At 48.8% G+C, this 57,671-nt stretch carries 47 protein-coding genes, 1 tRNA gene, 1 pseudogene and 1 riboswitch; of the genes and pseudogenes, 7 read left to right on the top strand and 42 right to left on the bottom strand.

Annotated elements, in window-relative coordinates:
* Positions 1–75 precede the first annotated feature (75 nt).
* From typA to gdhA, 11 genes are all read right to left on the bottom strand, one after another.
* Positions 76–1,914 carry a translational GTPase TypA gene (gene typA, locus BMX58_RS08225; RefSeq protein WP_068623653.1) on the bottom strand — a complete coding sequence of 613 codons (1,839 nt, stop codon included), beginning with the start codon at positions 1,912–1,914 and terminating at the stop codon, positions 76–78.
* 372 nt (positions 1,915–2,286) lie between these two features.
* Complete coding sequence (gene icd, locus BMX58_RS08220; protein ID WP_068623655.1) at positions 2,287–3,561, bottom strand: NADP-dependent isocitrate dehydrogenase; 1,275 nt, start codon at positions 3,559–3,561, stop codon at positions 2,287–2,289.
* Complete coding sequence (locus tag BMX58_RS08215; protein ID WP_068623657.1) at positions 3,558–4,706, bottom strand: citrate/2-methylcitrate synthase; 1,149 nt, start codon at positions 4,704–4,706, stop codon at positions 3,558–3,560. The genes icd and BMX58_RS08215 overlap by 4 nt, the downstream gene beginning before the upstream one ends.
* Before the next feature lie 52 nt (positions 4,707–4,758).
* Positions 4,759–7,470 carry an aconitate hydratase AcnA gene (gene acnA, locus BMX58_RS08210; protein WP_068623659.1) on the bottom strand — a complete coding sequence of 904 codons (2,712 nt, stop codon included), beginning with the start codon at positions 7,468–7,470 and terminating at the stop codon, positions 4,759–4,761.
* A 452-nt stretch (positions 7,471–7,922) separates the two neighbouring features.
* Positions 7,923–8,705: an inositol monophosphatase family protein gene (locus tag BMX58_RS08205; RefSeq protein WP_068623661.1), complete on the bottom strand. Its 783-nt coding sequence runs from the start codon at positions 8,703–8,705 to the stop codon at positions 7,923–7,925.
* A 47-nt stretch (positions 8,706–8,752) separates the two neighbouring features.
* Positions 8,753–9,031: a UPF0223 family protein gene (locus BMX58_RS08200; RefSeq protein ID WP_068623663.1), complete on the bottom strand. Its 279-nt coding sequence runs from the start codon at positions 9,029–9,031 to the stop codon at positions 8,753–8,755.
* A gap of 102 nt (positions 9,032–9,133) precedes the next feature.
* Positions 9,134–10,540 carry a dihydrolipoyl dehydrogenase gene (gene lpdA / locus BMX58_RS08195; protein WP_068623665.1) on the bottom strand — a complete coding sequence of 469 codons (1,407 nt, stop codon included), beginning with the start codon at positions 10,538–10,540 and terminating at the stop codon, positions 9,134–9,136.
* Positions 10,541–10,549: 9 nt separating this feature from the next.
* Entirely contained in the window at positions 10,550–12,184 is a 1,635-nt protein-coding gene (locus tag BMX58_RS08190; protein ID WP_068623667.1) for a 2-oxo acid dehydrogenase subunit E2, read from the bottom strand.
* Positions 12,185–12,290: 106 nt separating this feature from the next.
* On the bottom strand, positions 12,291–13,268 hold the full coding sequence (locus tag BMX58_RS08185) for an alpha-ketoacid dehydrogenase subunit beta (protein WP_068623669.1): 978 nt from the start codon (positions 13,266–13,268) through the stop codon (positions 12,291–12,293).
* Between the two features lie 2 nt (positions 13,269–13,270).
* On the bottom strand, positions 13,271–14,380 hold the full coding sequence (gene pdhA, locus BMX58_RS08180) for a pyruvate dehydrogenase (acetyl-transferring) E1 component subunit alpha (RefSeq protein WP_068623671.1): 1,110 nt from the start codon (positions 14,378–14,380) through the stop codon (positions 13,271–13,273).
* 616 nt (positions 14,381–14,996) lie between these two features.
* Positions 14,997–16,343: an NADP-specific glutamate dehydrogenase gene (gdhA, locus tag BMX58_RS08175; protein ID WP_068623673.1), complete on the bottom strand. Its 1,347-nt coding sequence runs from the start codon at positions 16,341–16,343 to the stop codon at positions 14,997–14,999.
* Positions 16,344–16,562: 219 nt separating this feature from the next.
* Between gdhA and def the strand changes: the two genes are divergently transcribed.
* The gene (def, locus tag BMX58_RS08170) at positions 16,563–17,123 is read left to right on the top strand and encodes a peptide deformylase (RefSeq protein WP_068623676.1); all 561 of its coding nucleotides are present in this window, start codon (positions 16,563–16,565) and stop codon (positions 17,121–17,123) included.
* 50 nt (positions 17,124–17,173) lie between these two features.
* Here the strand turns inward: def and BMX58_RS08165 are convergent, their stop codons facing one another.
* Both BMX58_RS08165 and BMX58_RS15075 read right to left on the bottom strand, forming a co-directional pair.
* On the bottom strand, positions 17,174–17,911 hold the full coding sequence (locus tag BMX58_RS08165; protein WP_068623678.1) for an amino acid ABC transporter ATP-binding protein: 738 nt from the start codon (positions 17,909–17,911) through the stop codon (positions 17,174–17,176).
* A 22-nt stretch (positions 17,912–17,933) separates the two neighbouring features.
* Positions 17,934–19,612: pseudogene (locus tag BMX58_RS15075) on the bottom strand (ABC transporter permease subunit).
* A 193-nt stretch (positions 19,613–19,805) separates the two neighbouring features.
* Positions 19,806–19,960, bottom strand: a riboswitch (Lysine riboswitch).
* Between the two features lie 199 nt (positions 19,961–20,159).
* Between BMX58_RS15075 and BMX58_RS08150 the strand changes: the two are divergent.
* Positions 20,160–20,873 carry an HAD family hydrolase gene (locus BMX58_RS08150; RefSeq protein ID WP_068623685.1) on the top strand — a complete coding sequence of 238 codons (714 nt, stop codon included), beginning with the start codon at positions 20,160–20,162 and terminating at the stop codon, positions 20,871–20,873.
* A gap of 3 nt (positions 20,874–20,876) precedes the next feature.
* The gene (locus tag BMX58_RS08145) at positions 20,877–21,836 is read left to right on the top strand and encodes a lactate/malate family dehydrogenase (RefSeq protein ID WP_068623688.1); all 960 of its coding nucleotides are present in this window, start codon (positions 20,877–20,879) and stop codon (positions 21,834–21,836) included.
* A 71-nt stretch (positions 21,837–21,907) separates the two neighbouring features.
* Here BMX58_RS08145 and panD read toward each other — a convergent pair whose 3' ends face one another.
* The 3 genes from panD to panB are packed head-to-tail and all read right to left on the bottom strand — an operon-like array spanning position 21,908 to position 24,005.
* Positions 21,908–22,294, bottom strand: coding sequence for an aspartate 1-decarboxylase (gene panD, locus BMX58_RS08140; RefSeq protein WP_068623690.1), 387 nt, complete (start codon positions 22,292–22,294; stop codon positions 21,908–21,910).
* A gap of 14 nt (positions 22,295–22,308) precedes the next feature.
* Entirely contained in the window at positions 22,309–23,151 is an 843-nt protein-coding gene (gene panC, locus BMX58_RS08135; RefSeq protein ID WP_068623693.1) for a pantoate--beta-alanine ligase, read from the bottom strand.
* A gap of 14 nt (positions 23,152–23,165) precedes the next feature.
* Complete coding sequence (panB, locus tag BMX58_RS08130; protein WP_423229060.1) at positions 23,166–24,005, bottom strand: 3-methyl-2-oxobutanoate hydroxymethyltransferase; 840 nt, start codon at positions 24,003–24,005, stop codon at positions 23,166–23,168.
* 345 nt (positions 24,006–24,350) lie between these two features.
* On the opposite strand from panB, the gene BMX58_RS08125 reads away from it, so the two are divergent.
* Positions 24,351–24,539: a hypothetical protein gene (locus BMX58_RS08125; RefSeq protein ID WP_068623697.1), complete on the top strand. Its 189-nt coding sequence runs from the start codon at positions 24,351–24,353 to the stop codon at positions 24,537–24,539.
* Positions 24,540–24,635: 96 nt separating this feature from the next.
* Here the strand turns inward: BMX58_RS08125 and BMX58_RS08120 are convergent.
* The 4 genes from BMX58_RS08120 to BMX58_RS08105 form a co-directional block, all read right to left on the bottom strand.
* Positions 24,636–24,708 (bottom strand) — tRNA-Ala (locus tag BMX58_RS08120).
* Between the two features lie 69 nt (positions 24,709–24,777).
* Entirely contained in the window at positions 24,778–25,560 is a 783-nt protein-coding gene (locus BMX58_RS08115; RefSeq protein WP_239420579.1) for a Cof-type HAD-IIB family hydrolase, read from the bottom strand.
* Between the two features lie 13 nt (positions 25,561–25,573).
* Positions 25,574–27,355 carry an ABC transporter ATP-binding protein gene (locus BMX58_RS08110; protein WP_068623701.1) on the bottom strand — a complete coding sequence of 594 codons (1,782 nt, stop codon included), beginning with the start codon at positions 27,353–27,355 and terminating at the stop codon, positions 25,574–25,576.
* Complete coding sequence (locus BMX58_RS08105) at positions 27,352–29,082, bottom strand: ABC transporter ATP-binding protein (protein WP_068623703.1); 1,731 nt, start codon at positions 29,080–29,082, stop codon at positions 27,352–27,354. Before BMX58_RS08105 ends, BMX58_RS08110 begins: the two co-directional genes overlap by 4 nt.
* A 361-nt stretch (positions 29,083–29,443) precedes the next feature.
* On the opposite strand from BMX58_RS08105, the gene BMX58_RS08100 reads away from it, so the two are divergent.
* Positions 29,444–29,662: a DNA-directed RNA polymerase subunit epsilon gene (locus tag BMX58_RS08100; RefSeq protein WP_068623704.1), complete on the top strand. Its 219-nt coding sequence runs from the start codon at positions 29,444–29,446 to the stop codon at positions 29,660–29,662.
* Positions 29,659–31,335, top strand: coding sequence for a ribonuclease J1 (gene rnjA, locus BMX58_RS08095; protein WP_068623706.1), 1,677 nt, complete (start codon positions 29,659–29,661; stop codon positions 31,333–31,335). The genes BMX58_RS08100 and rnjA overlap by 4 nt, the downstream gene beginning before the upstream one ends.
* 108 nt (positions 31,336–31,443) lie before the next feature.
* Here the strand turns inward: rnjA and BMX58_RS08090 are convergent, their stop codons facing one another.
* The 22 genes from BMX58_RS08090 to gshAB all read right to left on the bottom strand — a co-directional run bounded on the left by BMX58_RS08090 (position 31,444) and on the right by gshAB (position 55,832).
* Complete coding sequence (locus tag BMX58_RS08090; protein WP_068623708.1) at positions 31,444–31,749, bottom strand: HesB/YadR/YfhF family protein; 306 nt, start codon at positions 31,747–31,749, stop codon at positions 31,444–31,446.
* A gap of 100 nt (positions 31,750–31,849) precedes the next feature.
* A complete protein-coding gene (locus BMX58_RS08085) occupies positions 31,850–32,482 on the bottom strand; it encodes a response regulator transcription factor (RefSeq protein ID WP_068623710.1) in 633 nt (210 codons plus the stop codon).
* 40 nt (positions 32,483–32,522) lie between these two features.
* Positions 32,523–33,593 (bottom strand): sensor histidine kinase, encoded by a 1,071-nt coding sequence (locus BMX58_RS08080; RefSeq protein WP_068623712.1) that lies wholly within the window; start codon positions 33,591–33,593, stop codon positions 32,523–32,525.
* Complete coding sequence (gene liaF / locus BMX58_RS08075) at positions 33,590–34,324, bottom strand: cell wall-active antibiotics response protein LiaF (protein ID WP_068623713.1); 735 nt, start codon at positions 34,322–34,324, stop codon at positions 33,590–33,592. Before liaF ends, BMX58_RS08080 begins: the two co-directional genes overlap by 4 nt.
* A 262-nt stretch (positions 34,325–34,586) precedes the next feature.
* On the bottom strand, positions 34,587–35,066 hold the full coding sequence (gene greA / locus BMX58_RS08070) for a transcription elongation factor GreA (protein ID WP_068623715.1): 480 nt from the start codon (positions 35,064–35,066) through the stop codon (positions 34,587–34,589).
* Positions 35,067–35,318: 252 nt separating this feature from the next.
* On the bottom strand, positions 35,319–35,954 hold the full coding sequence (gene udk / locus BMX58_RS08065; protein WP_068623717.1) for a uridine kinase: 636 nt from the start codon (positions 35,952–35,954) through the stop codon (positions 35,319–35,321).
* A gap of 41 nt (positions 35,955–35,995) precedes the next feature.
* Positions 35,996–37,057, bottom strand: coding sequence for an endolytic transglycosylase MltG (gene mltG / locus BMX58_RS08060; RefSeq protein ID WP_165605752.1), 1,062 nt, complete (start codon positions 37,055–37,057; stop codon positions 35,996–35,998).
* 382 nt (positions 37,058–37,439) lie between these two features.
* Positions 37,440–37,748: a DUF1292 domain-containing protein gene (locus tag BMX58_RS08055; protein WP_068623722.1), complete on the bottom strand. Its 309-nt coding sequence runs from the start codon at positions 37,746–37,748 to the stop codon at positions 37,440–37,442.
* 85 nt (positions 37,749–37,833) lie between these two features.
* A complete protein-coding gene (gene ruvX, locus BMX58_RS08050) occupies positions 37,834–38,250 on the bottom strand; it encodes a Holliday junction resolvase RuvX (RefSeq protein WP_068623724.1) in 417 nt (138 codons plus the stop codon).
* Positions 38,247–38,516 carry an IreB family regulatory phosphoprotein gene (locus BMX58_RS08045; RefSeq protein ID WP_068623726.1) on the bottom strand — a complete coding sequence of 90 codons (270 nt, stop codon included), beginning with the start codon at positions 38,514–38,516 and terminating at the stop codon, positions 38,247–38,249. The genes ruvX and BMX58_RS08045 overlap by 4 nt, the downstream gene beginning before the upstream one ends.
* 209 nt (positions 38,517–38,725) lie before the next feature.
* Entirely contained in the window at positions 38,726–41,377 is a 2,652-nt protein-coding gene (gene alaS, locus BMX58_RS08040) for an alanine--tRNA ligase (protein WP_068623727.1), read from the bottom strand.
* Positions 41,378–41,689: 312 nt separating this feature from the next.
* Positions 41,690–42,796, bottom strand: a complete 1,107-nt coding sequence (locus BMX58_RS08035) for a DUF7278 family profilin-like fold-containing protein (protein ID WP_068623730.1) — start codon at positions 42,794–42,796, stop codon at positions 41,690–41,692.
* 157 nt (positions 42,797–42,953) lie between these two features.
* Positions 42,954–45,443 (bottom strand): SF1B family DNA helicase RecD2, encoded by a 2,490-nt coding sequence (gene recD2 / locus BMX58_RS08030; protein WP_068623732.1) that lies wholly within the window; start codon positions 45,441–45,443, stop codon positions 42,954–42,956.
* Positions 45,444–45,559: 116 nt separating this feature from the next.
* The gene (mnmA, locus tag BMX58_RS08025) at positions 45,560–46,684 is read right to left on the bottom strand and encodes a tRNA 2-thiouridine(34) synthase MnmA (RefSeq protein WP_068623735.1); all 1,125 of its coding nucleotides are present in this window, start codon (positions 46,682–46,684) and stop codon (positions 45,560–45,562) included.
* Positions 46,685–46,821: 137 nt separating this feature from the next.
* Positions 46,822–47,415, bottom strand: coding sequence for a TraX family protein (locus BMX58_RS08020; RefSeq protein WP_068623737.1), 594 nt, complete (start codon positions 47,413–47,415; stop codon positions 46,822–46,824).
* A gap of 112 nt (positions 47,416–47,527) precedes the next feature.
* Complete coding sequence (locus tag BMX58_RS08015) at positions 47,528–48,820, bottom strand: O-acetylhomoserine aminocarboxypropyltransferase/cysteine synthase family protein (protein WP_068623738.1); 1,293 nt, start codon at positions 48,818–48,820, stop codon at positions 47,528–47,530.
* Positions 48,821–48,972: 152 nt separating this feature from the next.
* Positions 48,973–49,548 carry a xanthine phosphoribosyltransferase gene (locus BMX58_RS08010; protein ID WP_068623740.1) on the bottom strand — a complete coding sequence of 192 codons (576 nt, stop codon included), beginning with the start codon at positions 49,546–49,548 and terminating at the stop codon, positions 48,973–48,975.
* Between the two features lie 277 nt (positions 49,549–49,825).
* Positions 49,826–50,602: a formate/nitrite transporter family protein gene (locus tag BMX58_RS08005; protein ID WP_068623752.1), complete on the bottom strand. Its 777-nt coding sequence runs from the start codon at positions 50,600–50,602 to the stop codon at positions 49,826–49,828.
* A gap of 274 nt (positions 50,603–50,876) precedes the next feature.
* Positions 50,877–51,224: a cysteine desulfurase gene (locus BMX58_RS08000; protein ID WP_068623742.1), complete on the bottom strand. Its 348-nt coding sequence runs from the start codon at positions 51,222–51,224 to the stop codon at positions 50,877–50,879.
* A 55-nt stretch (positions 51,225–51,279) separates the two neighbouring features.
* Positions 51,280–52,422 (bottom strand): cysteine desulfurase family protein, encoded by a 1,143-nt coding sequence (locus tag BMX58_RS07995; protein ID WP_239420580.1) that lies wholly within the window; start codon positions 52,420–52,422, stop codon positions 51,280–51,282.
* Between the two features lie 19 nt (positions 52,423–52,441).
* Complete coding sequence (locus tag BMX58_RS07990; RefSeq protein WP_068623746.1) at positions 52,442–53,530, bottom strand: hypothetical protein; 1,089 nt, start codon at positions 53,528–53,530, stop codon at positions 52,442–52,444.
* Between the two features lie 10 nt (positions 53,531–53,540).
* Entirely contained in the window at positions 53,541–55,832 is a 2,292-nt protein-coding gene (gshAB, locus tag BMX58_RS07985; RefSeq protein WP_068623748.1) for a bifunctional glutamate--cysteine ligase GshA/glutathione synthetase GshB, read from the bottom strand.
* 198 nt (positions 55,833–56,030) lie between these two features.
* Here gshAB and BMX58_RS07980 point away from each other — a divergent pair, with 198 nt between their 5' ends.
* Positions 56,031–57,302 carry a replication-associated recombination protein A gene (locus BMX58_RS07980; RefSeq protein ID WP_068623754.1) on the top strand — a complete coding sequence of 424 codons (1,272 nt, stop codon included), beginning with the start codon at positions 56,031–56,033 and terminating at the stop codon, positions 57,300–57,302.
* Positions 57,303–57,671: the final 369 nt, after the last annotated feature.

Below are 57,671 nucleotides of genomic sequence, written 5' to 3'. Positions count from 1 at the left end.
CATTTTGTCCGACCGGAAAGAAAAAAGGCCCAAGGCAATGGGTGCCGTGGACCTTTTCCAGAACTGTCAGTCGGATTATTCTGCTTTTTTCTTGCGTTTGGCAGCTTTTTCGCGCTCGTTTTTGTCCAGGATCTGCTTGCGCAGGCGTACGCTTTCTGGAGTTACTTCGCAGTATTCGTCTTCTCCCATGAATTCAAGCGATTCTTCCAGCGTCAATGTGCGCGGACGTTTGATTACGTTCGTGGAATCTTTCGTTGCGGAACGGATATTCGTCATTTGTTTCGCTTTCGTGATGTTGACTGCGATGTCATTGTCACGTGCGTTTTCACCGACGATCATCCCTTCATAGATTTCCACACCCGGCTCGATGAAGATCGTTCCGCGGTCTTCGACGCCCATGATGCCGTAAGTCGTCGATTTGCCTGTCTCAGTCGAGACGAGCGCGCCCTTGCTGCGTCCGCCGATTTTGCCCGGCAATTCCGGCAGGTATGCCTCGAAAGTGTGGGCCAGGATGCCGTAACCGCGTGTGATGGACAAGAACTCAGTTGAATAGCCGATCAAGCCGCGGGAAGGCACCAAGAAGATGATCCGGACTTGGCCATTGCCGCTGTTTTGCATATCCTGCATTTCGGCTTTGCGTTGGCTGATCGTTTCGATTACCGATCCCATATATTCTTCAGGAGTATCGATCTGTACGCGTTCGAACGGTTCACATCTCACGCCATCAATTTCTTTGATGATAACTTCAGGACGGGATACTTGCAGCTCATAGCCTTCACGACGCATGTTCTCGATCAGGACGGACAAGTGCAGTTCTCCACGGCCGGATACGATCCACGCGTCCGGAGAATCGGTAGGTTCCACGCGCAACGATACATCCGTCTGCAGCTGTCTCATCAGACGCTCTTCGATTTTGCGGGAAGTGACCCATTTGCCTTCACGGCCGGCAAACGGCGAGTTGTTCGTCAGGAATGTCATTTGCAGCGTCGGCTCATCAATGTGCAGCACCGGCAACGCTTCTTGGTGGTCGACAGGCGTCACAGTTTCGCCGACAAAGATATCCTCCATACCGGAAACCGCAATCAGATCGCCTGCGACGGCTTGGTCGATCTCAAGACGCTCCAAGCCGAAGAAACCGAACAGCTTCGTTACACGGAAGTTCTTCACGGAACCGTCCAGTTTCAGCAAGGATACTTGGTCGCCGACTTTGATTGTGCCGCGGAATACACGGCCGATACCGATACGGCCGACGAAATCGTTGTAATCCAACAGAGCAACCTGGAATTGCAATGGCTCAGCTGAGTTGTCCACAGGGCCCGGAATATGTTCGATGATCGTATCGAAGACGTGATCCATTGTTTTTTCTTGGTCGCTAGGATCATCAGATAAGCTCGATGTCCCGTTGATTGCCGAAGCATAGACAACCGGGAATTCCAATTGTTCATCATCAGCACCCAATTCGATGAACAGTTCCAGAACTTCATCCACAACTTCTTGCGGTCTTGCAGTCGGTTTGTCGATCTTGTTGACGACAACAATCGGTGTCAATTTTTGTTCAAGTGCTTTTTTCAATACGAAACGAGTCTGTGGCATTGTTCCTTCATAGGCATCAACAACAAGTACAACCCCGTCAACCATGCGCATGATCCGCTCTACTTCTCCACCGAAGTCCGCGTGTCCTGGCGTATCCATGATGTTGACACGAGTGCCTTTATAGTCAACAGCTGTATTTTTTGCCAAGATTGTGATTCCGCGTTCTTTTTCGATGTCGTTCGAGTCCATAGCGCGTTCCGCTAATTCGGTGCGCTCGTTCAATGTGCTTGATTGTTTTAAAAGTTCGTCTACTAATGTTGTTTTACCATGGTCAACGTGGGCGATGATTGCAACATTACGAATATCTTTCCTAAATTCCATTTGTTGTTTTCCTCCAAATTTTTTAATTGTGTTGCTTTGCTTTATGATATGCCAACTTTTGCTACTATTATATAGTCGATCACAATTCTGAATTTGAACTTCCCATCAATCCCCAGCATCCACCCAGGTGAAAACACGCTGAAAACTCATGAAGACAACTATCAACTTGTCCAGTCTATCACCTCCGAACCCATTTGGAAAGAAAAAAGTTAAATGTAACGGCTTTCTTGAAAAACTTTTTCCATCTGGTGCCGTTCCGAATCGCGCCGCTGACAAGACGCACAACCGGACGTGCGGATCCACACCCGTCAAGCACCCGCAAAAAGAGGCATAATCCGCAATGATTATGCCTCTGATCCCTTGCATTTTTGCTTACATGTTTTTGATGATCAATTCTGCGAATCCGGAGCAGCTGACTTTCTGGGCCGCTTCATCATCCATCAGATCATAGAAATCGCGTGTGACCGTTTTGTTCGCGATCGTCTTTTCGATACCGCTTATGATCAGTTGGCCGACTTCGTTCCAGCCGATGTAATCGAACATCATGGCACCGGACAACAACACCGAAGAAGGATTCAGTTCATCCAAGCCGGCGAATTCCGGCGCAGTGCCATGCGTAGCTTCGAAGATGGCATGTCCGGTATCCGGATTGATGTTTCCTCCCGGAGCAATCCCGATTCCGCCGACCTGGGCAGCCAAAGCATCGGAAATGTAGTCCCCATTCAGATTCAATGTCGCGATGACATCGTATTTCTCAGGGTTCATCAAAATTTCCTGAAGGAAGATGTCGGCAATCCGGTCCTTGATGATCAATTTACCGGCTGCAACAGCCTCTTCATAGGCTTTATCCGCAGCAGCTCTGCCATCCGCAGCCTTGACGGCATCGTATTGGCCCCAAGTGAAGACCCTATCCCCGAATTCCCGCTCAGCCAGGGCGTATCCCCATTTCTTGAAACCGCCCTCGGTGAACTTCATGATATTGCCTTTGTGGACCAAGGTAACGGAAGTGCGCCCGTTTTCGAACGCATATTCGATTGCGCTGCGGATCAAACGCTCCGAACCTTCTATCGAAACCGGCTTGACACCGATTGCGGAAGTTTCAGGGAATCGGATTTTGTTCACGCCGAATTGGGTCTGCAATATCTCAATGATCCGTTTTGCCTCTTCGCTTTGCGCTTCGAATTCGATTCCGGCATAGCAATCTTCGGTATTTTCGCGGAAGATTACCATATCGGTCTTTTCAGGCTCTTTCAGCGGAGACGGCACGCCGTCGAAATAACGGACAGGGCGTTGGCAGACGTAAAGGTCCAAAGTCTGGCGCAAAGCAACGTTCAGCGAGCGGATCCCTCCGCCGATCGGAGTCGTCAATGGCCCTTTGATGGCCACCAGGTGCTCACGGATCACATCCATCGTTTCATCGGGCAGCCAAGACCCTGTCAGGTCGAAAGCTTTCCCACCTGCCAGAACCTCTTTCCAAACGACTTTGCGGGAAGCACCGTACGCTTTCTCAACAGCGGCCTCGAATACTTTTTTCGATGCTTGCCAAATTTCCGGGCCGATGCCGTCCCCTTCAATGAAAGGGATGATCGGAAAATCCGGAACCTGCAAACCAACTTCATTCATAACAATTTTTTCGCCAAGTGTCATAACGTATTACCTCCAATAGTTTCCTTTTCAGATATAGGCATGTAGGTCAGATTCACGGGTCCCACGTATTTAGAACGTGGCCGGATCAAAGTAGCTTCATGCTTTTGCTCGAACACATGGCCTAACCACCCGGAGACGCGGCTCATCGCAAACAGCAGTGTGAAGAGATCGTGTTCGATTCCGAAGCAGTGATAGACGGTGGCCGAATAGAAGTCCACATTCGGAATCAAGCCTTTTTCTCGCAAGAGATAGTCTTCCACTTCACAGGAAAGGTTGTACAAGTCTTCCTTGCCGAATTCTTGGGTCAATTCCTTCGCCATGCGTTTCAAATGTTTTTTGCGGGGATCTTCGGTTTTGTAGACACGGTGGCCGAATCCCATGATTTTTTCTTTATTGTCCAGCTTTGATTTCAGGTAACTTGCGACATCTCTGGTGTCCGATTCAGCGATTTCCGAAAGCATATCGAATACGCGTTCATTGGCTCCGCCGTGCAAAGGCCCTTTTAAGGCTCCTATTGCACCCGTGATGCAGGAATAGACATCCGTCATGGTGGAAGCAGCGACTCTGGCTGTGAATGTCGAGGCATTCAGATCGTGATCGGCATGGAGTACCAAACAGTGATTATACGCTCTGACCAGATCCGGATTTGCCTCTTCACCTGTCAACATATACAGGAAATTGGCTCCGAAAGAAAGGTCTTCGCGGGGCGCGATCGGATCCAAACCTTTGCGCAATCGGGCGAATGCAGCTACAATCGTCGGAATTTTTGCTTGTATCGAAATTGCCTGGATATATACAGAGCGCTCATCCATCTCCTCCGCATACGGATCGAACACACCCAGCAATGAGACCGTCGTGCGCAGGACACTCATCGGATGAAGATTCTGACGGCACTGTATCTTCAGGCAGGCAATCACACTTTCGGATAAAGCCATGTGTTTGTGCAGATCGTGCTGCAATTCCGCGAATTCTTCTCTGTTCGGCATTCTCGAATTCCACAACAAAAAGATGATTTCCTCAAATAATGCATCTTTTTCGACCAATTCGTCGATATTGTATCCCGAGAAGGATAACTGTCCCTCAACAATTGCGCTTAGGGAGGTTTCTGATACGACAACATCTGCTAATCCTTTATGTACTTCCATGATTTTTCTCTCCTTTCAAAAACCCCTCTTCGGCAATCGGGCGGCTTGCCGCTTAATAAGCAAGCCCCATTTTTTTACGGATGACCATCGGCAGGATGCCTCCGTTGCGGTAATAAGTCATGTCCACTTCTGAATCGAAGCGGGCGATAGTAGTAAAGCGGATTTCTTGGCCGTCCGCTTTCGTCGCTGTCACCGGCACTTCAGCATGAATGCCGACGCTGTCGTTCAAGTCGATCGTTATTTTTTCTGATCCATCCAAGCCCAGGCTTTCGGCGTTTTCGCCCGCTTTGTACTGTAGCGGCAGAACGCCCATCATCACCAGGTTGGAACGGTGGATCCGCTCGTAGCTTGTCGCGATGACCGCTTCGACGCCAAGCAGTTTGACACCCTTGGCAGCCCAGTCGCGCGATGAGCCCATTCCGTAGTCATCACCAGCGAGAATGATCAGGCCAGTACCGTTTTCGCGGTACTTCTCGGATGCTGCATAGATGCTCATCTCCTCGCCTGTCGGCCAGTAGATGGTGACGCCGCCCTCTTTGGCAGGAACCAGTTGGTTGCGGATACGGATATTCGCTAGCGTACCGCGCATCATCACTTCATGATTTCCGCGTCTTGCGCCGTATGAGTTGAAATCACGGACGCCCAAACCTTTCGACGACAGGTATTGTCCGGCTGGTGTATTGACGCCGATGCTTCCCGCTGGGGAAATGTGGTCGGTCGTAACCGAGTCACCGAATTTGCCCAAAACCGCCAATTCCTTCAAGGATTCGATCGCTTTTGGTTCCGGCGATAAATTGTTGAAGAATGGTGGATTCGCGATATAAGTGGATCCTTCTTCCCATTGGTACAACGCATCATCATTCGTTTCGATCGCATTCCACTCGGCATTGTCATCGAACACATGCAGATACTCTTCTTTGAATATCTCCGGGGTCACGAAATCACGGATCATCGCTTCGACAGTGTGTCTATCCGGCCACAGATCCGCCAAGTAGACCGGTTGGCCGTCTTTGCCGTTGCCGATCGGTTCGGATTTCAGATCGATGTTCATTGTACCCGCTAGGGCATAAGCGACGACCAATGGTGGTGAAGCCAGGTAGTTCGCTTTAACCAAAGCGTGGATGCGGCCTTCAAAGTTTCGGTTTCCGCTCAAAGCGCTCGAAACCAGTAAGTCGTTGTTTTTGATCGCTTCTTCGACTTCAGGCAATAGTGGTCCTGAATTCCCGATGCAGGTCGTACAGCCGTACCCGACAGTGTTGAAGCCCAGTTTTTCCATGTAAGGCAGCAATCCTGCGTTGTCCAAATAAGCAGTGACGACCTTGGATCCAGGTGCGAGTGAGGTCTTTACGTATTTCGGAACGTTCAGCCCCAGCTCCACTGCCCGTTTTGCCAACAATCCGGCACTCAGCATTACGTAAGGGTTTGATGTATTCGTACAGCTTGTGATGGCTGCGATGGCAACATCTCCGGCTTTCATTTTCACTTCTTCTCCATCAATCAAGAGAGAAACTTCTTTGTTCGTATCTTCTTCCGATAATCCGAATCCGGCATTGCCTTTTGGCGCGACCAAGGATCTTTGGAAATCTTCTTTCAGTTTTGAAACCGGCACAAGATCTTGAGGACGTTTCGGACCAGCCACATTGGCTTCGATTGTGCTCAAATCAATTTCAACAACGGTAGTGTATTCCGGTTCAGGATCTTCAACACTATAGTAAAGGTCATTGGCTTTGACGTATTGTTCCACGATAGCCACATGTTTTTCATCCCGTCCGGTCAGCGTCAAGTAGTTCAATACCTCATCATCAACCGGGAAGAATCCGCAGGTTGCGCCGTATTCAGGCGCCATGTTGGCGATAGTCGCACGGTCCGCCAAAGTCATGGAAGTCAACCCAGGACCGAAGAACTCGACAAATTTGCCGACAACTTTCATTTCGCGCAGGGTTTGCGTCACTTTCAAAGCTAAGTCAGTCGCTGTTGCCGCATCCTGAAGCGTGTTGATGAAGCGTACCCCTACAACTTCAGGAACCGGGAAGAATGAAGGTTCGCCCAACATGCTGGCTTCCGCTTCGATTCCGCCGACTCCCCAGCCCAATACGCCAAGCGCGTTTGCCATCGTCGTGTGCGAATCCGTTCCGACCAACGTGTCAGGGAAGACCAAGCTTTTGGTTTCGTTGATTGCCTTCTCCGTTACGACCGAAGCTAAGTATTCTATATTGACTTGATGCACAATCCCGGTAGCTGGAGGCACTGCGCGGTAATTGTCGAACGCTTTTTGCGCCCAGCTCAAAAATTGGTAACGCTCCTGGTTGCGCAAGAATTCCATCTTCATGTTCGCGATCAAAGCTTGCGGTGACCCGAAGTTATCGACTTGCACGGAGTGATCGATGACCAGATCAACAGGCACTTCCGGATTAATGAGAGCGGGATCGCCGCCTAAGTCGTGGACGGTTTTTCTCAAGGAAGCCAAATCCACCACTGCCGGAACTCCTGTAAAATCCTGCAGGATTACCCGGGAAGGCTTGAAAGGAATTTCTCCCTCGTTTGTTTCGGAGGCACTCCAGTTAGATAAGGTGACAACATGCTCTTCCTTGATTCCGCTTTCTCCCACTTGACGTAACAAAGACTCAAGCAGCACGCGGATCGAGAAAGGCATTTTAGCAATCTTGATTTTTTCATTATTTTCTAATTTTTTTAATTTATAGTATTCATATTGATGACCATCCAAACTAAAAGAAGCTATGGCATTTTGATTAAAATCCGACATTTTATAACCCCCATTTATCATCTGTTTCACATCCAACTCTTTGAATACGAAAATTATAACCATAATTTAATCAAATGTAAATGTTTTAAAGGAAAAAAATACCGCAATCGCGTGGAATCAATCGGAAAAACTTTACGCGCCCATGTCAGGTTTTTGATTAGAACGGATGAGAAAGGGACTTGAAATTAACCAAAAATGAGAAAGTCTCTTATCCAAGAAGAATTAAAAAGTCCTAATCACACTCATTTATTTATCATTTTTTAATATTGTTTCACATTTAGCCGTTTTAATCTGATCCCTTTTCTGAGAAAAAAATTTCCCCTCAACAAAATAGGTGATTAAAATAACCTCCGATTTCGCCTGTTCGTGTCAGATTTTCTGACACCTTTCGTTAACCGAAAAAAAATGAACAAAATACAAACTCTTGTATCCTGTCCACTCTAATAAATTGGTTATTCACCCATTCGCATGGTCTCGCTGATTTCCCGAAACGCATGCTCATTCGCAACGATGATCGCATTGTTCCCCAACAGATTCACTTTTTCTCCCGTAACTTGTCTATAGACCAAACCTACTTCTTCGGCAATAACCAACCCGGCAGCAACATCCCATGGAGCCAAGCTCGGAGCGATGTAAGCTATCAACTTGCCTGAGGCGACCCACGCTGTCTCCAGCCCGGCTGATCCATTCACACGCAACCCGCTGCTTTTTCTGGCGATCCGGCGAGCTTCTCCTGCATCCGCCATGACCAAACGGTTGCTTATCGCCACCAAACCTTCCGACAGCGGTTTGTTTTCGACCATCGGCAATCGGCGCTCATTACAGAAGGCACCATTATCGCGTATCGCAAAATAAAGCTCATCTCTGACAACATCATAAATATAACCCAATCGGCCGATGCCGTCTTCATAAACACCGATCATGATCGCAAATTCGGCTTGCTGCTTGATGAAATTGAGCGTTCCATCGATCGGGTCGATGATCCAGACAACACCTGACAAATCCTTCAGATCGTGCCCGATGCTCTCTTCCCCCAAAATACGCTCACCGGGGAAATGATTAGTGATTTTTTCGTACAGGAACACTTCAATTTCCCGGTCCATATTCGTCACCAGATCCGTCCGCGATGTCTTTTCGTCAATCTCAAGTTCCTCATGGAAGGAATCCCGAAGGATTGCTGCAGCTTCGTATAACCAGGACTTTATCAAGCGATCTCTATTACCGATCTGTTCCATCAAACCCTCATCTCCTCCAGCTTCCGCCGACAAGCGCAGAAATTTTCTTATCGCTGCCCCAGAAAAATTTTGCTTTTATCGCTGTTTTTGGCTTCCTGCAGCACTCTGTACAAGGAATACCCTGATTCTTTCTCAAACTGCTTGCTGTATTTCTTTTCCTGGCCGACAGAAGGCAGCACCGTCTTGAATTCCCGATAGGCTCTCATAAACTCTTCTTTACCGATTCCATTTTCATAAGCTTTCTCCATGGCATTCCACAGAGCGATGACTTTGATGATTTCCTCTTTGGACCATTCTGCTTCGAACGGATAGTCATAATGTTGCATGTTTTTCCCTCCATCTGATTCCTGTTTCTACTATATTATATAAGGCAAAAAAAAGAAAGAGAATCCGGATTCGGATTCTCTTTGCTTCTGACTGTTTTGAAATTAGATGTGGATCGGCATACCCAAAGCCAATTCGGCAGCATCCATGATTGTTTCGGATAACGAAGGATGCCCGTGGATGGTCAACGCGATATCTTCTGCATTCATTCCTGCTTCGATAGCCAAGCCTAGCTCTGCGATGATTTCGCTCGCGTTCACACCGGCAACTTGCGCACCGACAAGAACGTTGTCTTCTTTTGTAGTGACTAAGCGAACGAAGCCTTCAGTCTGGTTCAATGACAAAGCACGACCGTTACCGGATAACGGGAATTTCGAAGCTTTTACATCCAGGCCTTTTTCTTTCGCTTCAGCAGCAGTGAAGCCGATGGTAGCTAATTCAGGATCCGTAAAGGCAACTCCTGGCATAGCGCGGTAATCAACTGCGGCAGGATGTCCGGAAATCGCTTCAGCAGCAATTTTAGCTTCGTAGCTAGCTTTGTGAGCCAACGCAGCACCCGGAACGATATCGCCGATTGCAAAAATGTGTTTTACGTTTGTGCGGCCTTGATTGTCGACCTTAACCAAACCACGGTCAGTCATTTCAACTCCGACCACTTCAAGTCCTAGATCATCCGTGTTCGGACGGCGGCCTACAGTAACCATTACGTAGTCAGCCTCGATAACTTCTTCTTTGCCGTTCGCTTCATATTTGACGGTCACGCTGTCTCCGTTGTCGATGGCTTCTTTAGCCATTGCTTTCGTAACGACTGTGACGCCTTTTTCCTGGAAGGATTTCTCGACGAATTTGACCATATCTTTTTCGAAAGTCGGTAAAATTTGTGGAGATCCTTCAAGGATAGTCACTTCAGCGCCTAGGTTAGCGTATGCTCCGCCCAGTTCAGTGCCGATGACACCGCCACCGACGATGACCAGTTTTTTGGGAACTTCAGCCAAGTTCAATCCGCCAGTCGAATCGATGACGCGCCCGCCGAATTTGAAGCCTTTGATTTCGATCGGACGGCTGCCGGTTGCAATGATCGCATTTTTGAAAGTATACGTTTGGGCTGCATCTTCGGTGAAGACACGCAATGTTTCACTGTCATTGAAGAATGCATTTCCGCGGATGATTTCGACTTTGTTTTTCTTCAGCAAGTACTCGACACCGGAAGTCAATGTTTTGACGACTTTATTGTCTTTCCATTCTTGTGTTTTTGTGAAGTCAAGCTTCACGTTTTCAGTTGTGACACCGAAAATGGATGAATCCAAAGCTTCTTGGTAATGATGTCCAGCAGAAATCAATGCTTTTGAAGGGATGCAACCGACGTTCAAACAAACGCCTCCGATCCATTCTCTTTCGATGATGGCTACTTTTTGTCCTAATTGTGCAGCGCGGATGGCAGCTACATAGCCACCAGGTCCTGCTCCAACCACAACTGTATCTAATTCAACTGCGAAATCGCCTACTACCATTGTCTATCCTCACCCTTCCATTAATAATAATTCTGGATCAGCCAGTAATCTCTTGATGTTGTTCATAGCTTTTTGAGCTGTTGCGCCGTCAACGATACGGTGGTCGAAGCTTAATGATAGTTTCATTACGCGACCCACTGCCAATTCGCCTTCAGCGTTCACGATAGCTTGTTGCGCGATCGTGCCGACACCCAGGATGGCTACTTCAGGGTAGTTGATGACCGGTGTGAAGAATCCGCCGCCTACAGAACCGATGTTGCTGATTGTAACAGAGCCGTTTCTCATATCTGCAGCTGCCAGTTTGCCGTCATGTGCTTGCGCTGCCATGTTGTTGATTTCATCGGCAATTTTGAACATACCTTTAGCATCGGCATTCTTCACGTTCGGCACGTACAGTCCGTGGTCAGTGTCGGTTGCGATACCGATGTTGATGTAGTTTTTCAAGACGATTTCTTGAGTTGCGTCATCGATTGAAGCATTCAGGATAGGGAAATCGCGTACTGTTGCCGCCAAAGCCTTAACAACGTATGGCAAGAACGTAAGTTTCGTCCCTTGCGCTGCAGCAACATCCTTGAATTTTTTGCGGTGATCCCATAGTTTGGACACTTCAACTTCATCAAACAACGTTACGTGAGGCGCTGTATGCTTGCTGTTGACCATTGCTTTCGCAATCGCTTTTCTTGTCGGAGACATTTTCTCGCGCGTTTCCATTTCGCCCATATTTGAAGTGAATGGTTGAGCAGGCGCCGGAGCTTGAGCTGCAGCTGCTGCAGCAACCGGAGCTGCTTGGACTGCCGCTTGTGCCGAAGCTTGCGCTTGGACTGCAGGAGCCACGGCCGCTGCAGCAACCGGAGCTGCGCCGCCGAAGTTATCGATATCTTCTTTCAGTACACGGCCGCCCTTGCCTGTCGGCGTTACAGCTGTGATGTCGATGCCTTTTTCCCGTGCATATTGCCGAACGGATGGCATAGCCAAGACTTGTTTGTTAGGATTTGCAGCTGTTGGAACACCTGTTGCAACTGGTGCACTTGAAGCTGCTTGAGCTGGAGCAGCAACTGCTTTTGGAGCTGCCGCAGCCGGTCCATTATGCCCTGGCGCATCAATTTCGACCAAAACGTCACCGATGACAGCTACCGTTCCGACAGGCGCAACGATGCGCACTACTTTACCCGTAACCGGGGATGGGATTTCTTCAACGGATTTGTCGTTCTGAACTTCAACCAATGTATCATCTTCGTTGATTGTATCGCCTTCTTTGATAGGCCAAGAAACGATTTCGCCTTCCATGATGCCTTCACCTAATGCAGGCAATTTGAATTGGAACAAGCCGCCGGTCGATGCCGTTGGAGCGGTAACTGCCGCTGCCGCAGCGGGTGCAGGAGTAGCCGAACCTTCCTCTTCATGGCCAGGTGCGTCGATTTCCACCAATACATCGCCAATGACCGCCACTGTACCTACAGGAGCGACAATCTTCAGGACTTTCCCGGTTACTGGAGATGGGATTTCTTCGACGGATTTATCGTTTTGCACTTCTAATAATGTGTCATCTTCATTGATGGTGTCGCCTTCTTTTACTGACCAAGAAACGATTTCACCTTCCATGATACCTTCGCCTAGAGCAGGCAACTTGAATTTAAAAGACATTTTCCTAACTTCCCTTCGTTTGTCTATTTTTGGATTTCCGGCGCACAAAAGTGGACAAATACAATTCGGTTGGGTATGGAATTGTATTTGTCCAAACTTTCAGCTCTTAGAAATGATACGTTTCTCTTACTTTGTTTTCGATGTCGGTAGCATTCGGCAACCAAATGTTTTCCGCTTGACCGAATGGGAAGACAGTATCCGGAGCGGCCACGCGTCCGATAGGAGCTTCTAAAGACAATACTGCGCGTTCCGAAATTTCGGACATGACCATCGCGCCCACACCAGCTTGACGCTGTGCTTCTTGGACAACAACGACACGGCCTGTTTTTTCTACAGATGCAATGATTGTTTCGATATCAAGTGGTGCAACCGTACGCAAATCGATTACTTCTACAGAGATGCCTTCTTTTTCAAGCGTTTCTGCAGCTTTAACAGCTTCGCGAACCATTGCGCCGTAAGTGATGACGGATACGTCCGTTCCTTCTTTTGTGATGGCAGCTTTGCCGATCGGAACAGTGTATGCTTCTTCAGGAACTTCCTCACGGAATGAACGGTACAATTTCATGTGTTCCAAGAACACAACAGGATCATTGTCGCGGATAGCGGAAATCAACAGACCTTTTGCATCGTATGGATTTGAAGGGATGACCACTTTCAGACCTGGCGACTGGGTCATCAGACCTTCCAGGTTATCCGAGTGCAATTCCGGAGTATGCACCCCGCCACCGAAAGGAGAGCGGAACACGATCGGAAGGTTGCGTGTGCCGGCCATGCGGTAACGTGTACGCGCTGCTTGGGCTACCACTGTATCCATTACTTCGAATACGAAACCGAAGAATTGGATTTCCGGAACGGGACGGAACCCTTCCAGAGCCAAACCGAATGCCAAACCACCGATACCGGATTCAGCCAAAGGAGTATCAAACACGCGATCTTCACCAAATCTTTCTTGAAGTCCTTGTGTCGCACGGAATACACCGCCGTTTTTACCTACGTCTTCTCCGAAGATCAATACGTTAGGATCGTTTTCAAGTTCAATTGCAAGCGCATCAGTGATGGCTTGGATCATAGTTAATTGTGCCATGATTATTTAGTCTCCTTTGCTTCGTAGTAAGCGATTTGTTCTGCAATCGTTTGATTCGGTTCTTCAAACATGCTCTTCAGGAAGTCGGAGACCTTCTGTTTTGGTGCCTGGTCGGCTTCTTTGATGGCATCTTTGATTTCTTCCTTGACTGCTTCGATGACTTCATTTTCTTTTTCTTCAGACCATAGTCCTTTTGCGGTCAAATACTTGCGCATACGGATCAACGGGTCTTTAGCTTGCCAACCTTCCAGTTCCGCAGTGTCGCGGTAACGGGTTGGATCGTCACCGGATAAAGTATGCGGGCCGAAACGGTAGCAGATTGTTTCGATCAATACCGGGCCATTACCGGCAACAGCGTACTCTCTCGCTTTTTTGGTCACTGCATACACAGCCAAGATGTCCATGCCATCGACTTGGATACCAGGGATTCCGGCAGCGACTGCTTTCTGTGCCAAAGTTTGAGCTGCTGTTTGGACATGGCGTGGTGTGGAGATTGCCCATCCGTTGTTTTGGATAAAGAAGATGCCAGGCGCTTTGTAGGAGCCTGCAAAGTTGATTCCTTCATAGAAGTCCCCTTGCGAACTTCCGCCGTCACCCGTATAAGTGATGACCACATTTTTCTTGTTGCGCTTCTTCAAACCTAATGCAACACCGGCTGCTTGCACGTATTGTGCGCCGATGATGATTTGAGGCGGCAAAGCCTGCAAGTCAGCAGCATATTTGTTACCATCCACGTGGCCTCTTGACCATAGGAAAGCTTGCGATAACGGCAGGCCGTGTTTGACCAGTTGCGGGACATCGCGGTAACCAGGCAACAACACATCTTCTTTGTCGATTGCTGCGATACTGCCCAACTGGCTCGCTTCCTGCCCTGCTGTAGGCGCATAGAAACCCAGTCTCCCTTGACGATTCAACGCTGTCGAACGTTCATGCAAAATTCTGGACCATACCATATCTGTCATGAATTGAACCAATTGTTCATCAGATAGATCTGGCATGAGCTCAGGATTCACAATGTTCCCTTCTTCGTCCATGATTTGGACCATGCGAAAATCTGTGTTCGTGCCGCTTAATAATGCGTCAAGATCGATTGTTGTTTTTTTTGTAGCCATGCTAACACATTCCTCTCTATTCCCTAAATATTTCATCTCTGCCGATGAGGTTTATACAGATGATTTCAACTGTATCAATCCACAGTTGTTACATGAATAATTTACCACGCATCCGAGATATATGCAAGGCTAAAGGGAAGTTTTCATTTTTTAGGCACAGAATATCCTATACTGCTTATTTGTAAGCGTTTAACCGATTCTTTATGTTCAATCATTAACGAATGGAAAGCGTTGCATTTTATTCATTTATTGATTCACCATAGTTATCTATGTTTGCAGATTGTCGCAATCAGATGCAAACGAACTGTATCATATGCACACTTCATCTGTTTCAAGAAAAGGTGACAATCGTTGATGGAATAGGCTTTCAAACCTGGAACAGCATTTTCCTTTTGACTACCGTTTTTTGGATAACCAGTTTCAGCAAATTCTGCTAACCGCTTTGCTATTTTTCCGAGGTGTTTATCCCGCCATTCGGTTCATTCACGAAATCACAATCTCGTCATTATGAAAACATGATTAAAATAGCTTGTTTTTCCTGTCGGAAACAAACAAAAAAGGCTATTTCAATAAAGAAATAACCTTTTTTCGTAAAAAATTTATGTTAAAACCGGGATCAAACTAATCCTTGATACATCATGGCATCCGCCACTTGCACAAACGCTGCGATGTTGGCGCCTGCCAAGTAGTTGCCAGGTATGCCGTATTCTTCAGCTGTTTTTTCAGCTGTCTTAAAGATGTTCGCCATGATGTCCTGCAGTTTGCCGTCGACTTCTTCAAAAGTCCAATGGCTGTGGGCGCTGTTCTGCGCCATTTCCAAAGCCGAAGTTGCTACTCCGCCCGCGTTGGCAGCTTTAGCCGGCCCGTAAAAAATATTGTTGGCAGCATAAACTTCCACAGCTTCCAGAGTACTCGGCATATTCGCCCCCTCACTGACACAATATACGCCAGCTTTGACCAGTCTTTCGGCCTGTTCTTTGTCGATCTCATTTTGCGTTGCGCTAGGCAAGGCAATATCGTAGTTCAGATCAAAGTCCCAGACACTGCCTTCTTTATAGACCGCTGTAGTTTTTTCAGCAGCATAGGCAGTCAACCTTTCACGGCGGACCTCTTTGATATCTTGAAGCAAAGCAACATCGATCCCTGATTCATCATAGATGTATCCGTTCGAATCGGAGCAAGCTACAACCGTCCCTCCAAATTCATGCACTTTTTGGATAGCATAGATGGCAACATTTCCGCTTCCGGACACGACCACTTTTTGGCCAGCAAACGATTTTCCGTTCGCCTTCAACATTTCTTGCGTATAGTAGACCAGACCGTATCCTGTCGCTTCCGTACGCGCCAAGCTGCCGTTCATCACAACCGGCTTGCCGGTCAGCACGCCTGTTTCAGCGCCGTTCAAGCGTTTGTATTGGCCGTACAGATACCCGATTTCGCGTCCACCGACTCCGATATCCCCTGCCGGAACGTCCAAAGTAGGTCCGATATGCCTTTGCAACTCAGTCATAAAGGACTGGCAGAAACGCATCACTTCAGCATCCGATTTGCCTTTAGGATCAAAATCGGATCCGCCTTTACCGCCTCCGATCGGCAAACCGGTCAGACTGTTTTTGAAGATTTGTTCAAAACCCAAGAATTTCAGGATGCTTTCGTTCACGGTCGGATGGAAACGCAATCCGCCTTTGTATGGTCCGATGGCCGAATTGAACTGGACACGGAAACCTTTATTCACTTGAACCTCACCTTTATCATCCATCCAAGGTACACGGAAGGAAACGATGCGTTCAGGTTCTACCATTCTTTCCAGAATGTTCCATTTGATGTATTGAGGGTTCTTTTCCAACGCTGGTTCGATCGTGTCAAACAACTCTCTCACCGCCTGTAAAAACTCTGTCTGATGCGGGCCTCTATCTTGAACCTTTTTATAGACTTTTTCAATATAATCTTTAGCTGCTGTCATAAAAAACATCTCTTCTTTCGCTATAGAGTCAAAAAAACCTCACACCGTTGTGTAATCATTTTTTCATTTTTCTATTTTACACATACCTCTTCTTTATTACAAGAGAAAAGATGAGTCTAGCTTTTTTTTTTCGAAACGTGTACTATGGAACGTGAAGTGTTTTGTAGTTAGCTGGACCAATCATTTCAATATAAATAACTAATTAAAGGAGGATGAAGCATGATCACTATGGATAACATCATCCGCGAGGGTCATCCCACACTGCGCAAGTCAGCCGACTCGGTCGCTTTCCCTTTGTCTGCGGAGGACCGAAAAATCGCCGCAGAAATGATGGAATTCCTTTCGAACAGTCAGGATGAAAAAATTGCCGAAGAACTTAATTTGCGCGCCGGTGTCGGTTTGGCGGCTCCGCAGATCGACGTGGCCAAGCGCATCATTGCAGTGCTGATACCCGGGGAATATGAAGACGATCCTCCGGAATTGGCTAAAGTGATGTTCAATCCCAAAATCATCAGCCACTCCATCGAGAGCGCCTGCCTGAAAGGCGGGGAAGGCTGCCTTTCAGTGGACCGAGAAGTTCCGGGGTTCGTCGTCAGACACAGCCGCATTACGGTATCTTATCAGGATGCCGAAGGAGTGACGCATAAAGCGCGCTATAAAGGCTATACGGCCATTGTAGTCCAGCATGAAATCGATCACCTGAACGGCGTCATGTTCTACGACCACATCAATGAACAAGCACCATTCGCAGTGGCAGACGATGTCATCATCATCGAATGAAAAAAGAAGAACGGTTCTGCAGCGATGCAGGCCCGTTCTTCTTTTCTTTTTTATTTCGTGAGGTATCTCTCCAGGAACTGCTTGGTGCGCTCTTCTTTCGGGTGATTGAAGATCTCATCAGGGGCACCTTGTTCTAGGATGACGCCTTGGTCCATAAAAATGACGCGGTCGGAAACTTCCTTGGCGAACTCCATTTCATGCGTCACGACGATCATCGTCAAGCCGCTGTTGGCCAGATCTTTCATAACCTTCAATACTTCCCCGACCATTTCAGGGTCCAGAGCGGATGTCGGCTCATCGAACAACAATGCGTCCGGCTCCATCGTCAAAGCGCGGGCGATCGCAACACGTTGTTTTTGCCCGCCTGACAATTGATCCGGTTTGGCATTGATGTACTTCCCCATCCCCACTTGTTCCAGATAGCCCATCGCAGTGCTTTCGGCTTCCTGCTGGGATTTTTTCAGGATTTTCACCGGCCCGACCGTGCAATTGTGCAGCACATCAAGATTGTTGAAGAGGTTGAACTGTTGGAAAACCATGCCCAATTTGCTGCGGTATTTGAAGATGTCGTGTTTTGAATCCAAAATGTTTTCGCCGTTGTAGATGATTTCACCTGCTGAAGGTTTTTCCAGCAGATTGATGCAGCGCAACAATGTCGATTTACCCGAACCGGATGAACCGATGATGCACACGACTTCCCCTTTATTTACGCTGAAGTCGATATCCTTCAGCACTTCATGTTGGCCAAAGCTCTTCTTCAGATGCTGTACGTCAATAACTTTTTCCATCAAATGATTCCTCCTGTGGCAATTAATTTGCTCTGTCTCTTTCTGCCTGTTTTTTGCGAGCCATTAATTCTGGTGTGGTCAGTTGATCTTGACCTGCACCCATCATCTGATAATTGTCCGGGCCTTGCATCTTTCTTTCGATGGCACGCAGGATGCGCGTCACCGTGAAGGTCATGACGAAGTAAATGATTGAAGCCACGAAGAATGATTCGAAGTAGCGGAAGTTGTTCCCGGAAATCGATTTGGTCGTAAAGAACAATTCGGAAACGGAAATGACGTTCAGTACGGATGTGTCTTTGATGTTGATGACGAATTCGTTCCCTGTCGCAGGCAGGATATTCCGGATCACTTGCGGCATGACGATATTCCGCATCGTCTGCAGGTGGTTCATTCCGATCGCTTGCGCGGCTTCGAATTGCCCTTTGTCGATGGAAATGATTCCGCCGCGGACGATTTCCGACATGTAAGCGCCGGTATTGACCGATACGATCAGGAGCGCCGCGAAGATGCGGTTCATGTCGATATCAAATGCCAATGCCGCTCCATAATAGATGACCATCGCTTGCACGATCATCGGCGTGCCGCGGAAAATTTCGATGTAGCAGGACAACAAAAAATTCACCACGTTGTACATATGTTTTTTCCATCCCGACTCTGCCACCGGGATCGTACGGATGACGCCGATCATCAGGCCGATGCCCAGCCCGATGACGGTTCCGATTAATGCGATATATAACGTTGTCCATGCACCCGTCAGAAACTGTTGCCAGTTTTCTTCGATGATGCGGATAACCCAACTAAACTCCATTTAATTTTTGCCCCTTTTTGATGTTCCGTTCGCCTTGATCATTCAGCTGACGGTTGGTTTTGGATTGCTTCATCCATCATCTGGATGCGTTCTTCTTCAGTGATCCCGCTCAGGATTTCATTGATTTGGTCTTTCAATTCGCTTCCCTTGATCAAGCCGATGGCGATTTCGGAATCAGCTGCCGACAATTCGAAAGTATCTGCCTTATCCAGCTCGATCATTTTGAAAGCAGGGTTGGCTGCCGAAGCGCTGATCGCTTCCGGGCGTTCCGAAACATATGCATCGATCGTGCCTGATTCCAAAGCTACGCGCATGGAAGTGAAACTGTCCATGGCTGGTTGTTTCTGAACCCCTTCGATCTGATCGATCACATCATAGTGCAATGTGTTCAATTGCGCAGTCACCTTTGCATCTGCAAAATCAGCCAAAGAGGCCGCATTCGCATAAGCGCCGTCCGCCTTTACGACCATAACCAGTTCCGTAGTATAGTAGGAATCCGAAAAATCGATCGCTTCTTTGCGCTCATCTGTCGGCGACATCCCCGCAACAATGGCATCGATTTTGGATGAAACCAAGGCCGGAACCAGGCCATCCCATTCGGTCTTGACGATGACCAGTTCCTTGCCCAGGCCTTCCGCCACTTTCTGGGCCATCTGCACATCGTATCCGTTCGCATAGCCATCAGCGCCTTCGATTTTCACTGCGCCGTTACTGTCATCATTTTGGGTCCAGTTGAAAGGAGGGTAGCCCGCTTCCATGCCGACCACGAATGTATCCGAATCTGCTGAACCGTTGGCTGCGGATGAATCCTCAGTTGCTCCGTTTCCGCAACCCGCCAAAATGAACAAACCTGTCAATGCTGCCAATGTTTTTTTCCATGCCTTTACTGTCATTTCTGTTTCCTCCTAAGGTTTTATAGTCTTTTTTCACTTGCTCAAAAATAATAAAAATAACCCTGTTTATACGGCCGTTCTTGTCCACCTTTCTACCCATAAAACGTCATAACAACGATAATTCAGTCCGTTTTTGTGCAAAAAAATAGACTATAAAGCAAAAGGCCCTATAATCCAGCTTCCTTCTGCCCGCAATACCGAAAGTACTCCACGAACGGTTTTGGGCAAACCGTTCTGACAGTCTCAGGATTATTTACCCTGAACCCAACACAGCCAATGCTGTATTTCGGCGAACACCCCTTTCAAACGGGCATTTTACTCTTGATGTTCGCAGCCTCTTCCACTATTGTATGATCGTATGACATTATTGTATGCTATTATACTGTAAGGAATTTGAATTTGCAACAACAAGCGCTTCGCTCCCTTATTTGGCGCGCCACACCCGCTTCCGAGCACGGAAAGCGGCCATTCCCAATTTTTCCATTTCAACAAACCGGTTTCGGATGCTATACTGACTGCAACAATTAAAGGAGGGTACACCGCAACAATGCATACTATTTTATTCGATTTGGACGATACGCTGTACGATACTGCACGTCCTTTTTTCCAAGTGTTGGAAAGCTATCCCTTGGCGAACAAGCACAGCGATGAGGCTGCTTTCGCCCTTTTCCGCAAGCATTGCGATGAGGCTTTCGACCTGTTCGCCAGCGGGGGACTGACGCTTTCCGAATCCCATATCATGCGCACGCAGCGCACCTTCATTGACTTGGGTCTTCCGCTCGCCGACGAAGAAGCGATTCATTTCCAGGAAGCCTACCAAAAAAGGCAAGGAGAAATCGTGCTGAGCCCCGGCATCGAACAGCTGCTGGATGAGTTGGAGAGCCAGCATATTCCAATCGCGGTCTTCACAAACGGTCCCGAAATGCACCAAATGAAGAAGTTCACTGCGCTGGGCCTGGAGAGATGGGTGCCACCATCACGCATCTTCATTTCCGAAAAAATCGGGTTTCCAAAACCCCACGCTGAGGCCTTCGCGCATGTGCAAGAGGCTTTGAAGGCGAGACCTGACGAGTTGCTTTTCATCGGGGATACCTACGAAACGGACGTCATCGGCGGCCAGACTGCCGACTGGACGACTTTGTGGTTCAATCATCGCCGAAAGACAGAGAATGAAAAAGTGGTGCTGGAACCAATCGTCTATTCAGTGGCGGAAATGCACCAAGCCATACGTGACAATATCTCAAAACGAAAGGAAATGTAACTTATGATCCAAACAAAATTAGCCATCATCGGGGTCGGGCATGTCGGTTCCCAAGTATTGACCGACTGTAGCCACCTCAATTTATTTTCCGAAATCGTCCTGATCGACAGCAAGGAGGACACGGCAAAAGGGGAAGCATTGGACCATCGCCATGCTCTGGCTGCCAGCTATCGGACCAACAGCAAAATCTATGCCGGAGACTTCGCCGACTGCGCCGATGCCGATGTCATCATCATTTCCGCGGGAGTCAGCGAGAAACCGCGCCCGGGCGAGGATATGCCTCCGAGAGCCTTGATGGGCAAAGAAAATGCCGTTGAGATACGCAAAATCATGGCCGGCATCACGGCTTATACGCACGAGGCCATCATCATCCTGATTACGAATCCGGTCGACACGATCACCTACATCGCCGAAAATGAGTTCGACTATCCGAAAGGCAGGATTTTCGGCACCGGAACAACCTTGGATACTTTCCGCTACCGCCAGATTATTGCTTCCCACTACGGGGTTGACCCCAAAGCTGTCAGCGGCTACATCATGGGCGAACACGGAAGCACCGCCTTCGCGGCTTTCAGCAGCACGACTGTCGGTGCCCTCACACTTTCTCAATGCGATGCGTTATTGGATCGAGCTGAACCAGTGGATCGGGAATTTATCAGCCAAGAAGTGGTGCACACAGCTTCCGATGTCTTCAACTGGAAAGGCTGGACCAATTCCGGCATCGGGGAAGTCGCAGCTGTTTTGGCACGCGCGGTCATGTTGGACGAGAAAAGCATCTTCCCTGTGACCGCAACTGTCGATGGCTTTTACAATTGCCACGGCGAAGCGGCCTTCAGCATGCCCTGCATCATCGGCAGAAACGGCTTGGAGAGACAGATCCCCTTGCCGCTGGATGAGGAAGAATACGAAAAACTGCAGCTCTCCATCAAAGATATCCAGCACACCCTGCAATCCGTGCGATAAGAAAAAGCGCAACCGCATCATGGCCGATTGGCCTGATGCGGTTGCGCTTCTTTTGTTTCTGCAAGGACAGGCTACATGCTGAGCCTTCCGTGCTCTTCATATCTTGTTACCGTTGTGATGGCATTCTGTTCATCCACGAACACCACTAGCGGTTTGTGTTCCTTCGCTTCCTGTTCATCCATCAGGCAGTAAGCCATGATGATGATTTTGTCGGACACCTGAACGCAGCGCGCTGCGGCACCATTCAGGCAGATCATGCCCGAGCCGCGTTCGCCTGCGATGACGTACGTTTCGAACCGGGCGCCGTTATCGATGTCGACGATCTGGACTTTTTCGTATTCGATCAGCCCAGCGGCGTCCAGCAGATCCTTGTCGATAGTGATGCTGCCCACATAGGAAAGCTCCGCCTGGACAACGACGGCGCGGTGTATTTTACTTTTCAGCATATTGAGTTGCATTGTTTTCCCCCCACTTATTCCATGATTAAATTATCGATCAGACGCGTTTTTCCGATATAAACTGCCAAAGCCACCAATACAGGACGCTCGACGCTATCCACTTGCTGCAGCGTTCGCGCATCCACCAACTCCACATAATCGATCTTCGCCATCGGCTCCGCTTGGATCGTTTCCGAAATGGCGTTCCGGATTTTTGTGGCATCCCGCTCGCCGTCTGCAAGCAGCTGCTTCGCGACTTCAAGCGATCGGCTCAGCACCAGTGCCGCCCTGCGTTCGTCAGCCGACAGATAACTGTTGCGCGAACTTTTCGCCAATCCGTCCGCTTCCCTGATGATCGGACAGCCGATGACGGTGACGTCCATATTCAGGTCGCGGACCATCTGCTGGATGACCGCCAATTGTTGGGCATCCTTCTGGCCGAAATAGGCGCGGTCTGGTTGCACGATGTTGAACAGCTTGGTCACAACCGTGCAGACTCCCCGGAAATGGCCTGGCCTGCTCTTTCCGCATAAGCTATCCGTCAGACCCTGCATATCCACAAAAGTGCTGAAGTCGGGATGATACATCTCTTTCGGCTCGGGATGGAAAATCAGATCCACTCCGCTGGCTTCGCACAGAGCGGCATCCTTTTCCAGATCCCTTGGGTAGCTTTCCAAATCTTCGGATGGGCCGAACTGCATCGGATTCACAAAGATGCTGACGACCACCCGATCGTTTTCGCTGACGGCTTTCTGCATCAAACTTTGATGGCCTTCGTGGAGATAGCCCATCGTCGGAACAAAGCCGACCGACAACCCTTCCTTTTTCCAAGCCTTCACGGCACTGCGGATTTCTTCAACCGTTGCTGCAATCTTCATCAGTGATTACCCCTCTAATATAATTTTTCGATGACCGCATCGGCCAGCGCAAATGTGTGCTCCGGTGCCGGAAACGCGCCGCTTTTCACTTCGGATATATAGGTTCCGATGGCTGTCTGCATCTGCGGTCCGATTTCGGCATAACGCTTGACGAACTTCGGCGTGAAATCGGAATAGAGCCCCAGCATATCCTGATAAACCAGAACCTGGCCGTCGCAGCCGTTCCCTGCGCCGATGCCGATTGTCGGAATCGAAATGCTCTGCGTGATGAGCTCAGCCAACTTGGCCGGTATGCATTCCAGCACAACCGCGAAAGCTCCTGCCGCTTCCACCGCTTTCGCCTGCTCGATCAGGCTGCGCGCCGCTTCTTCATCTTTCCCTTGGACCTTGAAGCCTCCGAAAGCATTGACGGATTGCGGCGTCAGGCCTAAATGCGCCATGACCGGAATGGAGGCTTCCACGATCGCTTTGATCTGCGGACAGACTTCAAGTCCGCCTTCCAGTTTGACTGCCTGCGCCCGGCCTTCCTTGATCAGTCTGCCTGCATTCACGACCGCATCATAGACGGAAGTCTGGTACGACATGAACGGCAGATCGCTTACGACCAACGCCTCCTTTACCCCTCTGGCGACAGCCTTCGTGTGGTGGATCATGTCCTCCATCGTAACCGATAAGGTGTCTTCATACCCCAGCATCACCATACCTAGCGAATCGCCCACCAAAACGGCGTCAATGCCTGCAGCATCGATCAGCTGGGCCGTGGAATAGTCGTAAGCCGTCAGCATCGTCAGCCGCTCATTTTTCTGCTTGGCATTGCGGAAAGTCAAAACCGATTTCTTCACCCGAATTCTCATCCTCTCTTCATCCGATATAATATATTATTCACACATTACGTTCTGCGGGGAATAATGTCAACAACTTTTTGAATTTGGAAACCCTACCAAAAACATTTACTGTCATGACAGTTGGATATTCCAATCGAAATGTAGTCGAAACAGGCAGGAAAAACAAGAAATATAACCTTTTGAGCGCCGAAGGAACACCGTCCTACCAACGTTTCGAAAGGTTAATCTTGTAATCTTATGGAGATGATGGGTATATTATCTCCTTAATAAATAAGCCACAATAAAGAGTAAAATAAGGTATAATATATTCGTTGAAGGGATTCTCTTCAAGGACAAGAAAAGTAGGTGAACAGAATGGGAAAATATCAATTGGATTACAAGGGTCAGGCAGCTGTGACGAAGTATCATGAAAAACAGACGCCTGCCAAATTTGATAAAAAGCAACAACTTGAAAAAATACGTGCGGAGTATTTGAAAAAGAAGCAAAAACAAACAGGTGAACTACATCAGCACTCAAGTACCGAGATTCAAAAACAACGCTAAAGGTCTATGCCTACGACACAACAAAAAAACAACCCTCAGAAAGGGATATGAATTGCTTCATATCAAGCTTTCTAAGAGTTGTTTTCTTTATTTTTATGGAGACGATGGGGCTCGAACCCACGACCTCTTGACTGCCAGTCAAGCACTCTCCCAACTGAGCTACGCCCCCGAAATAACAGGGTATGAAAGACATTCGGCAAAAACGCCTTATGTATGACATCATACCCTATTTCCGCTTCTATATCAAGCCTAATTTTTCAAGTGCGTAGGCAATTCCGCCTGAATTGCAGTCTTTCGTAACGAATTTGGCGACATCCTTGACCGGATCGACCGCATTCCCCATTGCCACGCCATAGCCGACGCTGGAAATGAGTTCATAATCATTGTTTCCGTCACCGAAAGCCATGGTGTCTTCATGCGCGAAACCGAGATGCTGCGCCATCCAGAGCGCGGTCTGGGCTTTTGATCCCGGATTCGGCAACACATCGACGCCCGCATCGTGCCAACGCACGAAACGGAATTCAGGGAACGCGCCGCCTTCATAGATCGCCTTCTCTTCATCTTTGTAGAACAAAAGCGCTTGGTAAAGCGGATTGTTCAGATAGAATGATTTGTCATGGTCAGGAACCTCGAATTCGATGCTCCTCATCGCATCGGTTGCATTGCTCTCCACCGATTCATGGCGACGAGCCAATGCATGCGCCGATTCGTAGACGACCTGATGGCCGCTTTGATCGGAAATTTGCAGCAGTTTCTCAAAAGCATCGAGATCCAGTTTGTTCTCATACCGGAGTTCATGCTTGAAGTAACCTGCGGCGCCATTGCAGACGATGTAATTATCCAGCTGGAATGCATCGATGACCTCCTGCGCCAGAAACAGATTCCGTCCTGTCGCGATGGCGATTTCATGCCCGTTCCGCTGCAGTTGGCGCAAAGCTTGGACAGTGCTTTCAAGCGGCGTCTTTTCGTCGTTCAGCAGTGTTCCGTCGATATCGAAGAAAATGAATTTTTTGTTGTTCAAATTTTCGCTCTCCTTATTTTGATCCATTTTTGAATTGACTGGTGTATAAATCGTAATAGAATCCTTTTCTTTCCAATAGTTCCAAGTGTTTGCCCTGTTCAATGATTTCGCCTTGATCCATGACCAGAATCACATCAGCATCGCGGATAGTGGAAAGCCGGTGGGCGATCACAAAACTGGTCCTGCCTTGCATGATGCGTTTCATCGCTTTTTGAATCAATGCCTCCAGTCTAGTATCCACAGAACTTGTCGCTTCGTCAAGTATCAAGATTTTCGGATCCGCGATGAAGGCCCGGGCGATCGTCAACAGTTGCTTTTGACCCAAGGAAATGTTGGAAGCCTCTTGGTTAATGACCGTATCGTAGCCTGCGCCCAAAGTCTGGATAAAATGATGCACATTGGCTGTGGTCGCCGCCTCGACAACTTCTTCGAAGGTCGCATCCAGCTTCCCGAAGCGGATATTCCCGGTGATTGTGTCCTTGTAGAGCCAGGCGTCCTGCAGCACCATCCCGAACTGGGAACGCAAATCCGCACGCGTAAGATCTTTCGTGTCGTAACCGTCGATTTTGATGGATCCCGCATCAACATCGTAAAAACGCATCAGGAGGTTGATCAGCGTCGTCTTGCCGGCGCCGGTCGGACCGACGATCGCCACCGTTTCCCCACTCTTGATCCTGATGTTGAAATTTTTGATGAGCGGATTGGCTTTGTCATAGCTGAAAGAGACGTTTTCAAATGTGACTTCTCCGCGGATCTGCTTCGGCAAAGTCGCCTTGGCTGTGCCTTGCACCTCCTCTTCCTGATCGAGGAGATCGAAGACGCGTTGGATGGAAGAGGCAGCCGACTGGATGATGGCTGACAATTGCGTGATCGTGGAAATCGGCTGGTTCACTTGCCAAACGTACTGCACCATCGCCTGCACATTCCCGATCGTCATCGCCCCTGCCATCGCTTGCAGAATCCCGAGCACTGCGATAAGGATATAGGAGGCGTTCGTGACGAGCGCCACTGCCGGAGACATCAGTCCTGAGATGAAGGCGGCCTTGAAGCCATTCTTCTTCAGGGATTCATTGATGGAACGGAACTCATCGAAAGCAGCCTCTTCTTTTCCGTAAAGTTTGATGATGGAAAAGCCGGTCAGCGATTCCTGGACAAACCCGTTCAGTTGTCCGAGATATTTCGCCTGGCCGCGGAAGTAAGGCTGTGACAGTTGCGTGATTTTTTTGGAAAGGAGCATGGCCAAAGGGATCATGATGACCATCGTGCTGGCCAACTTCCAACTGATCGTGAACATCATGATCAGTGCAAAGGTGATCCCCAAAACGGCATTCAGCACTTGCAGCAAGGACTGTTGCAGCGCGTTGGCGATAGAGTCGACATCATTCGTCACTTTGCTCAAAACATCCCCGAACTGGTTGCGGTCAAAATAGGCAATCGGCAGCCGATTCAATTTGTTGCTCAAATCTTTGCGCAGGTCATGCATAGCATCCTGAACGACATCCGTCATGAATAATTGCGAGTAGAGGTTCGTGACCTGATAAAAGAGGGCCCGAACAAAATAGATCAGCAGCACTTTCGACAGGTAATCGTAATTTATGCCGGCGCCTTCCACGCCGTTCAGCATATCTGCCACATTCCTGCCGATTTCCGTAATGGCAAACCCGATGATGAAAGGCTCCAGTACATTCAGAATCGTCATCGCGATCGTCAATAGGATGGACCCGAAAAACTTCAATCGGTAAAACTTGAGGTAATCCCATACCCGGAGAAACGTTCTTTTGTCCACTTTTTTCATGCAAGTTCCTCCTTGCTCAATTGTGAGGACGCAATATCATAATAGATTTCACTGTTCTGCAACAACTCTTGATGCGTCCCTTGTCCGACGACCTCGCCCTCATTCAAGACAATGATCTTATCCGCATGCATGATCGTGCTGACGCGTTGGGCCACAATGATGACTGTCGCTTTTCCGGTCTCTTTTTTGAGCCGCGCGCGCAAGGCCGCATCCGTTTTGTAATCCAATGCCGAAAAGCTGTCATCGAAGATATAAATATCTGGTTTGCGCACTATGGCCCTTGCGATGGAAAGGCGCTGCTTTTGCCCGCCGGAGAGGTTGCTGCCGCCCTCAGCCAAATGTTCATCGAAGCGGTTCGGTTTGCGGTAAATGAATTCTTTGGCTTGGGAAATATCGGAAGCTTCTTCGATCTCTTTATTTGTGGCATCCCGTTTGCCGTAACGAAGATTGTCGGAAATCGTCCCGGTGAAAAGCAAAGCTTTCTGCGGAATGAAGCCGATTTTCTTGCGCAGAGCCTTCAGATTATAATCGCGCACATCATGGCCATCGATGAGGATCCTTCCTTTCGTGACATCATAAAAACGCGGAATCAGCTGGATCAGCGTCGATTTGCCGCTCCCGGTGCTTCCGATGAAAGCGATCGATTGGCCTGGTTCGGCGGTGAAGGAGATACCGCTGATCACCGGCGTATCCGTATTCCCCGGATAGGCAAAACTGACATCTTCAAAACTCAGATAACCGTGCGTCCGTGTTTCCGCGATCCCTCCCTCGTTCGGGGAAATGCTGCTGGCCGTGCCCAATACTTCCTGGATGCGCTTCGCTGAAACCGAAGCCCGTGGATACATCATAAAGACGACCGCAAAATTCAGGAACGAGAACAAGGCATGGAAACTGTATTCTATGAAAGCGGTCATGTTCCCCAACTGCAGGCTGCCTCCCTCGATCTGCTCGGACCCGAACCACATGATGGCGATGATGATCAGATTGATGACGTGCGAAAAGACGGGCTGATTCCAGGCCATCAGGCGGAACAACTTCTTCGAGACCAGGCTGTAGGCATCATTGACCCCTGCGAAACGATCAGCTTGAAAGGCTTCCCGGACAAACGCCCGGATGACGCGCATGCCGGACAGAGATTCCCTTAAATTCCCGTTGATGGCATCCAGATTTTGCTGCTGGGCCTCGGATAGCGGCTGCGATTTCTTGCCGATCACAAGGATCATCACAAGCAACGCCGGGAATGCCGGCAGCAGGATGACCGATAACGCCGGACTCGTGCGCGCAATCATAAAAGCGCTGGCGAACATCATGATCAATGTCATCAAGCCCATGCGCAACAACATTTGGGCGAATTGCATCAGAATAAAAGCATCGTTGGTCACACGCGTCACCAACGACGAAACGCCGATACGATCATACTCCTCGTGGGAAAAGGTCTGGATATTTCGGTACATGTCATTTCTCATGTCTGCCACCATATTGGTCGTGATTCTTCCCGTTGCATAGGAAACGATGATCCGCCCTATAAAACCAACCAAAGCCAACCCGATCATGATCAGGGTCGTCCTCAGGATATTCTCTTTGCCTCCGCCGGCCACCGTTTGATTGATCAAGTGCGCAAGCATCGTCGGCAGCCCCAGTTCCACAAATACGAAACCGAACGCGCCAAACATGTTCAACAGGAGCAATTTGCCGTTCCGGCTGATATAATGCCAAATTAAAGACATTTTGATACACCTACCTTAATGATACTATTCATTCGGTTTCTTCTGGGCAAAAAACACTCATTTTTCGGTCCGGCCCATTCAACCCACTCCCTCAAGTCTAGCCAATCAGACTGATTAAGTCTACAAAAATATTGATTGCTTCCGATAAAAAAAACAGAAGAGAATTGCCTTACTAATGGAAAGGCTTGCGCATGCCGGAAAATGATTTTGCTAGTCATTTCTATACTAACTGCCTTAATTGTGGTAAACTCATAGTAACGATTGTATGAAAAAATACAACTATTGACCAAGTTAGCACACTAAGATTGTAATTTTTAAGTACAGTACTATCAAAAACAAATAAGAAAATGGAGTGAACTATATGATATTTAAAGTAACTTACCAACCTGCCAAATTTGATGCACCAACAAGAGAGAACACACAAGCTCTTTACGTCGAAGCATCCGACAAGGTTGAAGCAAGAAGACTGGTTGAACAAAATACCCCCTACAACATTGAATTCATTCAGCTGCTGGATGGCAAACATCTGGAGTATGAACAAAAAAGCCCTGATTTCAAAATCACGGAGTTCAATGTATGAAACCTAACATAAAAAATAACGAAGTCGGCGTTTTTGCTCTCGGGGGTTTAGGCGAAATCGGCAAAAATATGTACGGCATCCAATTCCAGGATGAGATCATCATCCTCGATTCCGGTATCATGTTCCCGGAAGACGATTTGCTGGGCATTGATTATGTGATTCCCGACTACAGTTATTTGGTGCAAAACCAAACCAAAATCAAAGGATTGTTCATTTCGCACGGACACGAAGATCACATCGGGGGTGTTCCTTTCCTGTTGAAAGAGCTGAACATTCCGATCTACGCAGGCAAACTGGCTTTGGCCATGATCCGCAACAAGCTGGATGAACATGGCTTGCTGCGGGATGCTGTCCTGCACGAAATCAATGAAGATTCTGTCATCAAATTCCGTAAAACCAGCATCAGCTTCTTCGGTACAACGCACAGCATACCGGACACCTTGGGGATCGTGGTCAAGACTCCTCCAGGCAACATCGTGTTCACCGGAGATTTCAAGTTCGATTTCACACCTGCGAACGGAAAACCGGCGAATATCCATAAGATGGCAAAAATAGGGGAAGAAGGCGTCCTTTTGCTTCTCAGCGACAGCACCAATGCCGAAACACCGGCATTCACGCAATCCGAGCAAATCGTGGGCCAATCCCTCAAAAATATCATCCAAAAAGTTTCCGGAAGGATCATTTTCGCCTCCTTCTCATCCAATATCTACAGATTGCAGCAAGTCACTGAGGTGGCGCTTGAAACGGGCCGGAAAATAGCAGTCTTCGGCCGCAGCATGGAGACGAACTTCCGTACCGCCAGAGAATTGGGCTTCATCGTAGCCCCTGATGATCTCTTCATCGATGCGCGGGAATTGAACAGTCTGCCTGCGGATAAAGTACTGATCATGTGCACGGGGTCTCAAGGCGAGCCGATGGCTGCCTTGAGCCGGATCGCCAACGGCACGCACAGACAGATATCCATCCAGCCCGGGGATACTGTCATCTTCTCAAGTTCACCAATCCCGGGCAACACAACCAGTGTCAACCGCGTCATCAACCAGCTTTTGGAAGCCGGCGCAGCGGTTGTCCACGGTAAAGTGAACAACGTCCACACTTCCGGACATGGTGGCCAACAGGAGCAAAAACTGATGTTGACACTGATGAAACCGAAATACTTCATGCCTGTCCACGGAGAGTACCGGATGCTGAAGATCCACACAAGCTTGGCTGAATCAGTCGGCATCCCGGCAGAAAACTGTTTCATTTCCGGCAACGGGGAAATCCTTGCTCTGACGGCTGATTCCGCGAGACGCGCCGGCAACTTCAACGCAGCCGATGTCTACGTTGATGGAAAAGGGATCGGCGACATCGGTAACATCGTCTTGCGCGATCGTCGCGTCCTCTCGGAGGATGGACTGGTGGTCGTTGTATTGACAGTCGATTACCGCAACAAAAATTTGCTGGCGGGACCGGACATCCTTTCAAGAGGGTTCATCTACATGCGCGAGTCAGGCGACCTGATCCATGAAGCCCAAACGATCGTGCGCCACGATGTACTCTCCTTGTTGAAAAGCAGCGATTCCGTTACCGAGAAAAAATTGAAAGACACCGTCACGAACGCCATTCAGCCGTATCTGTACGAAAAAACGGAGCGTCGCCCGATGATCGTACCTGTCATCATGGGCGTCTGAAGCAGACGAACCAAATGGAAGGCCAAAAGAGGACGCCGGATCAGAATCCGGCGCCCTCTTTCTTTGTTGTAAAAAAATAAGCATGTCCTTGGCGGGACATGCTTATTTTCAGACCTCTTCATTTTGTGCGATGAAGTTATACTCGGGTTCGCGTTGTTTTTCATCGAAGCCTACGTACAAATCATAGCCATTGAAGAACCAATCGTCGGCATCCTCGACATAATACAGAATGCCATTGTATTCGGCCTTGCCGATCGGAGCGACTGGTTCATCCACATCAAGCCCGACGGAAAAGCCTTCATGTATTTGGCTGCTGCCGTAAACTTTCCCAAGGAAACGAACCCCTTTTCCTGGCGAAATGCCCATTTCCTGTTCAAACCACTTTTGTGCGCGTTCACTGATCTCTATTTTCATCTGTTCGCTGATCGGGATGATCAGCTTGCCCCCTCTCGGTACTGTCTATCACATTCATCTTATCATATGGAGGCTTCAATCTATAACACTTTGCTCAAAGTCATTGGATCAGATGGTGCTTGAAAGCATAGATCGTGGCCTGGGTTCTGTCCTCGACTTCCAACTTGGTCAAAATATTCGAAACATGCGTTTTGACCGTCTTCAGCGTGATGAAAAGCTGGTCGGCAATGTCCTGATTGGAGTAGCCTTGCGCGATCAGCAGCAATACTTCCCGCTCACGGGCCGTCAGCTCCTCATGCAACGGACGGATATTTCTTTTCGAAAAACGCTCCAGCATTTTGTCCGTCACTTCCGGCTCCAGGACAGATTCCCCGTGATAAGTGGAACGGATCGCATCCGCGATTTCGTGAGCGGAAGAAGTTTTCAGCATATAACTGGATGCCCCTGCTTCCAACGCCGGATAAACTTTTTCATCGTCGATGAAGCTGGTGACGATGATTATTTTCGCTTCCGGCCAATCATTCAATATCGCTTTGGTCGCCGCGATGCCGTCCATGACTTCCATGACCAGATCCATCAAAATGATGTCCGGACGCAGATCAAGGGCCATTTCATAGCCAATCATCCCGTTTTCAGCTTCCCCTATCACTTCAATGTCATCTTGGATGGACAGATAGGCCGAGTAACCCAGCCTGACCATCTCGTGATCGTCGATAATCAATACACGTATCAACTTAACCCCTCCTCAGGAAACTATTTTTTCGGAATCTTTCCTATTCAGCATTTGAACGATTTACATTCACATTGGTATTCGGAATCCGTATTTCGATTACGGTACCCTTTTTGGGGAAACTGATGATTTTGCAGCTTCCCCCCATTCCTTGGACACGCTCCTTGATATTCATTAGGCCGTAGCTTCCGGACTTTTCGATTGAGGTATCGAAGCCGACACCGTCATCATAAACGCGGAGACTGATTTCCTGCAAAGTCTGCTTCAGATACACTTCCAGCTGGCTTGCCTTTGCATGTCTCAAAGTGTTCGAAAGAAGTTCCTGCACGATACGGAAGAGGTGATCCTCGATGCCACTCATCGTATGGACATCATCGATTTCCCATTTGATGTTGATTTGGACTTTTGACTTCAGTTCCACCAGCAACTGTTCGATCCCTTTTTTCAGGGATTTGCCTTCTAGTTTGGTCGGTCGAAGATGCAGCAACAGTGCCCGCATCTCCGACTGGGAATCGTTGATGATTCTCTCAATGAGGCGCATCTGTTTCTGGATTTTTTCCGGGAAATCTTCGGCGCGCTCATTGACCGCGGACAACATCATCATGGCGGCAAAAAGTTGCTGGCTGACGGAATCGTGCAGTTCCCTCGCGATCCGATGCCGCTCCTGCTCGAGTATCTCCTCTTTCGTTTCGTTGCCGATCTGCTGCGGATTGGCAGACAACTGTTGTACATCCCGGGACAGGCTGAGCATCTTTTTCCTGAGCAACTCGATTTCCAGTTGGATCGCCTGGCAATACTCATCCAAAAACAACGATCTGTCCGGTTTTTTGTTGAAGACGGAATGTTCATACTTGCCGAGATAAAGCCAGTGCAGCTTGTCCTTGATACGGGTTTCTTGATTTTTTAAATAAAAATGGGCGATCCAAGTAACGACGGCGGCGGCAAAGAGTATCAATACGATGATATAAAGAAAGGCAGGCACATAAAAACGATCCACCTCAATCAGTTCCTGGTAACTCAAAAAGGGACGCAAGGCAAACAGCACCCCCGAAACGATCAGGGCAAACACACCGAATACCATGCCGAACAGCACCAATAATGTTCTTTTTCTCATAGGTAGATCACCTCCAAGTCACCCAGCAGGCTATTGGACACGATCTTGATTTTTCTGTTGGCTGTATCGTAGTCGCGGCTGTATAATTTGACCGTTTCGTTGTTCAAGGCTATCTCATCTTCGTTGAACAAAAGCTGCCCTTTGATGGCGGAATGATGGACAGCCACACCGACTCCCAAGGGTACAATCACCCTAGTCTTTCCGAATCCTTTGCGGATCAGGATGATATTTTCCTCTTTCGGCAGCAGCGTATTCCCCAAATCGATAATGGTATCGCCCATGAATACGGTCAGATTGACGTCATCCCATTCGTAGACATCCGTCCCGATGCTGGTGTTGCCGATCCATTTCTGACGTTTTCTGGTGCCGCTCCGCTGTTCCGGTTCTTTCGTTTTGACCGTCCGGAATGCTTTCTCTTCCCACGGCACATCCACAAAAGTATCCAGCTTCATTTCAGACCAGATGCCCCTGCCGTTGACCGCAACGAACATGATGAGGAAGACCAACATCAGCCACACCGAAAAAGTGGAGAGGATGCTCATCCCTACCATAAACCACCCAATCAAGCCGAGAATCTGACGACGCTCCCCTTTACCGGTGCCGAATTTGATGAATACCAGACCGAAAACAAAGACGAGCAGCAACTCCGTATCCTGCACCAACTGAAAAAGGACAGCCACCCCCAACAATCCTTCCAAGAGCAAAAATAATTTCAAGGCATTCTTCTTCATGCCAGCCCCTCCTTTCTATCCCTAATTTCCGGATTTTCGCTGGCCTCAGGGCTCAAAAACAGCATCTTTCTCATTTACTTCCATTATAGAGTATCTGGCCTGATTTGCCAGTGCGCTATGGGCGGACATCGGCATACGACTAAAGTCGCATTCCCTGCGAATGCAGGCACTTTCATTATACCCGAAACATAAACAAACAGAGGATAGGACAGCAAAATCATTCCTGATGATCCTTGTCCTATCCTCTTTTTAATTGGTGATGCTAGGCTTGTTCGACTCTGACGATTTTCACGTTCATGTCCCCGCCCGGTGTAGCAATGACGACTTCTTCACCGATATGCTTGCCCAGTAAGGCTTTTGCGATCGGTGAATCATTTGAGATCTTGCCTTCCAACGGATCGGCTTCCGCGCTGCCAACAATGATGTATGTTTCTTCGTCGCCATCCGGCAACTCCACAAACGTCACTTTGCGGCCAAGCGAAACCAGATCGCTGTCCACATTCTGAACTTCAATGATTTCAGCAAAACGGATCATTTTTTCCAGGGTTGTGATGCGGCCTTCAACAAAAGCTTGCTCGTCTTTTGCTGATTCGTATTCTGAATTCTCGGATAGATCCCCATAGCTTCTGGCAATTTTGATGCGTTCCACGATTTCTTTTCTTTTGTTTACTTTCAAATCTTCAAGTTCCGCTTCTAACTTGGCTTTACCTTCAGCCGTCATCGGATATGCTTTTTCGATCATAAGAAATATAGCCCCTTTTAAGTAATGATTCAATACTCGATTTCCGGCTCAGGATTGCAATTCTCTTTTTCCGCTGGTAGTTGTTCCCACAATCAGCTGAACATGGGCCAGGTAACCTGCCATCCAAAAAGAAATGATCATTTCCTGGAGCGCTGTATCGTTTATTGTCTGTCTAGTTTTATAGTGAATATAAAATACCACTTAATCCCACCAAAAGCAATTATATTTTTGAAATATTATGGACATTTATTTTTATTCTGCATTTTCGGACAAAATTGAGGCAATTTTCGTCGTCATCAGATCGATTGCGACTTGATTTTGTCCGCCTTCAGGAATGATGATATCCGCAAATTTTTTGGTCGGCTCGATGAATTGCTGATGCATCGGCTTGACAACCGTCAAATATTGTTGGATGACCGAATCAAGGGTCCGGCCTCTTGATTCCATGTCGCGTTTGATTCTTCGGATGATGCGGATATCGTCATCCGTGTCCACATAGACTTTGATATCCATCAGGTCACGGAGTCGCGGATCTTCCAAAATGAGGATCCCTTCGACGATGATGACTTCTTTCGGCTCGCGGTGGATCACCTTATCACTGCGGGTATGCTTAGAATAATCGTATACTGGCTGTTCGATACTCTCGTAGCGGATCAATTTCTTGAGGTCCTGGATAAACAGGTCCGTATCGAAAGCAAACGGGTGATCATAGTTTGTTTTCAAGCGTTCTTCAAACGGCAAATCGCTTTGGTCTTTGTAGTAAAAATCTTGTTCCAACAGCAAAATGGAAACATCGGTGAACTTATCCAAGATGGCCCGGCTGACGCTGGTTTTCCCGCTTCCCGATCCCCCTGTCACCCCGATAACGATAGGTTTTTTCACTGTCACTGGTGTACTCTTCCTCTCTTCTTGCAGCGAGCTTAGCTTTTTTATTCGCTGTCTACGTATTGGCTTTGCAGTTGCAGATGTTCATCATATGTTTCTGAGAAATAGACAATGCCTGTTTTGGTATCCGCAACGAAATACAGATAATTTGTATCGGCCGGAGCCAGGGTTGCTTGAATCGCGCCTTCGCTCGGGCTGTTGAACGGACCAGGCCCCATGCCAGTGTTTTTGTACAGGTTGTAAGGCGAATCGATTTCCAGGTCCTCAAAAGTCACCAATTCCTTGTGCTCATTCAAGGCATACAAAATGCTGATGTCTGATTGTATCGGCATATCGATTTCCAGACGATTAAGGAATACGCTGGCGATGTTGGCACGATCTTCCGGGGTGACCCCTTCTTTTTCGACAAGCGAGGCAATCGTCAGAATTTCATGCAAAGTATGGCCCGATGAAGCGATCTGTTCGGCGTACGGCGTCAAGACTTCATTCGTTTTTTGCAACATCTGCAGAACGATTTCCTCCAAACCATTTCCAGTTAAGTAGTCATAAGTAGCCGGATAGAGATAGCCCTCGAGGCGGTAACGCGTATCGGTGCGCTGCGAAGCTTCCGTCAGAAGCTCGGGGTATTGCGCGACAGCATTCGCCAAAAATTCCGGATCATTCAGGGTAGCCAGGAACTCCTCCGCGCTGAAATCCGTTTTCGCTTCGACTTCCGCAGCTATTTCTTCAGCAGTATTGCCCTCTCTGACGATGATTTTGTGATCGCTTGATTGGGGCACAGGGCTCCCGCCCGCCTGGAGCGTCGCAATGATATCGTTCAGGCTCATGGATGGGGACAATTCATAAAATCCAGCTTGGAAATCGGAAACATTCTGGGTTTTGATATAGTAATTGAAGATTGTCGCATTTTTTATGACCTTGCCCTCTTCCAACAGTTGCGTGATCCCTTTGGTGGACGTTCCGATCGGAATTTCCACTTCAACGACTTCGGTACTTTCAGGCTCCAACGGTTGAAGTGCGTCCGTTATATATTTGTATCCGGCAAAGCCGACGATGATCCCCAATAAGATCCCTATCGATACAATCGCGAAAACAATTTTTCGCACTAGTGTCCGTTCTTTTTTCCGTATCTTCATTTTGTCTACGGCTTCTTTCTCCAGCGTAGGCCGAATGAGCTTTTGTGGCTCTTGAGGTTCTTGCTGTTCATTTTGTGACAAAGACGAGGCCCTCCTTACTTGCTTTGATGGCTATTAATGGATCATCAGCCATTCGACTTCCGTAATTATACACGAAAACCTATGTAAATTGAACCTTTTTTGTCATTTGCATAGACAGATAGCGGATATTGGACAGATTTCTCATCATCCTTTCAGGTTGGTTCTATTCCGACGGAAAAATCCAGCCGCAACTCGGAAAGCGTACAAAAAAAGGATCCGGACTTTGCGTCCGGATCCACTTTTTGTTTTGCTTCAGCAATCACTCAAGACTTTATTGAAGATCTTCGTCTTCCATGAAAGTGTTCAGCACCTCTTCGATCATATCCCATTCTTCATCCGATTCGATCGGCTCAAGATCGCCTTCGCCGCCGTCTTCTGTTTCCACATAAGAGTAAGCCTGCAATTCGATTTCTTCCCCTTCAGGAATTCCCGCTGGATAAACCAGGACATAGGATTTGCCGAAATCTTCCGATTCGAAAGTGAACAGAATTTCGAATAGTTCTTCATTGCCGTTTTCGTCCACGATTGTGATGTGCTCGTGGTTATGGTCATGGTCATGATCGTGGTTATGTTCAGTCATGGTATGCACCTCTTTATCAAAGTATTGTTGCTATCGTTCAAACAAAGGATATTGTAACGCAAATACAGCAAAAAAACCACTTTCTTTAATGGCTGTCCAAATAATTCTGGAGAAGTATCACGGCAGCTAGTTTGTCGATTACTTTTTTCCGCTTTTTGCGGGAGACATTTCCTTCGTTGATCAACATTTTTTCCGCCTGTACAGTGGTTAGCCTTTCATCAACATAGTCGACCGGCAAGCCGAGTTCTTTTTCCAGCAGTTGTCCATAAGCGATGGAAGCCTCCGCCCGGAAACCGATGCTGTTGTCCATATTTTTCGGCAACCCGAGTACAAATTTCTCGACTTCGTACTGCTTGGCCAGTTCCGCGATGCGGGCAATCCCGAATTCGCCTTTGGCTTCGTCGATTTTTACGATTTCCACCCCTTGCGCCGTCCATCCCATCGGGTCGCTGATGGCAACCCCTACCGTTTTGGACCCGACATCCAAACCCATGAGCCTCATTGGATGATTCTGCCTGTTCCAGAAAGATAGCTTTTCACTAATTCCTCCATTATTTCATCACGTTCATGGCGGCGGATCAGGTTTCTGGCATCGTTATGACGCGGAATATACGCTGGGTCACCAGAAAGCAAATACCCAACAATCTGATTGATCGGGTTGTACCCTTTTTCATCAAGCGCATCATAAACAAGGGCCAATGTCTCTTGTACATTCTTTTGTAGATTGTCATCAAAATTAAACAACATCGTTTCGTCTTTCGAACTCATAGCGACACCCCGATTTTCTTTAGTATATTTACCATTTTACAAGAAATGACTAAAAACTACAACAAAGAAATGCCACCTCCCTTCTGCGCTCAGCGCAGTAACTTGTCTGTTTTTACTTCTGTATGGATATTCCGCATTTCTTTCCGATCAGCTCTTGGCAACAAGCAAGGGCAGGCATTTTTCGGATGCCTGCCCTTGGGAATTGATGCTTATTCTGTTTTCTCAGCGATCCAGGCCGCTACCTGTTCCATGGCATTCGGGATGCCTGCTGGATTATTGCCGCCTGCTTGGGCCATATCCGGACGTCCGCCGCCTTTACCGCCGACTAATGGAGCGATCGTCTTGATCAGGTCACCGGCTTTCAGCCCCTGTTCCAATTTCTCTGCGGAAACGGCAGCCAACATATTGACCTTTCCGTCCGTAGCCGAAGCTGCCACGAAAAGATCAGAAACCGCTTTTTGGCGCCACTGGTCAGCCAGTTGGCGGAGTGCGTTCATGTCCTGGTTCTTTGTTTCATAGGTGATGTAAGTGATGCCATTGACACTCTTCACATTTTCGAAGAGATTTTTGGCTTCGGAATTCATGATTTTTGCTTTCAAGGATTCATTTTCGCCCTGCAATTCCTTCATTTCCTGCTTGAGCTGATTGATTTTTCCCGCTACTTCTTTAGTCTGTTGGGCCTTCACAAGCTGGGCCGCTCCGTTCAATTCGGCTTCTTTTGTGCGGAAATATTGATAAGCCGCCTGACCAGTTACCGCTTCGATGCGTCGGACGCCTGCGCCGATTCCGGACTCGGACAAAATCTTGAAGACGCCGATATCCTGCGAATTCTGGACATGGACTCCCCCGCAAAGCTCGACTGAATAACCGCCGACGTTGACAACACGGACTTCTTTCCCGTATTTCTCGCCGAACAAAGCCATGGCGCCCATTTCCTTCGCTTTCTCGATGGTCGTTTCGACCGTCACGACCGGCAAAGCTTCCCAAATCTTCTCATTCACGATTTCTTCCATCCGCACCAACTCTTCCGCGGTGACCTGCCCGAAGTGGGTGAAGTCGAAACGCAGTTGATTCGGGTTCACCAATGAACCTGCCTGATTTGCATGGTTCCCCAAAACATCCTTCAGCGCTTGGTGAAGCAAATGGGTTGCTGTATGGTTTTTCGTGATGTTTCTTCTGCGCGATTCATCGACATGCAGGATGTAGCTTTCATTCGCATGGATTTCCTTCAGGATCCGCGCGATGTGCATCGTTTGCCCATTAGGAGCGCGTTTGACATCTTCAATCTGGGCGAGCACTTCACCGGCTTCGTTTTCGATCGTTCCTTTGTCAGCGACTTGCCCACCCATTTCTGCATAGAAAGGTGTTTCGCGGAAAATGATCTGCACGCGGTCATCTGCAACGGCTTTTTCGACGATATCGTCGTTCGCCACCATCACGGAAAGCTCGGAAACAATTTTCGTTTGGGCATAGCCTGAGAACGTGCTCGGGACCAATACATCCGCCCACACCGGGGATTGCACGGAGAACGAGTCTTCCACTTGTCTTGCTGCGCGGGCGCGATTGCGTTGTTCCTGCATCTCTTGGTTAAAGCCTTCCGTATCTACCGTAAAACCTTTTTCTTCAGCATATTCGCTCGTCAATTCCAACGGGAAACCATATGTGTCATACAGTTTGAAGGCATTCACGCCGTTCACGACCGTTTCGCCCTTATCGTTCATTTCTTCGAAGACGCTGTTCAGGATATCCATCCCTTCATGGATCGTCTCCTGGAAACGCTGCTCTTCATTCGTGATGACTTTGATGATGAAATCCTGATCCGCCTTGATTTCCGGATAATAGGATTCCATGATTTCAGCCACTACCGGAACCAATTCGTTCAGGAACAATTTTTCGATGCCTAATTTTTGGCCATGCATGACAGAACGGCGGATCAGACGACGCAAAATGTAGCCGCGGCCTTCGTTGGATGGTAAGGCACGGTCTCCGATCGCAAAGCTGACAGCACGGACGTGGTCTGCGATGACTTTGAAGGAAATATCCAAAGTTTTGTTTTCTCCGTATTTTTTCCCGTCACTCAAGGTTTCGATCTTCTCGATGATCGGCATGAACAAATCGGTTTCGAAGTTGGTTGGGGTATTTTGGACTACGCTTGTGACTCGTTCCAGTCCCATCCCTGTATCGACGTTTTTGTGCGGAAGCGGTTCATACGTGCCGTCCGGCTTGTGGTTGAATTCGGAAAACACAAGGTTCCAGATTTCAAGGTAGCGTTCGTTTTCTCCGCCCGGATACATTTCCGGATCTCCGTCAGGCAAATCCTGGAAGGATGGTCCGCGGTCGTAGAATATTTCCGTATCCGGTCCGCACGGGCCAGCCCCGATATCCCAAAAGTTGTCTGCGATCGGAACGATATGATCTTCCGGCAAACCGACTTTTTCCTGCCAAATGCGTTTAGTGTCCGTGTCTTCCGGATAGTAAGTGACATAGAGCAGTTCCGGATCGAAAGCCAACCATTTTTCGTCCGTCAGGAACTCCCAAGCCCAAGGGATCGCTTCTTCTTTGAAGTAGTCGCCGATCGAAAAATTCCCCAGCATTTCAAATAAAGTATGGTGCCTTGCCGTCACGCCGACATTTTCGATATCATTTGTGCGGATGCTTTTTTGGGCATTGGTGATGCGCGGGTTTTCCGGGATCAAGGTGCCGTCAAAATATTTTTTCAATGTCGCTACCCCTGAATTGATCCATAATAAGGTAGGATCGTTGACCGGTATCAAGGAAGCGCTCGGCTCCACTTTCGACCCTTTCGATTCCCAAAAATCAAGATACATTTGACGGATGTCGCTGCTTTTCAGATTCTTCATTATTACCTTCCTTTTCTCTTCGTTTTTTTTGAGTCGATAAAATAAAAAAACACCCCACTGCATACAAGGACGAATCACGCGGTACCACCTTGTTTGCAATGAAATGTTTTGATCATTCATTACCTCTCGGATCCGTTAACGCTGGAAGCGATAGTATTTCTACTATATTCACGCAAAGGGAGCATAAACGGATGCGTTTCCTTTCACCAGCCAGAAACTCTCTTTGGTTATCCATTCCTTTATCCTCTGCTTCAATCAAAAACTAGTATAACCAAAAACACAGCCGCACGCAAGCACGAAAAGCGGTCCAGACTACATCTCTATGCGTATGGACCGCCTTGCGCAGTAATAGCCGGGCACCAAAGGCTCCTGTTGCTTCTCGCTCAAGGCATCTGCATAATTCTCATAATAGGTGGCGTAAGGCAAGAGTTTTTCCAAAATGTTTTCGGCCTGAATGGAAATCCAGCCCCCTTTAGCCAACAACCCGTCTTCGACGAGTTCCGGACCCCAACCCATATTCGCGATTTCCAGACCGAACATGTTCTTTTTGTACAGGTGGCTTTCTTCCGGTTCAAACAGATTCCGATGCAACTGGTTGCCCCAGCGGAAAAGCCTGCGGGTTGAGGCACCGCAACAATATTCCCATTCATCGGTGGACAACAGCCCCATACCGTCCTTCTCCAATTGTTTGCGCATCTCCGCATACGTCGTCTCATAAGGGGCAAAAACTGCGTAAGAATCCAGATCCTCATTTTGCTTCAGGAAAAAGGAATCGTTTTGGACCAGATGCGCCGGAAAATCCGCGAACACCGATGACCCGGTTGCGCTCGGCATCAAGGCTTGATGGATAGCCTTTTCGTGCCTGCTGAACCAGTCAAGCTGGCCTTCGAATTTTCCGTTTATGACTGCATAATTCCCGACTTTCGTCATCCCTACATAATGCGGATTGACTTCCACCAACAACGGAGGGACCGCCGTCGTCCGCAACCGGGACATTTGGCCGTTGACCAATCCTTCCAGTTCTTCCAAGGAATGGATCGGTTCGATTTTCTTTTTCATCCAGTGATCGTCATGCAAAAACTCAGCTCCCTGGACTGAAAGTTTGAGACAGTTCTCGATGGCGAGGTACATCTCTTTCCTGTCGGAACTTATGTCCAACGGATCCAAACCGCTTATGCCGCTGTCCCAGCCAAGGACTGCTTCCTGTTGTCCCGGCACAAAAACGAACGGAGCCCCGTTGATTTCCACGGTGAACGTCTCGGTCTTGATTCCGCCCATCTGGAAGTATGCCGGCCGGATATCGGCGACAGGCAACAGCGGATTCACAAAATATCGGATAACGCTGCTGGCCAGAACAAGTTTGTGCTCCATCGGGATGTTCTTCCAATTCGGGTTCATCAATCGATCAAATAGTTCCATTATCCCACTCTCTTCTTGTAGCTGTATTGGAAAACGAGTAAATTTCTTTACTGTCAGTATAGCAGAATATTTCGACGGCGAGTAGTTTATTCCTTTCGCACGTCTGCCGGAATGAGAAAAAACCGCAAGCAACTCATTCTTTGCTTGCGGATTTGCGTCAGGATTTTGCGTCCATGAACATTTCCGGATTTACATTCTCCATGCCGATCATCGGATCGATACTGCCATCGGCTATCTGCTCGATGGTCAAATGGTAAACCGGAATAATTTTTTGCTGCCCGTTCTCGGTTGGCTCTTGGTCCGTTGATCCGGCAGCCGGATCGGCAGCTTCTTTCCCGGTTCGGCGGGCCATTGCTTCGCTTTGGTCGGCATTTTCTTCCGCAGTGAATATTTTGTCGCTGTTGAGGTTCCGTTCCAATTTTTCGTGGAGCATCGTTTTGCGGATGTCGCCGGTGCTGACGACGGCTGTTTCGAAAGCTTCATAATCGCCGCACAAAATCAATTTGCTTTTGCTTCTCGTGATGGCGGTGTAGAGCAAGTTTCTGCGCAGCATCCGCCCATACTGCTTCACCATCGGCAGGATGACCATCGTGAATTCGCTGCCCTGGGATTTGTGGATGGAACAACAATACGCCAGAACGAATTTGTTCCAATTGTTCCGATTGTAGGTGACCTCGACGCTGTCGAACAGGATTGTGATCTGATCGACTTTCTCTTCCGTCTCCTTCGCGAACTGGATGGCGGTGATTTCACCCATGTCCCCATTGAATACGTTGTTTTCCGGTTGGTTCACCAACTGAAGCACTTTGTCGCCGACCCGATAGACAACATCGAAAAAAGCGACTTCGCGCCTTTTCTTGTTCCCTTTCGGATTGAAGATTTCCTGCATCATCGTATTGATGGCATCGATGCCGGCAGCCCCTTTGTACATCGGCGCCAGAACCTGGATGTCCTTCGCGGTGAAGCCTTTAGACTTGGCCTTTTCGACGACTTGCCTGATCACTGGTTCGATCTGGTGCGTCTGGCAGGGCAGAAACGACCGGTCCGCTTGGTTATTCCGGAAATCGCGGGGAAGGATGCCGTTTTTGATTTCGTGCGCCAAGGGGATGATGGAAGAATCGCCGGATTGCCTGAAAATTTCATTCAACTCGACCTGCGGCAATGCTTTGCAGTTCAAGAGATCAAACAGCACCTGCCCAGGGCCTACCGACGGCAACTGATCCTTATCCCCCACAAACAGGACTTGCATGCCGGGCGGCACGGACTTCAGGAGCCGGTGCATCAGCCACGTGTCCACCATCGATACCTCGTCGATGATCAACAACTTGCCTTCCAGCTCTTGCGTGTACAGCTCTTCGGATTCCTTTTCCTGACCTGTCAATCCCAACAGGCGGTGAATTGTGCTGCCGGGTAGCCCGGTCGTTTCCTGCATCCGTTTTGCGGCGCGCCCAGTCGGAGCGGCGAGCAGGATCGGGAAAACGCCCCCTTTGTATTCATGCGGATCTTCGGGCAGATCGTTCAGCTCGGAAAACATACGGACGATCCCCTTCAGAACGGTCGTCTTGCCGGTGCCGGGCCCCCCGGTCAGGATGAAGAACGGAGAAAGCAAAGCGGATTTAATCGCTTCGATCTGGGAGTCGCCATAGCGGATCTGCAGATTTGATTGCAGCTTTTCGATTTCCCGGTCCAAATCCACTCCGGGATAAGCGATTTTCGTTTTCCGCTTCAGCAACCGATCAATCGATGATGCGATGCCTTCTTCGGCGAAATAAAGCGACGGGATGGCAAAACGGCTATGGTCCTCGACCACTTTCATGTCCATCACCATCTCCATCAGCGCCTCGATGACGGGCCCATCTTCGATGATGAAACGTCTGCTTTGTTCAAGCAGGTGGATCGTGCGCTCAAGCAACACGGTCCCATCGACGTACGTATCCCCATTCGCCAGGCAAAGTTCCTGCAGCGTCGCAAAAAGCCCGCCCTTCAGCCTGCTGCTGTGGTCCGGGGCGAAGTTCAGCTCTTCCGCCAACTGGTCGGCTTTTTTGAAGCCGATGCCTTCGATGTCCTCAAGCAACCGGTATGGATTCTCGTTCAGGATTGTCAGCGTTTCTGAGCGGTAAAAATGAAAAATATTCGCAGCCTGATTATTCGAGAAGCCGTAGTTCGCCAAAGCGATCAGGATCTTATCGGTCCCTTGCGTCTGCATCAGCACGTCGCGCATCATTTCTCTTTTCTTTGGTGTCAGGCCGCTGATCTTTTTCAAGGCCTCAGGATCGTCCAGGATGACATCAACAGCATCCTCCCCAAATGTCTCCACGATTTTTTCGGCTGTCCGTTTGCCGATCCCCGGGAACCGCTCTCCTGACAAGAACGCAATCAACCCATTTCTAGAGGTGGGTTTTTCCTGCTGATAGGAGTTGGCCTGGAATTGGACGCCATATCGCGGATGCTCCACAATCCCACCGAAAAAACGGTAGGTTGTGTCTTCGGTGATCTGCCCGAAGCTTCCGGTCACAACGATTTCATCGTTATTTTGGGGAAGGTTCGATTCGTTGACTGAAATCAGCATCACTTTGTAGAAATTACTCGCATTTTCAAAGAAAACCGCTTTGATTTCCCCAACGATATAGCTTTGTTCTGTATCCATCCGGATCATCCCTCCTTTTTCGAATAGTCAGTCTTGGTATAATATTCTCTAAGAACGATACCATAATTCCCGCCCAAATTAAAGAGAGGCTGGAGAAAAACCAGCCCCTCATTTTTTCAGATATACTGCAGGACGCGGTCGGCTTGGTAAGCCTTGTCGATCGTGCCGCCGCCGAGACATTCCATGCCGTCATAAAAGACAACGGCCTGGCCGGGTGTGATCGCGCGGACAGGTTCCGCGAATTCCACACGGGCGGTTGTTTGGTCCTCGTTCAGATAGACGGTGACCGCTGTGTCTTGCTGGCGGTAACGGAACTTAGCCGTGCATGTGAATACGGCTGGTTTTTTTTCTTCGGATGTGAAGTGGATATCGGTCGCATCCAGACGATCGGCATACAGGTTCTCATGATGATAGCCTTGCCCCACGTAGAGCGTGTTGGTCGCGAGATCCTTGCCGATCACGAACCACGGATCATCGGACTCCCCGCCGCCGCCGATTCCCAGCCCTTTTCTTTGCCCGATGGTGTAGTACATCAAGCCGGCATGCTCGCCCATCACTTCGCCGCTCAAAGTCACCATTTTGCCTGGGATTGCCGGCAGAAAGTTGGTCAGGAATTCTTTGAAGTTCTTTTCGCCGATAAAGCAGATGCCGGTCGAATCTTTTTTCTTGGCTGTCGCCAAACCGGCCTCTTCGGCCATGCGGCGCACTTCCGGCTTTTTGATTCCGCCCAGCGGGAACATCGTTTTGGAAAGTTGCTCTTGGGAGAGCTGGTTCAGGAAGTAAGTCTGGTCTTTGTTGTCATCCACTCCTCTGAGCAGATGGGCAGTGCCGTCTTCATCGCGGACGACTTGCGCATAATGCCCGGTTGCGACGTAGTCCGCGCCCAATTCCATCGCATAGTCCAAAAAGGCCTTGAATTTGATTTCTTTGTTGCACATGACGTCCGGGTTCGGCGTCCGCCCCTTCTTGTATTCATCCAGGAAATATTGGAAAACTTTGTCCCAGTATTCCTTTTCGAAGTTGACGGAATAGTAGGGAATGCCGATCTGCTGTGCGACGGCCTGGACATCCTTGTAATCTTCCGTTGCTGTGCAGAATCCGAATTCATCGGTGTCATCCCAGTTCTTCATGAAAATGCCGATGACGTCGTACCCTTGTTGTTTCAAAAGCAGCGCCGTGACGGAAGAATCAACGCCTCCGCTCATTCCGACCACCACGCGTATTTTTGAATTGTCTTGCATGCCTATCACACCCTTACTTAATTTGTGTATTTTCTCACTTCTTACAATAGATAAGTTACGTCCGATACAAAAAAACAGTTTACACCATCCCGGCGCATAATTCAAGCTTTCGCGCCTGTCCGCGAACAAGTTCCCGGTCACATCAGCCTGGCGAGAAGCATGAGTACGGCTTGGTGGATCGGATAGTAGGCATACCCTGCCCATTTCGGCAACGGTCTGACAACGATTGTGACAGGCGCCAGCATCGGAATGAGCGCCAAGGCAGCGAATACTTGCAAGGAGGGAAATTGCAAGGCATTCACCAACAAAAACAGCGTTACCCCTGCCCAAAAATGTTTTTCAGACAAAAGATAGATGGTCCACCCCATCAGGAAACCGTACAGGCCGTATTCAGTAAAACGGACCAAAAAGACTGCCGGCACGATGAGCCGGCAGTCTTTGATCGACAGAGCGAAAAGAGCCAGCGTGAACAGGATATTGAAGGCATTCCCTGCCTGTGCGGTTATCGGCATGCTGATGACCCCGGTAAGGATCAGGCGCAGCAGATACTTGCGGAAATCACGCGTTTCCCGCACCCCTTTCACGGTTGTATACAAAAAACACGGGAAAGCGATGCGCCCGATGACACGCAGAAACAGGAACGAAGGGAACAGATAGTAGCCGATGTGGTCGATCGTCATGGTGATTACCGCAATCCATTTGATGAGTGCCGTTTTATTGCTGTACCCCATCTTTTCACTTCCGTTCTTCTTTTTTTGGCAAGTTTCGGCACATGCTCGCAACAAAGAAAACAAAGCAGAAAACCTTGGACGGATTTCTGCTTCGTTATTGGGGCACTGTCGATCAGACGGTATAAGGCTTTGCATCCAGGTTGAGGTGTGCCAAGGCCTGTTCGATGTCTTCGATGATATCATCGACGTTCTCAAGCCCTACCGAAAAGCGGATCAGTCCCGGAGTGATGCCGGCTGCCGCCAACTGCTCGTCGGTCAATTGTCTATGGGTTGAACTTGCCGGATGGAGCACACACGTCCGGATGTCGGCCACATGCACTTCATTGGATGCCAACTTCAGGCTGTCCATGAATTTGACGGCATTTTCCCGGCTGCCTTCGATGGAGAGCGAAATAACGCCGCAAGTTCCGAGCGGCAGATATTTTTTCGCCAATTCATGGTACTTGTCTCCCTCCAAACCGGGATAATTCACGAATTCGACTTTATCGGATTGTTTGAAATATTCGGCGACTTTCAAGGCGTTGCTGCAATGCCTATCCATCCTTACCGCAAGCGTTTCAAGACCCAAGTTCAATAAGAAGGCCGCATTGGCGGTCGGGTACGCCCCCATATCCCGCATCATCTGCACCCGCGCTTTGGTGATGTACGCAGCCTTTTCAAAGCTTTCCGTATAGACGATGCCATGGTAGGATGCATCCGGTTCGGTGAATTCTGGGAACTTGCCGTTTTTCCAATCGAAATTGCCGCTGTCGACGATGACTCCGCCCAGTTGCACAGCGTGTCCGTCCATATATTTAGAAGTGGAATGGATCACGATGTCGGCACCGAACTCAAAAGGTCGGCAAAGGTACGGCGTCGGGAAGGTGTTGTCCACGATCAAAGGCACGTTGTTTTTGTGCGCAATCGTTGCCCATTTTTCGATATCCAGGACGGATAAAGCGGGATTTGCGATCGTTTCGCCGAAAACGGCCTTCGTATTCGGTCGGAACATTTTTTGGATTTCCTCCTCAGGCAGTTCCTGATCGACAAAGGTGCATTCGATTCCGAAACGTTTCATGGTTACGGCGAACAGATTGATGGTCCCGCCATAAATAGAGGCGGTACTGATGAAATGATCGCCTTCCTTCAGGATGTTCATCAGGCTGATCAGGGTGGCTGCCTGCCCGGATGTTGTGCACAAAGCCCCTACACCGCCCTCCATTGCCGCGATCTTGTCCTCCACGGCCGCAACGGTAGGGTTGGAGATGCGCGAATACATGTGTCCGTCAGCCGTCAAGTCGAATAATTTCCCGATATGTTCCGTTGAGTCATATCTGTAGGTAGTGCTTTGGTAAATCGGCAGCGCGCTTGGCTCCCCGTTCCCCGGATGATAGCCTTCATGCAAACATTGTGTTTCGATTCTCATTAGTGATCCTCCTCATTAAAACAAAGCTCATAATCTCATGTATATTTAACATTTTACCACAATTCCCAAATACTTTGTGGAGATATTGAAGCTGATTTTGAAGATCCGGGAGGAACAAAAAAAGGCAGAGCTTGTCTGCCTTCCCTATCCTGCTATTCCTCGATGAATTGGACCGTGCCGTTTTCAAAAGCTCTGATGCGCGCCAATGAATAGACATCCATTCCCTGTTCTTCCAGGATCTTTCTGCCCTTTTGGAAAGATTTTTCGATGACGATGCCGACTCCGGCGATTTCCGCTCCAGCCTGCTTGCAGATTTCCATCAAGCCGTTTGTAGCCTGGCCGTTCGCCAAAAAGTCGTCGATGATCAGCACCTTGTCGTTCTTGTCAAGATATTGTTTGGAGATTGTGATCTCATTGGTGACATCTTTCGTGAAGGAGTAGACATTGGCCGAATACAGGTTGTCTTTCATCGTCAGGCTTTTTTGCTTTCTTGCAAAAACAACTTTCACTCCCAAGGCCAGGCCTGTGAATACTGCGGGCACGATGCCGGACGTCTCCACCGTCAGAATCTTGGTGATCTTTTTGTCGGCAAAATACCGGGCGAATTCATCACCCAATTGTTGCATCAATACCGGATCGATCTGGTGGTTCAAGAAATTATCCACCTTCAACACGTTGTCCCCCAACACAACGCCATCATTCAATATGCGCTCTTCCAGCAATTTCATAAACAAAATCCTCCCTATTCACATTTCGTTCTATCTATCAGCCGAGTGCGACAGCCGGCTGGTCTGACTTGTTCCGGATAACAAATAACAGTAAAACAATACAGATTATCTTCGCTTTTGTCAACCGTCCATCCCCCTTCGCGCTGGCTGCCGTTGGCATAAGGCCGGAAAAACGAACAAACTGGCATTCCGGCATTTTTTATCCGTAAATGAAAAAAATGAGAAGGGTCCGGTTTGCGGATCCTTCTCATTATGGTTTGTGCGGCTTCCGTTCCGCTTAGTCCACGTAAACTTCGGAATCTTTGTTCATCCATGCATACAGCAATCCGATGATCAATCCGCCGCCGATGTAATTTCCGATCATGGCGAAGAACCAGTTCGTCAGCACGCTGCCGACTGTCATCCCTGGAAGTGCGCCGCCGTATGCGAAAAACGCAAGGCTGAAGGACGAGAAGTTGGCGATAACGTGTTCAAAGCCTAAAAATGCGAAGATGAAGATGATGAAAATGGTCGAGAACAACTTGCCCGCGTCATCCTTCATATGGGCGCTCACAAATACGGTCGTGTTGACGATGACATTCGCGAAAATCCCCTCGGCAACCATTTGCAAAGGCGTCTTCAGCAACTTTCCTTCCACTGCATGGAACAGGAAGTGCTCAGCTGGCAAATCTTGGAAAATATTTGTGAATGACATGATGAATGATGCGATTGCACCCCCGATAAGGTTAAACAGGATACAAGCGAATAAAATGGCTAAAGCTCTTTTTGGCACCAGCACTTTGCGGTAAATGGCCGCTGTCATGTACATCATGTTCGATGTACCCAATTCCGTGTTCATGTAGTTGATCATGACCAGAGACCATGCAAACATGAATGAGTAGAAAAATTTTCCGCTTCCTGGCAGCATATGTTCCGCTTTTTCAGCGACCATAACGGCGATTGATGTACCCAATGTCAAAAACATACCCGCAAGCATACATCTGATGAAATATTTTACTTGTGAAGTCTCGAATAAATCTGACTTCTTTAGCGCGCTTTTATCAACGGTAGTCATGGCTGCGCCTTGATATTTTTGTTCCACTTTTTTCATCTCCCAAATTGTTTGTGCGATTCTGAATAAGTATATCATATTTCATAGGAAATGGAATGAAAAAAATAGCGGTTTATATAATTATATTAATATATTTTTTGTGTACATCGTGTTCTTTTTGTGCACTCGCATCGGTGCGTCGCCCTGATTGACAGTATCGCAAAAAGACCGGCACTGTAAGGGGAAATCCCTGCAGTGCCGGTCTCATGTTCTCAAATGCTGCCAAAGATATCTCGCTTCACTCCGATACTTCGGCCAGGACACCGTTCTCGACCAGACTGTCCAGAATGAATTCCAGCTGCTCCTTCGCTGCCGACATCGTGTCTTTCGCGTAGACATCCACCGTCTTCAGCCCGTTGCTCGTCGTGGTGGAAACTTTCAGTGTTTTGAGATCGGCTGCGACCACAATTTTCACTTTGATTCCCTGCTTGTGCAGCACCGCGTTGTCCAAATCACGGACCAGTTGAAAATTGCCGTTTTTGGTCTCTTCAAACCCATTGTCGCGCAAAGTGTAACGCTTCACCTGTTCATTCAAGCGAAAAGTTTTGCCGGAGCCTTTCAATGATACTTTTTTTTCGAATGCCATATGCAGTCCTCCAAAATATCGTTTCCTCTATCATAACACACTTCTTGTCTCCCGATCAGCCGTTCTTGTATTGCTTTCTGCTGATGTTTTGCAGGAGCGCAATCAAGGAGTCGATTTCTTCGGTTGTGTTGTCCGCTCCGAACGAGATGCGCAGCGATTCGCCGGCTCTGGGGTTGCCCTTTCCGTACATCGCTTCCAATACATGGCTCGGTTCCAGGCTGCCGGCGGTGCAGGCGGAACCGGCCGCCAGCATGATCCCTTTCAGATCGCACTGGATCAGCATCTTGTCGGAACGCATACCCGGAAGCCAGATGTTCAGGATGTGCGGAACGCCTTCAAGGTAATTGCCGTTCTGTTCGAAAGCTATTCCGCTTCTTTCCAGTTCGGTCAGCAAATGATTGCCCAGTTCGCGTTTTTTTTGATTGCTGTCATCGCGTTCAGCTTCCATCAGCGAGACGGCCTTAGCGAAACCTCTGATGTAGGGCGTATTCTCCGTTCCGGCACGGTGGTCATTCTCCTGGCTGCCGCCATGGATGAAGTTGGGCAAGTGCAGACTGCTTTTGCGGTAAAGAAATCCGATTCCTTTGGGCCCGTTTATTTTATGAGCGGAAACGGACAACAGATCGATGTGTTGTTGCACGACATCGATCCGCTCGCTGCCGTAAGCCTGCACGGCATCACTGTGGAAAAGGATGTCCCGTTCCGCCAATAAGTCGCCGATTTCGGCGATCGGATTGAGGCTGCCCACCTCATTGTTCGCAAACATCAATGAAACCAGGATCGTATCTTCCCGGATCGCTCCCTCCAGGGATGACACACTGACTCTCCCGGCAGCATCGACCGGCAAGTAAGTCACTTCGAAACCCAGCGTTTCCAGATAATTCATCGGATGCAGGACGGCATGGTGTTCCGCTGCTGAAGTGATCAGGTGTTTGCCTTTCCCCTGCAGGGCCAAGGCAGTCGGTATGATTGCTGTATTGTTGGCTTCGGAGCCGCAGCTTGTGATGATGATGTCTGCCGACTCAGCTTTGATGGATGCTGCGAAAATCCTTCGGGCCTGTTCGATATGCTGTCTTGTTTGCCGCCCCAACGCATAAGTGCTGGAAGGATTGCCATAATCTTCGGCAAGCGAATTTTGGATGACCGCAGCAACTTCCGGATGCACCGGAGTGGTAGCGGCATGGTCGAAATAAATCAATTTGTTACCTTCTTTCTTCTTATTCAAAATAACCTTTCAGCCACTGCACCAAGCGCGCCTCTGTGCTCTTGTCCACTTCCTCGGCATCGGTTTCATCTGCTGCTGAACCCTGACTCAACAACCGCTTCGCTTCCTCAATTTCAGTGCGGCAGAAAAACGCATATGCTGCTCTGATTCTGTTGTTTGCGTTCCAATACCGCTTCAGGAGCGGCTGCGCTTGAATTTGGGAATATTTCTCTTCCGCAGTCCCGATCCGCCCGAACAACGCATCGCAAAACAGAGACTCCATCAGATAGATCGGCCAATAGACCGACTCTTTGACCGGACGATGGGCGGAGAATGCCCACAGCAGGCTGTCGGCTTCCTCAAAGTCCAGATTCCCCAGAGCACGGACATAGGCGACCATGTAGAAATAATCGATGAGGAAGCTTTTTTCGTATCGCGCCTCCCCCAAACAGGCGAAATAGGCGTCCGGCAGATCCGTAAACGGAACTTCCGCTTCGATAAGCTGTGCCATTTCCAATTGCTGGAGCAAAAGCTGGCGCGCAGGCAACGATCGGCTTGCTTCCTTCAGCACGGCGCCGTCATTCTGTCCTTTCGGAAAAAAGTTCGAAAGGGCCATCCACACCGGAACAAAGCTGAACAACACCATTACGGCGCCTTCCCGCAGGTCCATCAAAAAAGCCGCGCTGTACAGACACGCCCCGGTCAAGGCGTTAGCCAAAATCCCCCCGAGCAGATACCCGCGAAACGGCACTTCCGCATAATCCGCTTTCGGCGGCGCCATCAAGCATTGCCCCGCCAAAAGGGGGGACGCGGTTTGCATCCGACGCAAGCTGTGATCCGCCTGCCTGTATTTAAAGCGTCTGACCTGAAAACTGATCAGCTGATAACCGCTCAATTTCCCGAACAGAAAATGCCCCCCTTCATGCAGCAAGAGATGCACATAGACGGATAAGAACAGGCCGGCCAGCAGCAGGGGGATGAGGATCGGATCCACGGACAGCAGCCGTCCCCAGCCGTTCAAACCTTTCGCAATCAGATATCCATAAAGCATGGTGCCGGCAATCGAAATATAGCCGGCAATCCTGAGAAATGCTCTTTTCATAAAATTCCCCCTACTTTTCCCCCAATTGCATTTCCGGGAACAATAATTTCAGGATTTCCAGCGTCAAGCGCCGGCTTTTTCCTTGGTACGGGTAAATGTGGATCAGCATGGCAGGATTGAAGTTGGCTTCGATCACACCGTAGTTCGGCTCCGCTTGCGTTGCAGGAACCGAATGATCGGGAATGATGATGTCCACACCGCAGACCGCTACACCCAGTGCGGCAGCCATCTGCACCGCCAGTTTTTTGTAGCTTTCGTGCATCTGGTCGGTGAAATCGATCGAGTCGCCGCCTGTGCTGATATTCGAATTGTCCCTCAGACGGACTGTTTCCCCGGCAGGCGGAATGCTTTCGAAAGTATATCCTTGGCCTTGGATCGTCAATTTTTCGAGTTCGCCGGTCGCGATCAGTTCCAGCGGAGAACGGTGATTTCTGCCGCGCAGGCTGTCTTTGTTCTTTTCCTCCACCAATTGGCGGATCGTATGCTTGCCGTCACCCACCACATTGGCCGGTACACGCAGCAAGACGGCCTTCGTCTCATTGCCGATGACAAAGAATCTGTATTCGGTCCCTGCCAGGAAATCTTCCACCAGCACATCCTCGTCTTCTTCAAAAGCGATGCGTACCGCTTTTTCATAGTTTTCGAAGCTTGCGCCGTCCTTGAAGATGGAAATCCCCAACCCATAGTTGGTCGATTTCGGCTTGACAACGATGCCTTTCCCGGCAAAAATCGGATAATCGCGCAACGCAGCGGCTACCGAATGGTACTCGCCGCTGTCCGGCACCACAAATCCGTTCTCCGCCAGTATTTTTTTGGTGACGACCTTGTTCTCCATGATCAGTGGTCCGATGTAGCTGTCTTTTGCCGTCATATTGCCGTTCTTCACATATTCGCGATGGTTTTTGTAAGTCAGGGAGATGAATTGGTCATAGCGGTCTAGGATGTTGATCTTCAGCCCTTTTTGGATGGCATCGAACAACAGGATCTGCGTGGAGAGTTCCATGTCTTCAAACCCCCTCAACGCATAAGGCCGTTTCCAGGCAGCTTCCTTGTATTTTTTTGCCAAGGACGCTGCCCAATCGGTTTTGTCCGCTCCGGCTTCCAATGCTTGGACCATCTGTCCAGCCACCGTTTTTTCCGGATGGCGGAACGCCTCGATTTTTTCTGTGATGATGGCGCTGATTTTCTCTTCAGCGCCGATTGCTGTGGCCATATCGAGCATCCCTTCCAGGAAGGCCAGGCCTTCCGCTTGGAATGCGGATGGTTGCAACGGATTCTCCAAGGCAGTCGCGTAGTTCATTTCCTTCCCGATTTTCATCTCTTCTTCGCCGGCATCCTTGTCGATCCACAACAAGTAGAGCAGGAAATAATGGATGAAGTACATATCGTCTTTTTGCATCCCGAACTCGGCAAAAGGATTCAGGTCGAACAATCTGAATTCGAGGTAGGCGATGCCGTTCGTCAATAAATCGCGCGCTCTGTTTGCCCCTCTGAAGCGCACGGTGGAATAAAACTCTTTCTCAGCGATGAGTTTGCCGCTCGTCACCATGTGTTCGATATCCTCCACATAAGCGGCGATGGATTCGAAAGAAACGTGCACATCCTCCCGGTTGACGTAGCCGTACTTGCTGCTGCGGATGCTTCTGGCGTACCCTCCCGCCGGCAAATCAGGAGCTGTTTCCTTTTCGAAGTAGCTGTCGTCGGCTGATATGGATGCTCCCATCAGGTAGGTCATGATCCATTGGTACCGGAGGAAATTGTGGGCCATCTTCAAGTAGACATCCGACTGGAACGCCTGCAGCGTTCCGGCAGAACCGGAAAGCTGATGAAGTTCTTTGATAAGGGCAGCACTCAATTCGAAATTGTAGTGGATGCCGCTGACCATCTGCTTTTTGTTTCCGTAGACCGACACCAGATACTCCCGATATGCCACGTCATCCGCATTGTCCAACTTGGCGACCTTGATTTCTTCGCTTGCCGGCATGGTCGGTGGGATACTGCAAGGCAAAAGATATTCAGCTTCCGGCAAGGAACGCAGCACGACATCATGGATAGCCATCAGCCACTCATGCATTTGCTCGATCGAATCCATCGGCGGCGTGATCAATTCCGGTTGGCTTTCGGCGAAATCAGTCTGTATGTAAGGATGGAAACTGCGGTTCCCGAATACGGCCGGATGGTTCGTCTTGGCGATTGTGCCGTCATCCGTGATCCGCTGGCTTTCTTTTTCGATTCCAAAAGAGGCTTTCGAAAATAATGCTGATAGTTTGTTTGTTAAGATAATTTCTTTGAAATCCGTCATTATATACTCTCACTTTCTGCGATCCATTTTTCAATGTATTCATTATAGCTTTTCTGCTTGTAAATAGTAAAGATGTTGCTTGCCTTTCTTTTCAGATCCATTTTCAATTTCCAAAAATCCGCAAAGAAAGATCCGGGCGAATGTTTGTTCTTTTTCATGAGATGGCATATAATGAATAAAGAAAAAGGAGCGGAAAATATGAAACAACCTTTAGCGTACCGTATGCGCCCCGTACACATCGATGAAGTCATCGGCCAAAGCCATTTGGTGGGCGAAAATAAGATCATCCGCCGCATGGTCGATGCGAAGATGCTGTCTTCGATGATTTTGTACGGCCCACCCGGAATCGGCAAAACCAGCATCGCAAGCGCCATCGCCGGATCGACCCATTCAGCTTTTCGGCAACTGAATGCAGCCACCGACACAAAAAAAGACCTTCAGATCGTTGTCGAGGAAGCCAAGTTCTCCGGTCAGGTCATCCTCTTGCTGGATGAGGTGCACCGGTTGGACAAACCCAAACAGGATTTTCTCCTGCCACACCTTGAAAGCGGGCAAGTCATCCTGATCGGCGCCACCACCGAAAACCCGTACATCAGCATCAGCCCGGCGATCCGGAGCCGGACCCAGATATTCGAATTGAAGCCATTGACGACCGATGATGTTGTTTTGGCGCTGAAACGGGCCATCGGCGATGAAAAGCGCGGCTTGGGAAAAGAAAAAATCACGATTGACGAAGATGCCTTGCTGCATTTCGCCAGAAGCACGATGGGTGACGTGCGCGGTTCGCTTAATGCCCTGGAATTGGCTGCCTTGTCGACCAAACCGGATCCGGACGGCACGATCCGCATCACTTTGAATATCGCCGAAGAGTGTGTCCAGAAGAAAGCCTTGGTCCACGATAAGAATGGTGATGCCCATTATGATGTCATCTCAGCCTTCCAAAAATCGATCAGAGGCAGCGATGTCGATGCCTCGATGCATTACTTGGCCAGGCTGCTGGAAGCCGGGGAATTGCTGATCGCCTGCAGAAGGCTGATAGTGTGTGCCTATGAAGACATCGGCTTGGGCAACCCGCAGGCAGTGGCCCGCACCGTATTGGCTGTCCAGGCTGCAGAAAAATTGGGCCTGCCGGAAGCGCGGATCCCTTTGGCCAACGCGGTCGTCGATCTGGCCCTTTCGCCGAAATCCAACTCGGCTTATCTTGCTTTGGACAGCGCTTTGGCGGACGTACGCGCCGGAAAGTCCGGCGAAATACCGGATAATTTGCGTGACTCCCATTACAGTGGCGCAAATAAGCTGGGCCGCGGCATCGGTTATCAATACCCGCACGACTTCCCGGATCACTGGGTCAAGCAACAATACTTGCCTGATTCGCTGAATAATCGCCGCTACTACGAGCCAGCAGCTACGGGCAAATACGAACAGGCTTTGGCGAACCAATTGCAGCGCCGTTTCAACAAAGACTCCTGATGGCATTATGGGAGCGTTTAACCTGTTGCTGCTTGGTTAGTTGCAATAGTAAATTCCAGTTTGCAAAACTAAATTCCGCACTCGAGCCGATGAAAAGAGAAATAGACAAAAAATGAATGTCAAAAAGGTCAATTTGTATATTTTAGAGTGATCAATGTATCGAATTCGGTCTGTTTTTGGGCATGACAAACCGAAGGTGAAGATTCTGCGTTTTTTCGCAAGAGTAAATTCCACCCCTAAAAGATATTTTATTGTGGACAATGTTCTGCTGCTTTTTTCGGTTAGAACGGGATTCCTTCATCTTCAAAGCTGTTGGTTTTGCTCAATGCACCTTCTGAGAGGCGTGAGACTGTGGCTTCGAGCTCGGCC

The sequence above is a fragment of the Trichococcus ilyis genome (assembly GCF_900109135.1).
Classification (GTDB): Bacteria; Bacillota; Bacilli; order Lactobacillales; family Aerococcaceae; genus Trichococcus; species Trichococcus ilyis.
This window is presented reverse-complemented; position numbering and strand designations above follow the sequence as displayed.

What these genes read in the sequence shown, in the direction of transcription:
- typA (WP_068623653.1), bottom strand. Translation starts at nt 1,914, where the DNA reads ATGGAATTTAGGAAAGATATTCGTAATGTTGCAATCATCGCCCACGTT.
- icd (WP_068623655.1), bottom strand. Translation starts at nt 3,561, where the DNA reads ATGACACTTGGCGAAAAAATTGTTATGAATGAAGTTGGTTTGCAGGTT.
- BMX58_RS08215 (WP_068623657.1), bottom strand. Translation starts at nt 4,706, where the DNA reads ATGGAAGTACATAAAGGATTAGCAGATGTTGTCGTATCAGAAACCTCC.
- acnA (WP_068623659.1), bottom strand. Translation starts at nt 7,470, where the DNA reads ATGTCGGATTTTAATCAAAATGCCATAGCTTCTTTTAGTTTGGATGGT.
- BMX58_RS08205 (WP_068623661.1), bottom strand. Translation starts at nt 8,705, where the DNA reads ATGGAACAGATCGGTAATAGAGATCGCTTGATAAAGTCCTGGTTATAC.
- BMX58_RS08200 (WP_068623663.1), bottom strand. Translation starts at nt 9,031, where the DNA reads ATGCAACATTATGACTATCCGTTCGAAGCAGAATGGTCCAAAGAGGAA.
- lpdA (WP_068623665.1), bottom strand. Translation starts at nt 10,540, where the DNA reads ATGGTAGTAGGCGATTTCGCAGTTGAATTAGATACAGTTGTGGTTGGA.
- BMX58_RS08190 (WP_068623667.1), bottom strand. Translation starts at nt 12,184, where the DNA reads ATGTCTTTTAAATTCAAGTTGCCTGCTCTAGGCGAAGGTATCATGGAA.
- BMX58_RS08185 (WP_068623669.1), bottom strand. Translation starts at nt 13,268, where the DNA reads ATGGCACAATTAACTATGATCCAAGCCATCACTGATGCGCTTGCAATT.
- pdhA (WP_068623671.1), bottom strand. Translation starts at nt 14,380, where the DNA reads ATGGCTACAAAAAAAACAACAATCGATCTTGACGCATTATTAAGCGGC.
- gdhA (WP_068623673.1), bottom strand. Translation starts at nt 16,343, where the DNA reads ATGACAGCAGCTAAAGATTATATTGAAAAAGTCTATAAAAAGGTTCAA.
- def (WP_068623676.1), top strand. Translation starts at nt 16,563, where the DNA reads ATGATCACTATGGATAACATCATCCGCGAGGGTCATCCCACACTGCGC.
- BMX58_RS08165 (WP_068623678.1), bottom strand. Translation starts at nt 17,911, where the DNA reads ATGGAAAAAGTTATTGACGTACAGCATCTGAAGAAGAGCTTTGGCCAA.
- BMX58_RS08150 (WP_068623685.1), top strand. Translation starts at nt 20,160, where the DNA reads ATGCATACTATTTTATTCGATTTGGACGATACGCTGTACGATACTGCA.
- BMX58_RS08145 (WP_068623688.1), top strand. Translation starts at nt 20,877, where the DNA reads ATGATCCAAACAAAATTAGCCATCATCGGGGTCGGGCATGTCGGTTCC.
- panD (WP_068623690.1), bottom strand. Translation starts at nt 22,294, where the DNA reads ATGCAACTCAATATGCTGAAAAGTAAAATACACCGCGCCGTCGTTGTC.
- panC (WP_068623693.1), bottom strand. Translation starts at nt 23,151, where the DNA reads ATGAAGATTGCAGCAACGGTTGAAGAAATCCGCAGTGCCGTGAAGGCT.
- panB (WP_423229060.1), bottom strand. Translation starts at nt 24,005, where the DNA reads ATGAGAATTCGGGTGAAGAAATCGGTTTTGACTTTCCGCAATGCCAAG.
- BMX58_RS08125 (WP_068623697.1), top strand. Translation starts at nt 24,351, where the DNA reads ATGGGAAAATATCAATTGGATTACAAGGGTCAGGCAGCTGTGACGAAG.
- BMX58_RS08110 (WP_068623701.1), bottom strand. Translation starts at nt 27,355, where the DNA reads ATGAAAAAAGTGGACAAAAGAACGTTTCTCCGGGTATGGGATTACCTC.
- BMX58_RS08105 (WP_068623703.1), bottom strand. Translation starts at nt 29,082, where the DNA reads ATGTCTTTAATTTGGCATTATATCAGCCGGAACGGCAAATTGCTCCTG.
- BMX58_RS08100 (WP_068623704.1), top strand. Translation starts at nt 29,444, where the DNA reads ATGATATTTAAAGTAACTTACCAACCTGCCAAATTTGATGCACCAACA.
- rnjA (WP_068623706.1), top strand. Translation starts at nt 29,659, where the DNA reads ATGAAACCTAACATAAAAAATAACGAAGTCGGCGTTTTTGCTCTCGGG.
- BMX58_RS08090 (WP_068623708.1), bottom strand. Translation starts at nt 31,749, where the DNA reads ATGAAAATAGAGATCAGTGAACGCGCACAAAAGTGGTTTGAACAGGAA.
- BMX58_RS08080 (WP_068623712.1), bottom strand. Translation starts at nt 33,593, where the DNA reads ATGAGAAAAAGAACATTATTGGTGCTGTTCGGCATGGTATTCGGTGTG.
- liaF (WP_068623713.1), bottom strand. Translation starts at nt 34,324, where the DNA reads ATGAAGAAGAATGCCTTGAAATTATTTTTGCTCTTGGAAGGATTGTTG.
- greA (WP_068623715.1), bottom strand. Translation starts at nt 35,066, where the DNA reads ATGATCGAAAAAGCATATCCGATGACGGCTGAAGGTAAAGCCAAGTTA.
- BMX58_RS08055 (WP_068623722.1), bottom strand. Translation starts at nt 37,748, where the DNA reads ATGACTGAACATAACCACGATCATGACCATGACCATAACCACGAGCAC.
- ruvX (WP_068623724.1), bottom strand. Translation starts at nt 38,250, where the DNA reads ATGAGGCTCATGGGTTTGGATGTCGGGTCCAAAACGGTAGGGGTTGCC.
- BMX58_RS08045 (WP_068623726.1), bottom strand. Translation starts at nt 38,516, where the DNA reads ATGAGTTCGAAAGACGAAACGATGTTGTTTAATTTTGATGACAATCTA.
- alaS (WP_068623727.1), bottom strand. Translation starts at nt 41,377, where the DNA reads ATGAAGAATCTGAAAAGCAGCGACATCCGTCAAATGTATCTTGATTTT.
- BMX58_RS08035 (WP_068623730.1), bottom strand. Translation starts at nt 42,796, where the DNA reads ATGGAACTATTTGATCGATTGATGAACCCGAATTGGAAGAACATCCCG.
- recD2 (WP_068623732.1), bottom strand. Translation starts at nt 45,443, where the DNA reads ATGGATACAGAACAAAGCTATATCGTTGGGGAAATCAAAGCGGTTTTC.
- mnmA (WP_068623735.1), bottom strand. Translation starts at nt 46,684, where the DNA reads ATGCAAGACAATTCAAAAATACGCGTGGTGGTCGGAATGAGCGGAGGC.
- BMX58_RS08020 (WP_068623737.1), bottom strand. Translation starts at nt 47,415, where the DNA reads ATGGGGTACAGCAATAAAACGGCACTCATCAAATGGATTGCGGTAATC.
- BMX58_RS08015 (WP_068623738.1), bottom strand. Translation starts at nt 48,820, where the DNA reads ATGAGAATCGAAACACAATGTTTGCATGAAGGCTATCATCCGGGGAAC.
- BMX58_RS08010 (WP_068623740.1), bottom strand. Translation starts at nt 49,548, where the DNA reads ATGAAATTGCTGGAAGAGCGCATATTGAATGATGGCGTTGTGTTGGGG.
- BMX58_RS08005 (WP_068623752.1), bottom strand. Translation starts at nt 50,602, where the DNA reads ATGACTACCGTTGATAAAAGCGCGCTAAAGAAGTCAGATTTATTCGAG.
- BMX58_RS08000 (WP_068623742.1), bottom strand. Translation starts at nt 51,224, where the DNA reads ATGGCATTCGAAAAAAAAGTATCATTGAAAGGCTCCGGCAAAACTTTT.
- BMX58_RS07990 (WP_068623746.1), bottom strand. Translation starts at nt 53,530, where the DNA reads ATGAAAAGAGCATTTCTCAGGATTGCCGGCTATATTTCGATTGCCGGC.
- gshAB (WP_068623748.1), bottom strand. Translation starts at nt 55,832, where the DNA reads ATGACGGATTTCAAAGAAATTATCTTAACAAACAAACTATCAGCATTA.
- BMX58_RS07980 (WP_068623754.1), top strand. Translation starts at nt 56,031, where the DNA reads ATGAAACAACCTTTAGCGTACCGTATGCGCCCCGTACACATCGATGAA.